The organism is Capnocytophaga cynodegmi (assembly GCF_002302475.1).
GTDB classification, from domain to species: Bacteria; Bacteroidota; Bacteroidia; order Flavobacteriales; family Flavobacteriaceae; genus Capnocytophaga; species Capnocytophaga cynodegmi.
In genome coordinates, this window is record NZ_CP022378.1 from 2,310,686 (window position 1) to 2,368,356 (window position 57,671).

Annotated in this window: 49 protein-coding genes and 1 pseudogene (2 of these 50 running past the window's edge); 26 read left to right on the forward strand and 24 right to left on the reverse strand. The window is 33.6% G+C overall.

The window, feature by feature from the left end:
• The 3 genes from CGC48_RS10220 to trpB all read left to right on the forward strand — a co-directional run.
• On the forward strand, window positions 1-1,067 hold the 3' portion of the coding sequence (locus CGC48_RS10220; protein WP_098029485.1) for an ABC transporter permease. 109 nt of this gene lie to the left of the window's left edge; 1,067 of the gene's 1,176 nt are visible here — the last part of the coding sequence; its start codon lies beyond the left edge, outside the window; its stop codon occupies window positions 1,065-1,067.
• A gap of 50 nt (window positions 1,068-1,117) precedes the next feature.
• Window positions 1,118-2,617, forward strand: coding sequence for a polysaccharide deacetylase family protein (locus CGC48_RS10225; protein WP_098029486.1), 1,500 nt, complete (start codon window positions 1,118-1,120; stop codon window positions 2,615-2,617).
• Window positions 2,618-2,878: 261 nt separating this feature from the next.
• Window positions 2,879-4,084 carry a tryptophan synthase subunit beta gene (gene trpB / locus CGC48_RS10230; protein WP_098029487.1) on the forward strand — a complete coding sequence of 402 codons (1,206 nt, stop codon included), beginning with the start codon at window positions 2,879-2,881 and terminating at the stop codon, window positions 4,082-4,084.
• 65 nt (window positions 4,085-4,149) lie between these two features.
• Here trpB and CGC48_RS10235 read toward each other — a convergent pair whose 3' ends face one another.
• Window positions 4,150-5,676: a catalase gene (locus CGC48_RS10235; protein ID WP_098029488.1), complete on the reverse strand. Its 1,527-nt coding sequence runs from the start codon at window positions 5,674-5,676 to the stop codon at window positions 4,150-4,152.
• A 292-nt stretch (window positions 5,677-5,968) separates the two neighbouring features.
• Here CGC48_RS10235 and CGC48_RS10240 point away from each other — a divergent pair, with 292 nt between their 5' ends.
• From CGC48_RS10240 to msrB, 3 genes are all read left to right on the forward strand, one after another.
• Window positions 5,969-6,520, forward strand: coding sequence for an RNA polymerase sigma factor (locus CGC48_RS10240; protein WP_098029489.1), 552 nt, complete (start codon window positions 5,969-5,971; stop codon window positions 6,518-6,520).
• 362 nt (window positions 6,521-6,882) lie between these two features.
• Window positions 6,883-7,344, forward strand: a complete 462-nt coding sequence (locus tag CGC48_RS10250; protein ID WP_098029490.1) for a DUF417 family protein — start codon at window positions 6,883-6,885, stop codon at window positions 7,342-7,344.
• A 16-nt stretch (window positions 7,345-7,360) separates the two neighbouring features.
• Window positions 7,361-8,455 (forward strand): peptide-methionine (R)-S-oxide reductase MsrB, encoded by a 1,095-nt coding sequence (gene msrB / locus CGC48_RS10255; RefSeq protein WP_098029831.1) that lies wholly within the window; start codon window positions 7,361-7,363, stop codon window positions 8,453-8,455.
• Window positions 8,456-8,527: 72 nt separating this feature from the next.
• Here the strand turns inward: msrB and pheT are convergent, their stop codons facing one another.
• From pheT to CGC48_RS10275, 4 genes are all read right to left on the reverse strand, one after another.
• Window positions 8,528-10,960, reverse strand: coding sequence for a phenylalanine--tRNA ligase subunit beta (gene pheT, locus CGC48_RS10260; RefSeq protein ID WP_098029491.1), 2,433 nt, complete (start codon window positions 10,958-10,960; stop codon window positions 8,528-8,530).
• 149 nt (window positions 10,961-11,109) lie between these two features.
• Window positions 11,110-12,051, reverse strand: coding sequence for a phosphatase domain-containing protein (locus CGC48_RS10265; protein ID WP_098029492.1), 942 nt, complete (start codon window positions 12,049-12,051; stop codon window positions 11,110-11,112).
• Window positions 12,048-13,232 (reverse strand): hypothetical protein, encoded by a 1,185-nt coding sequence (locus CGC48_RS10270; protein ID WP_098029493.1) that lies wholly within the window; start codon window positions 13,230-13,232, stop codon window positions 12,048-12,050. The genes CGC48_RS10265 and CGC48_RS10270 overlap by 4 nt, the downstream gene beginning before the upstream one ends.
• A gap of 2 nt (window positions 13,233-13,234) precedes the next feature.
• Complete coding sequence (locus CGC48_RS10275) at window positions 13,235-14,557, reverse strand: hypothetical protein (RefSeq protein WP_098029494.1); 1,323 nt, start codon at window positions 14,555-14,557, stop codon at window positions 13,235-13,237.
• A 311-nt stretch (window positions 14,558-14,868) separates the two neighbouring features.
• On the opposite strand from CGC48_RS10275, the gene sucC reads away from it, so the two are divergent.
• The 7 genes and pseudogenes from sucC to murI all read left to right on the forward strand — a co-directional run bounded on the left by sucC (window position 14,869) and on the right by murI (window position 22,606).
• A complete protein-coding gene (sucC, locus tag CGC48_RS10280) occupies window positions 14,869-16,062 on the forward strand; it encodes an ADP-forming succinate--CoA ligase subunit beta (RefSeq protein ID WP_041990190.1) in 1,194 nt (397 codons plus the stop codon).
• A 294-nt stretch (window positions 16,063-16,356) separates the two neighbouring features.
• Entirely contained in the window at window positions 16,357-17,046 is a 690-nt protein-coding gene (gene porG / locus CGC48_RS10285; protein ID WP_098029495.1) for a type IX secretion system protein PorG, read from the forward strand.
• A 12-nt stretch (window positions 17,047-17,058) separates the two neighbouring features.
• The gene (locus tag CGC48_RS10290; RefSeq protein ID WP_018279365.1) at window positions 17,059-17,784 is read left to right on the forward strand and encodes an isoprenyl transferase; all 726 of its coding nucleotides are present in this window, start codon (window positions 17,059-17,061) and stop codon (window positions 17,782-17,784) included.
• 4 nt (window positions 17,785-17,788) lie between these two features.
• Window positions 17,789-20,329, forward strand: coding sequence for an outer membrane protein assembly factor BamA (gene bamA, locus CGC48_RS10295; RefSeq protein ID WP_098029496.1), 2,541 nt, complete (start codon window positions 17,789-17,791; stop codon window positions 20,327-20,329).
• 113 nt (window positions 20,330-20,442) lie between these two features.
• Window positions 20,443-21,025, forward strand: a pseudogene (locus CGC48_RS10300) (OmpH family outer membrane protein); the annotation flags it as partial.
• Window positions 21,026-21,206: 181 nt separating this feature from the next.
• The gene (locus tag CGC48_RS10305) at window positions 21,207-21,740 is read left to right on the forward strand and encodes an OmpH family outer membrane protein (protein ID WP_041990202.1); all 534 of its coding nucleotides are present in this window, start codon (window positions 21,207-21,209) and stop codon (window positions 21,738-21,740) included.
• 71 nt (window positions 21,741-21,811) lie between these two features.
• Window positions 21,812-22,606 (forward strand): glutamate racemase, encoded by a 795-nt coding sequence (gene murI / locus CGC48_RS10310; protein WP_098029498.1) that lies wholly within the window; start codon window positions 21,812-21,814, stop codon window positions 22,604-22,606.
• On the opposite strand, the gene CGC48_RS10315 is transcribed toward murI, so the two are convergent.
• The 3 genes from CGC48_RS10315 to CGC48_RS10325 are packed head-to-tail and all read right to left on the reverse strand — an operon-like array spanning window position 22,603 to window position 26,817.
• Window positions 22,603-24,903, reverse strand: coding sequence for a penicillin-binding protein 1A (locus CGC48_RS10315; protein WP_098029499.1), 2,301 nt, complete (start codon window positions 24,901-24,903; stop codon window positions 22,603-22,605). The two genes, murI and CGC48_RS10315, sit on opposite strands and share 4 nt — an antisense overlap.
• 36 nt (window positions 24,904-24,939) lie before the next feature.
• Window positions 24,940-25,416: a gliding motility lipoprotein GldH gene (locus CGC48_RS10320; protein WP_098029500.1), complete on the reverse strand. Its 477-nt coding sequence runs from the start codon at window positions 25,414-25,416 to the stop codon at window positions 24,940-24,942.
• Window positions 25,417-25,458: 42 nt separating this feature from the next.
• Window positions 25,459-26,817 (reverse strand): PSP1 domain-containing protein, encoded by a 1,359-nt coding sequence (locus CGC48_RS10325; RefSeq protein WP_098029501.1) that lies wholly within the window; start codon window positions 26,815-26,817, stop codon window positions 25,459-25,461.
• A 307-nt stretch (window positions 26,818-27,124) separates the two neighbouring features.
• Here CGC48_RS10325 and azu point away from each other — a divergent pair, with 307 nt between their 5' ends.
• From azu to truA, 6 genes are all read left to right on the forward strand, one after another.
• The gene (gene azu / locus CGC48_RS10330; protein ID WP_098029502.1) at window positions 27,125-27,658 is read left to right on the forward strand and encodes an azurin; all 534 of its coding nucleotides are present in this window, start codon (window positions 27,125-27,127) and stop codon (window positions 27,656-27,658) included.
• Between the two features lie 142 nt (window positions 27,659-27,800).
• The gene (locus CGC48_RS10335) at window positions 27,801-28,085 is read left to right on the forward strand and encodes a hypothetical protein (protein ID WP_098029503.1); all 285 of its coding nucleotides are present in this window, start codon (window positions 27,801-27,803) and stop codon (window positions 28,083-28,085) included.
• A 59-nt stretch (window positions 28,086-28,144) separates the two neighbouring features.
• Window positions 28,145-29,974 carry a DNA mismatch repair endonuclease MutL gene (mutL, locus tag CGC48_RS10340; RefSeq protein WP_098029504.1) on the forward strand — a complete coding sequence of 610 codons (1,830 nt, stop codon included), beginning with the start codon at window positions 28,145-28,147 and terminating at the stop codon, window positions 29,972-29,974.
• Between the two features lie 12 nt (window positions 29,975-29,986).
• The gene (locus CGC48_RS10345; RefSeq protein ID WP_098029505.1) at window positions 29,987-30,745 is read left to right on the forward strand and encodes a rhomboid family intramembrane serine protease; all 759 of its coding nucleotides are present in this window, start codon (window positions 29,987-29,989) and stop codon (window positions 30,743-30,745) included.
• Window positions 30,746-30,841: 96 nt separating this feature from the next.
• Entirely contained in the window at window positions 30,842-32,224 is a 1,383-nt protein-coding gene (locus CGC48_RS10350) for a tetratricopeptide repeat protein (RefSeq protein ID WP_098029506.1), read from the forward strand.
• Window positions 32,225-32,226: 2 nt separating this feature from the next.
• Complete coding sequence (truA, locus tag CGC48_RS10355) at window positions 32,227-32,976, forward strand: tRNA pseudouridine(38-40) synthase TruA (RefSeq protein ID WP_098029507.1); 750 nt, start codon at window positions 32,227-32,229, stop codon at window positions 32,974-32,976.
• On the opposite strand, the gene CGC48_RS10360 is transcribed toward truA, so the two are convergent.
• Window positions 32,973-33,845, reverse strand: a complete 873-nt coding sequence (locus tag CGC48_RS10360) for a beta/alpha barrel domain-containing protein (RefSeq protein ID WP_098029508.1) — start codon at window positions 33,843-33,845, stop codon at window positions 32,973-32,975. The two genes, truA and CGC48_RS10360, sit on opposite strands and share 4 nt — an antisense overlap.
• Window positions 33,823-34,509 carry an HAD family hydrolase gene (locus tag CGC48_RS10365; RefSeq protein ID WP_098029509.1) on the reverse strand — a complete coding sequence of 229 codons (687 nt, stop codon included), beginning with the start codon at window positions 34,507-34,509 and terminating at the stop codon, window positions 33,823-33,825. The genes CGC48_RS10360 and CGC48_RS10365 overlap by 23 nt, the downstream gene beginning before the upstream one ends.
• A gap of 136 nt (window positions 34,510-34,645) precedes the next feature.
• On the opposite strand from CGC48_RS10365, the gene CGC48_RS10370 reads away from it, so the two are divergent.
• Window positions 34,646-35,974: a TrkH family potassium uptake protein gene (locus CGC48_RS10370; protein ID WP_098029510.1), complete on the forward strand. Its 1,329-nt coding sequence runs from the start codon at window positions 34,646-34,648 to the stop codon at window positions 35,972-35,974.
• 2 nt (window positions 35,975-35,976) lie between these two features.
• The gene (locus CGC48_RS10375) at window positions 35,977-36,627 is read left to right on the forward strand and encodes a potassium channel family protein (protein ID WP_041990246.1); all 651 of its coding nucleotides are present in this window, start codon (window positions 35,977-35,979) and stop codon (window positions 36,625-36,627) included.
• Between the two features lie 15 nt (window positions 36,628-36,642).
• Here CGC48_RS10375 and CGC48_RS10380 read toward each other — a convergent pair whose 3' ends face one another.
• The 4 genes from CGC48_RS10380 to CGC48_RS10395 all read right to left on the reverse strand — a co-directional run bounded on the left by CGC48_RS10380 (window position 36,643) and on the right by CGC48_RS10395 (window position 41,617).
• On the reverse strand, window positions 36,643-37,518 hold the full coding sequence (locus tag CGC48_RS10380; protein WP_317045456.1) for a YeiH family protein: 876 nt from the start codon (window positions 37,516-37,518) through the stop codon (window positions 36,643-36,645).
• A 120-nt stretch (window positions 37,519-37,638) separates the two neighbouring features.
• On the reverse strand, window positions 37,639-40,248 hold the full coding sequence (locus CGC48_RS10385; RefSeq protein WP_098029512.1) for a heavy metal translocating P-type ATPase: 2,610 nt from the start codon (window positions 40,246-40,248) through the stop codon (window positions 37,639-37,641).
• A 264-nt stretch (window positions 40,249-40,512) separates the two neighbouring features.
• Entirely contained in the window at window positions 40,513-40,839 is a 327-nt protein-coding gene (locus CGC48_RS10390) for a hypothetical protein (RefSeq protein ID WP_098029513.1), read from the reverse strand.
• A gap of 139 nt (window positions 40,840-40,978) precedes the next feature.
• Window positions 40,979-41,617 (reverse strand): ribonuclease H1 domain-containing protein, encoded by a 639-nt coding sequence (locus CGC48_RS10395; RefSeq protein ID WP_098029514.1) that lies wholly within the window; start codon window positions 41,615-41,617, stop codon window positions 40,979-40,981.
• A 282-nt stretch (window positions 41,618-41,899) separates the two neighbouring features.
• On the opposite strand from CGC48_RS10395, the gene CGC48_RS10400 reads away from it, so the two are divergent.
• Window positions 41,900-42,892, forward strand: a complete 993-nt coding sequence (locus CGC48_RS10400; RefSeq protein ID WP_111995083.1) for a YihY/virulence factor BrkB family protein — start codon at window positions 41,900-41,902, stop codon at window positions 42,890-42,892.
• A 61-nt stretch (window positions 42,893-42,953) separates the two neighbouring features.
• On the opposite strand, the gene CGC48_RS10405 is transcribed toward CGC48_RS10400, so the two are convergent.
• The 8 genes from CGC48_RS10405 to CGC48_RS10440 all read right to left on the reverse strand — a co-directional run bounded on the left by CGC48_RS10405 (window position 42,954) and on the right by CGC48_RS10440 (window position 49,242).
• On the reverse strand, window positions 42,954-43,238 hold the full coding sequence (locus tag CGC48_RS10405; RefSeq protein WP_098029515.1) for a winged helix-turn-helix domain-containing protein: 285 nt from the start codon (window positions 43,236-43,238) through the stop codon (window positions 42,954-42,956).
• The gene (locus CGC48_RS10410; protein ID WP_098029516.1) at window positions 43,231-43,815 is read right to left on the reverse strand and encodes a hypothetical protein; all 585 of its coding nucleotides are present in this window, start codon (window positions 43,813-43,815) and stop codon (window positions 43,231-43,233) included. Before CGC48_RS10410 ends, CGC48_RS10405 begins: the two co-directional genes overlap by 8 nt.
• Before the next feature lie 51 nt (window positions 43,816-43,866).
• Window positions 43,867-45,786 (reverse strand): TonB-dependent receptor plug domain-containing protein, encoded by a 1,920-nt coding sequence (locus CGC48_RS10415; protein ID WP_098029517.1) that lies wholly within the window; start codon window positions 45,784-45,786, stop codon window positions 43,867-43,869.
• 28 nt (window positions 45,787-45,814) lie between these two features.
• Window positions 45,815-46,567: a hypothetical protein gene (locus tag CGC48_RS10420; RefSeq protein WP_098029518.1), complete on the reverse strand. Its 753-nt coding sequence runs from the start codon at window positions 46,565-46,567 to the stop codon at window positions 45,815-45,817.
• 214 nt (window positions 46,568-46,781) lie between these two features.
• Window positions 46,782-47,453 carry a hypothetical protein gene (locus tag CGC48_RS10425; RefSeq protein ID WP_098029519.1) on the reverse strand — a complete coding sequence of 224 codons (672 nt, stop codon included), beginning with the start codon at window positions 47,451-47,453 and terminating at the stop codon, window positions 46,782-46,784.
• Window positions 47,454-47,537: 84 nt separating this feature from the next.
• Entirely contained in the window at window positions 47,538-47,768 is a 231-nt protein-coding gene (locus CGC48_RS10430) for a hypothetical protein (protein WP_018280138.1), read from the reverse strand.
• Between the two features lie 115 nt (window positions 47,769-47,883).
• Window positions 47,884-48,558, reverse strand: coding sequence for an SIMPL domain-containing protein (locus tag CGC48_RS10435; RefSeq protein WP_098029520.1), 675 nt, complete (start codon window positions 48,556-48,558; stop codon window positions 47,884-47,886).
• Window positions 48,559-48,597: 39 nt separating this feature from the next.
• Entirely contained in the window at window positions 48,598-49,242 is a 645-nt protein-coding gene (locus CGC48_RS10440; protein WP_098029521.1) for a rhomboid family intramembrane serine protease, read from the reverse strand.
• 54 nt (window positions 49,243-49,296) lie between these two features.
• Here CGC48_RS10440 and CGC48_RS10445 point away from each other — a divergent pair, with 54 nt between their 5' ends.
• On the forward strand, window positions 49,297-50,160 hold the full coding sequence (locus CGC48_RS10445) for a lysophospholipid acyltransferase family protein (protein WP_098029522.1): 864 nt from the start codon (window positions 49,297-49,299) through the stop codon (window positions 50,158-50,160).
• A gap of 554 nt (window positions 50,161-50,714) precedes the next feature.
• On the opposite strand, the gene CGC48_RS10450 is transcribed toward CGC48_RS10445, so the two are convergent.
• Both CGC48_RS10450 and CGC48_RS10455 read right to left on the reverse strand, forming a co-directional pair.
• Window positions 50,715-52,484, reverse strand: a complete 1,770-nt coding sequence (locus CGC48_RS10450; protein WP_098029833.1) for an alpha-amylase family glycosyl hydrolase — start codon at window positions 52,482-52,484, stop codon at window positions 50,715-50,717.
• Between the two features lie 147 nt (window positions 52,485-52,631).
• Window positions 52,632-53,360: a TrmH family RNA methyltransferase gene (locus CGC48_RS10455; RefSeq protein ID WP_098029523.1), complete on the reverse strand. Its 729-nt coding sequence runs from the start codon at window positions 53,358-53,360 to the stop codon at window positions 52,632-52,634.
• Window positions 53,361-53,398: 38 nt separating this feature from the next.
• Between CGC48_RS10455 and tamL the strand changes: the two genes are divergently transcribed.
• The 3 genes from tamL to CGC48_RS10470 form a co-directional block, all read left to right on the forward strand.
• Window positions 53,399-55,957, forward strand: a complete 2,559-nt coding sequence (tamL, locus tag CGC48_RS10460; protein WP_449384840.1) for a translocation and assembly module lipoprotein TamL — start codon at window positions 53,399-53,401, stop codon at window positions 55,955-55,957.
• A 204-nt stretch (window positions 55,958-56,161) separates the two neighbouring features.
• Window positions 56,162-57,190 carry a UDP-3-O-(3-hydroxymyristoyl)glucosamine N-acyltransferase gene (gene lpxD / locus CGC48_RS10465; RefSeq protein ID WP_098029524.1) on the forward strand — a complete coding sequence of 343 codons (1,029 nt, stop codon included), beginning with the start codon at window positions 56,162-56,164 and terminating at the stop codon, window positions 57,188-57,190.
• Window positions 57,191-57,196: 6 nt separating this feature from the next.
• Window positions 57,197-57,671, forward strand: partial view of a bifunctional UDP-3-O-[3-hydroxymyristoyl] N-acetylglucosamine deacetylase/3-hydroxyacyl-ACP dehydratase gene (locus CGC48_RS10470; protein ID WP_041995829.1) — the beginning only. The gene runs 914 nt beyond the window's last position; only the first 475 of its 1,389 coding nucleotides appear in the window; it begins with the start codon at window positions 57,197-57,199; the stop codon falls past the right edge of the window.

A 57,671-nucleotide genomic window follows, 5' to 3' on the forward strand; every position in this document is an offset into this window, starting at 1 on the left:
TTTTGGTTTCTTTTTTGTATACATATTTGTATTCAAGAGAAACTTTACAAGAATTACCTATAGGAATAGTAGATGAAGACAATACAGCCAGTAGTAGGCAATTTTTACGTATGTTAGATGCTACAAGTCAAGTAGTTATTACTGGTTCGTATGCAAACTTGCAAGAAGCTGAACAAGAATTTAAAAAACAGCATATTAGAGGTATTGTAATTGTACCAAAAGATTTTAATAAAGATTTGCAACGAGGAGAGCAACCTGTAGTTTCGGTTTTCACAGATGCTTCATACTTATTGTACTACAAACAAGTATTGACTGCAACAAAAATGAGTGCCACTTATATGAATGTAGGGGTACAACTTAAAAAAACAGCATCACAAGGAAAACTTCCTTCACAAGCCAAAGATGATGCTCTTGCAGTAGGGGGCAAGGTGGTTAGTTTGTATAATCCTTCATTAGGATATGCTACATTTTTGATTCCTGCGGTTTTGGTAATTATTTTCCAAACGACAATCCTAACCGCAATAGGAATTTTAGGTGGGACAATGCGTGAAGAAAGAAAATTTCACAAACTTTATGCAAATTCGGAAGGATTTATCGGTTCCTTATTTATAGTAATGGGAAAGGCAACCGCATATCTGATTATTGGATTAATAATTCTTCTGATGATGTTAGGTATTGTGATGCCAATCTTTGGAATCCCAATGCGTGGTAATTTCCTTTCTGTGGTAGCGTATATGATACCTTTTCTGTTGGCTGTGGTGTTTTTAGGCATTTCTTTGGTTAATTTTTTCAAAAGAAGAGAAGATGCCATATTATTGGTAATGTACACTTCCATACCTTCTATACTTTTAATTGGTATTGCGTGGCCTCCACAAGCGATGCCTCAGTGGTTGGAGAAATTTAGTTATCTTATTCCCACCACATTAGGAGCAAAAGGCTTTGTGTCATTAACTCAAATGGGGGCAACTTTGCCGACAATACAAAATTTTTGGTTTGGAATGTGGGCATTATGTATTCTTTATTTAGTACTTGCGGTTTTCTCTATCAGAAAAATGATAAAAGAATAAAGAATTTTATTATTTTTGCCTAGTATTTTTACTATCACAGAAAAAAGAAAATGAAAAAGAAATTATTATCAATAAGCCTTCTTGTTGCTCTGATTTTTTCAGGTTGCAATAATACCAAAACGAAAACCAATGCGTCTGATGAAAATTCAGAGACTAATGCAGAAATCACTGAATTTGTGCCACTTCCTGAAGAAACTATCATTACCAATTCCGAAGATGATATTCAGGTTTACACCGTTAAAATTGGCAATGACCCCGAAAAAAGCCATTTAACAGCTTCATTTCCAGTTACAGCGTATGAGTTTGTAAATCAAAGTGAGAAAGCTTTTACTGAAACTCTTGTAAACGAATTTAAACAAACTTTCAAGGAAGACCGAAATAAGGAATCTGTATCCAGTTTGGATTTTAATCAACACTTTGAAGTTAAATATCATTCAGCAGATTTTCTTATATTTCTTCACGAGAGAAATGTTTCTTACGGAAATACTTACGATGATTCTTTCATTGTTTCGGCTTTCGATTTGAAAAATAAAAAGAAACTTCAACCTAAAGATTTTTTCAAAAATGAAGCAAGTTTTGAACAATTTGCACAAGAAATGAAAAATATAGGTCGCGATTTGCTGAAAAAACGCATACAAGAATCTTCAAGTTATGCCAATGATGAGGAGCGAAATGAAGTGTTGCAATCGTTGGAAGAAGCTCTGACAGAAGGAACACTTCCTAACGAAAAAAACTACGACGGATTGTTCTTTGATGAGAAAGGCGATTGGTATGTTCTTTTCGATAAATATCAGATTGCCAGTGGCTCAATGGGAGATTTCACAATACAAGTTCCGAAAGATATCATTGAAAAGTATGTTAGCGACACTTTCTTGCAAATTTTCAAAAAAGAAGAAAGTAGCACTCAAATTTCTGATATAAATATTTCTAAACCAACATATTCAGAAGTAGATTGCTCGAAAGTTCCGTGTGTGGCACTTACTTTTGATGACGGACCTTCGGTGTATACCTCACAGCTTTTGGACGCTTTAAAGGAGGAAGATGTAAAGGCTACTTTTTTCGTATTAGGGAAGTCGGCATCGGTTCAAAAACAGACACTTAAGCGTATGGCAGAAGAGGGGCATAACATCGGTAATCATTCGTATGACCACAAAGATTTTCGTAAAATTTCAGACGAGGAAGCATTACGACAAATCAATCTTACCGATGAGATTGTGTCAGGAATCACGGGTGAAAAACCACGATATTTCCGATTTCCGTATGGGGCTCATACTAAGGAAAATTTGGCAATGGTGGGCAGACCTGTAATTATGTGGAATGTTGACCCTCTCGACTGGAAATACCGTGAGGCAAGTCGTGTAGCTGAAGCTATGTCAAAAACTTCACCGCAAGGGATTATTTTAGCTCACGACATTCATAAAAGTACGGTACAGGCAATTCCACAAGTAATTAAAAATTTAAAATCGCAAGGCTATCATATTGTGTCACTTGATGATTTATTCCGCCAGAAAGAATTGAAAAACGGACAAACCTATTCCAGCGGAAGATAGTATTATCAGAAGAAAAATACTCCAAAAAGTTTGAGTAATATGAAAAAAATTATACCTTTGCGTTCTGATACAAATACAAGAATATAGTGAGTTTTATTGATGTAAATAATGTTTGGTGGAGCAGTCACAATCTTATGAGGAGGAAGTGTGATTGATTTTTTGTGTCTATATAAAATTTAACAAAATATAAAAGTCATGAGGATACTTCCTGATGGCTTTTTTTACATTTATTATTTAAGAAAAAAATATTAAATTTAAGATATGGAGAATAATCATTTTGAAAATCAGGGAATTATTAAGGTGTCGCCATTAGCTGAAATGCTGAATTATCAAGGTCATTATGGAGAATATGGAGGGACTTATGTACCACCATCATTGGAAAGTAAATTGAAAGAACTCAGTGATTTTTTTGATAAAATCACTAAATCGGTTGATTTCCAAGAAGAATTTGTTGAAATATTAAAAGATTTTGTAGGCAGACCATCTTCTCTTTATTTGGCTAAGAACTTAAGCAAATATGTTGGAGCTAAAATTTATCTCAAACGTGAAGATTTAAATCATACAGGTTCGCACAAAATCAACAATGCGATTGGGCAAATTCTGGTAGCTCAAAAAATGGGAGTTAAAGAGATTATTGCAGAAACAGGAGCGGGGCAACACGGAGTGGCAACAGCTACAGTATGTGCTTTTTTGGGGCTGAAATGTAAGATTTTTATGGGAGCAGTAGATATAAAACGTCAAGCTCTAAATGTACGTCGTATGCAGAATTTAGGAGCAGAGGTAATAGCTTGTACATCAGGAAATCAGACGTTGAAAGATGCTGTTGATGAGGCTCTGAAATATTACATTGAGAATCCAGAAAGCTATTATTTACTTGGCTCACACGTAGGACCTCACCCTTATCCTAAAATGGTAGGATATTTTCAGAGTGTGATTGGAAATGAGGCTAAACAACAAATTCTTCAAAAGGAAGGTCGTTTACCAGATAGTATAATTGCTTGTTTGGGAGGAGGATCTAATGCAATAGGCTTATTTTCAGCTTTTTTAGAAGATAAGGAAGTTAAGATTTATGGAGCAGAAGGTGGAGGGGAAGATACTCCGCATAACACAGCAGCAACACTTAACTATGGAAAACCAATTGTTTTTCAGGGGTCGTATTCTTATTGCTTAGTTGATAATAATGAAACTCCAATTGCTTCAAAATCAATTGCTGCAGGATTGGATTATCCTGGTATTAGTCCGCAACACGCTTACTTAAAAGACACAAAAAGAGTAGAATATCATTCTGTCACTGATAAAGAAGCCATTGAAGCCTACAAACTTTTATCTCGTTTGGAAGGGATTACACCAGCTATTGAGTCTTCTCACGCTGTGGCGTTGGCAATGAAATTAATGAAAGATACAAATCAATTAGTGATTGTAAATCTTTCAGGTAGAGGAGATAAAGATTTAGAGCGTGATGTGTAATATACCATTACATATTAAACAAAAAAGGAATCGAAATTTTCGATTCCTTTTTTATTTGGAGTTATTTATTTATGTCCGAATGGACATTCCATTTTTTTATGAGCTACAGGACCTAAGTTTAGTGCTGGATGTTCGTATTTCAATACTTCTTCCATTGTAAGACCAAGTGCATCAGCTACTCCTTTTGCGTAAGCTGGGTCAGCGTGATAGCAATTGCGGATGTGTCTTATTTGAATGAATTTTTGAGCAGGGCCGATGGCTCTTGCCGTATTTTCAAATAAGGCTTTTTTCTGTTCTTCATTCATCAATTGGAATAATTTACGTGGTTGTGTGAAATAATCATCGTCATCTTCACGAAAATCGTAATTGTACGCATCTCCATCAATTCTCAATGCAGGTTCTTGGAACTCTTTTTGCTCTTGCCACACACCAAAGCTATTCGGCTCGTAATGTTTTGTAGAACCATAATTTCCGTCTACTCGCATAGCCCCATCTCTGTGATATCCGTGTACAGGACATTTAGGAGCGTTTACTGGAATTTGGTTATGATTTACTCCCAAACGATAGCGATGTGAGTCTCCATAAGAGAACAAGCGACCTTGTAACATTCTATCAGGAGAGAAACCAATTCCAGGAACCACATTGGCAGGGCTGAAAGCAGATTGCTCTACTTCGGCAAAGTAATTTTCAGGGTTTCTGTTAAGTTCAAACTCTCCAACAGGGATTAAAGGGAAATCTTTCTTGTACCAAACTTTGGTCAAATCGAACGGATTATAGTCCAAATTACGAGCTTGTTCTTCGGTCATAATTTGCACGAACATTTTCCATTTCGGGAAGTTTCCATTTTCGATGGCTTCGTACAAATCTTTTTGATGTGACTCTCTGTCCATTCCCACTAATTTAGCAGCTTCTTCATCGGTTAGATTTTCGATGCCTTGTTGTGAAATTAAGTGGAATTTCACCCAATGACGCACACCTTCTTTGTTGATGAAAGAAAATGTGTGGCTACCAAATCCGTGCATTGTTCTGTATGATTTTGGAATACCACGGTCACTCATCACGATAGTTACTTGGTGAAGAGCCTCAGGAAGAAGTGTCCAAAAATCCCAGTTATTGTCAGCAGAACGCATATTGGTACGTGGGTCACGTTTTACGGCGTGATTTAAGTCAGGGAATTTCAAAGGGTCACGGAAGAAGAATACAGGTGTGTTATTCCCTACCAAATCCCAGTTTCCTTGGTCAGTGTAGAATTTCATTGCAAAACCACGGATATCACGCTCAGCATCAGCTGCTCCACGCTCTCCAGCAACGGTAGAAAAACGTACGAACATTGGCGTTTCTTTCCCAATTTCAGCAAAAATAGATGCTTTTGTGTACTTGGTAATGTCGTGAGTTACTCTAAAAGTTCCGTAAGCTCCTGAACCTTTGGCGTGCATTACACGCTCAGGAATTACTTGGCGGTCAAAATGAGCCAATTTTTCTAAAAACCAGATGTCTTGCAAAAGAGCTGGTCCTCTTTTACCCGCAGTCATTGTGTCTTGATTGTTCGCTACGGGAGCTCCTGTTGATGTTGTCAGTTTGTTGTTGTTCATTTTATTCTCTATTTGTTTTTATGATGCAAAGATAGTGTTATATTATGAATGAAAAGTATTTTATTTGAGTGTTATTTTTTATATTAAAATAGATTTTTCTTATATAAATAAAATATATTTATAGTTTTTTATGATAGTTTCTGATTTTCAAATAAATATAAAATCAATCATAGTTGTTAAAATTGAAAATAATTGGAGAATTCTTTTTAAAAAGTTACTTTTGTATTGAATTTATAAAATTAGTCTCTAAAGGATAAATTTTTTTAATTATTGAGAAAATAAACTAAAACAGGTGAAGCTAAAGGAAGAACAAATAACCGAGTGGATTGAAAAGTATTCAGAACCATTACTCAATAGGGCTTTATATTTGGTTTCGGATAAAGAAGATGCTGCAGATATTGTGCAAGAGGTTTTTGTTGTGGCATATACTACTTTTGATTCTTTTCAGGGTAAAAGCAGTCCGCTTACTTGGTTACATAGTATTCTTCGTAATAAAATAGCAGATTTTTACCGGAACAAGTATAAAAATCCTGTGAATACGAGTCTTTCTGAATTTTTTGATGAAGATGGAATGTGGACAGACCAAAGCGTTTTAAACTTTTGGCAGGAAATTCCTGAAAATACTTCGGAAAGTGAATATTTTTCACAATCTCTGGATGATTGTATTGAAAAATTACCGCCACGTTGGAAAATTCTTGTAAAACTTTATTATCTGGAGGAGAAAAAGGCAGAAGCAGTTTGTCAGGAAATGGAAATTTCAACGACTAATCTTTGGAAAATATTGCAACGAAGCCGTTTGCAGCTCAGAAAATGTTTAGAAATAAATTGGTTTGGAAATGTTTAGTAGCATCATACATTATTTAATATTGCCTTGTAGTGAAATTTCATTACTCATTGAGAAGAAAATGGCGGGACGACTTTCTTTTCTTGAGAAAATACGCCTTTCGTTACATTTGAGAGTTTGTCGCTTATGTAAAATGTATCACAAAAAAGTGATGTTTTTGGATAAATCACTTCAAAATACGGAAATTAATTCAAAAAAAACTTCTTTTCATAATTCTGAAATACAGTTGTTTAAAGATAAAATGAAAGAAAATTTAAAAAAATAGTTCTTTTTTTGTCAGGTTTTTGAAAAGTTTACGACTATGGTAATGTACGATTAATCATACATTCTTATAAATTGTAACTTTTTAATAATTTAATCAGATGGAAAAACAAACTTCAAATTGTCTGTTGTCAGATGAAAAAATCTATAAAGTAGGTTATTATGTATCTCTTTTCGGAACGGCCTTATTATTGCTTTGGATAGGAATTTTTAAATTTACAACGGCTGAAGCCAATGCAGTAAAGCCTTTGATTGAAAATCATTTTCTAACATTTTGGGTATACAATTTGATGAGTGTACAAACAGTTTCAAATATTGTTGGTGCCATTGAAATTATGTTGGCTTTACTACTTTTATTTAGCCCATTTTTTCCAAAATTGGGGAGATACGCCGCTTATGGAATGATAGTAACATTTTTAGTGACAATTAGTTATTTGTTCACAACTCCGAATATGTGGCGAAAAGTAGAGTGGATGCCCGTTACGGATTTTTTTATACTTAAAGACGTTGTTTTATTGGGATTTAGCTTGATGCTAGTTAAAGAAACAAATAAAAATAATTAAATAAATGAATATCAATATGAGAAATATAACTACTTTTATGGCGGTAATGCCTTTAATGATTTTACTTACAAGTCAATGTAAAACCTCAAAAGATTCGATGAAAGTACAACAAAGTATGAAAATAGAAACAATGAATGATAAAAAGAATATGAAAGAAATTTATTTTGCAGGAGGCTGTTTCTGGGGAACAGAGCACTTCTTTAAGCAAATTCGTGGTGTGGCTGCCACTCAGGTAGGATATGCAAATGGAAATACGCAAAAACCAAGTTACGAAGAAGTTTACACAGATAAAACAGGGTTCACTGAAACGGTAAAAGTTATTTATGACCCTAAACAAGTTGATTTACAGCTGCTTTTGGATTTGTTTTATGAAACTATTGACCCTACAAGTTTAAATAAACAAGGGAATGATATTGGAACACGCTATCGCACAGGAATTTATACTATTGATGATTCAGATAGAGAGATGATTACCAAATCTCTTAATGAGTTGGCTTCCAAGTACAATCAGCCAATTGTGGTGGAAAATCTACCATTGAAAAACTTTTATGATGCGGAGGAATATCATCAGAATTATTTGGATAAAAATCCTGGAGGGTATTGTCACATCAATCCTAAATTATTCCAAATGGCAAAAGAAGCTAATCCGATGGAAAAATCAAACCCAATGCAATACGAAAAACCGAATGACGAAGTTTTGAAAGAAAAACTTACTGAAATTCAGTATAATGTAACTCAGAAAAACGCTACTGAACGTCCTTTTCACAATGAATACTGGAATGAATTTCGTGAAGGAATTTATGTAGATATTACTACAGGTGAGCCACTTTTTATTTCAACAGATAAATTCGATGCTGGATGTGGTTGGCCAAGTTTCTCAAAACCGATTGATAAAAAACTTATTGCCGAAAAAATGGATAAATCACACGGAATGACTCGAATAGAGGTACGAAGCAAAACAGGTGATGCTCATTTGGGACACGTTTTTACTGACGGACCTTCTGATAAAGGCGGATTGCGTTACTGTATCAATAGTGCTTCTTTGCGTTTTATTCCAAAAGATGAAATGAAAAAAGAGGGTTATGGCGATTATTTGGATTTGTTGAAATAATTATTGGAGAGAAACAAACGAAAAAGGACGGAAATTTATGAATTTCCGTCCTTTTTTATTTTTAGAATGTTTCTAATCTCTTAAACTTGCCCCTAATTTTTCTTCAAATTTTCGAAGCAAATTCTGCATAGATTTATCAATCTGCTTGTCTGTCAGGGTTTTATTAATATCCTGAAGAGTAAAGCTCACAGCATAGCTTTTTTTGCCTTCCGGTAGTTTGTCCCCTTGATACACATCAAATAAGCTAATATCCTTCAGAATAGATTTTTCTGTTTCGAAAGCAATTTTATAAATATCATTAAATGAAATATTTTCGTCAAGTAATAATGCCAAATCACGTCTTACCTTCGGAAATTTAGAGATTTCCTGATATATAATTTTATGATTTTTAACACTTTCCAGAATCACGTTCCAATAAATATTTGCAAAAAGAACTTCTTGTTTGATGCCAAAATCTTTCAGAATTTTATTCTTAATTACTCCAATCGTTCCTAAAAGAGTTTCTCCAAAGAACCACCGGAATCCTTCTTGTATAAAAGAATTATCTTCATTTAGAGGTTTTATCGAGATATTTTTTAGTCCTAAACGCTCAAAGATGGCTTCAATAGTTCCTTTTAGGAAAAAGAAATCTGTTTTTTGTGAAGAAATATTCCAGTTTTCATTGTTCTGATTACCAGTTGAATACATAATTAGATGCTTATCTTCATTGTATTTTCCATTTTCAAGATGATAACTTTTACCAAATTCAAAAAGTTTTAAATCTGAGTTTTTGCGATTAATGTTGTATTCAATCACTTCCAATGCCGAGAACAACAAATTTTTACGCATAAAACTCAAGTCATTACTCAATGGATTGAGAATTTTTACTGCTTGTGTTGCATCTTGCTCGTAATCTGTGATAACTTTCTCAGAAACAAGACTATTCGTCATAATCTCGAAGAATCCCTGTCCAATAAGTTGATTTGCAATCGTATTTTGCAAATTGTGGTCATCATATTTTGATGAATGTGACATTGAAGCGTTGGTTTTTTCTGAAAAACTGATGTTGTTGTAACCATAAACACGCAAGATTTCTTCAATAACATCAGCTTCTCTCTGAACATCAACACGATATGTAGGAACCAGAAGTCCTAAACCTCTTTCGGTAATTGAGTTTACTTTAATATCCAACGAATGCAGGATGTTTTTAATAGTTTCAGTAGGAATAACTTGTCCTACAAGTTTGTTAACTTTATCAAAGGCTAAGAAAACTTGAAAATCCTCGTGTTTTTTAGGATATAAATCAACAATATCAGAAGAAATTACTCCTCCAGCAATATTTTCTATCAAGATTGCTGCATACATCAACGCATATTTTACGTCATTGATATTAATTCCTCTTTCAAAACGGAAAGAAGCGTCCGTGTTGATTCCGTGTCGTTTAGCTGTTTTTCGTACAGATACAGGATTAAAGTAAGCACTTTCCAAGAAAATAGTTCTTGTACTGGTGGTTACTCCTGAATTTATTCCTCCAAGAACTCCCGCTATGCACAAAGGTTTTTCAGTATCGCAAATTACGATATCCTCTGCGTCAAGAGTGCGTTCTACTCCGTCCAACGTTGTAAGCTTTGTTCCAGCTTCCGCTGTTTTGACAATAATCTTTTTACCTACAATGTGATTTACATCAAAGGCGTGAAGAGGTTGACCGAGTCCGTGAAGTACGTAATTTGTAATGTCGACAATGTTGTTTTTTGGAGTTAATCCAATAGCTTTGAGCTTATTCTGTAACCATTTTGGAGATTCAGCAACTTTCACATTACTAATAGCAACTCCAGCATATCGAGGTACTAAATCTTTGTTTTTAACTTCGATGTCAATTTTGGATAATCTGTTATCCACGTGGAATTTAGTTACAGAAGGAGTGATTAGTTCCAAGTGAGTTCCGCGTTGCATTAAACCAGCACGTAAATCACGAGCTACACCATAATGGCTCATTGCATCTGCTCGGTTTGGAGTTAATCCTATTTCAAAAATCTCATCACTTTCAACCTCAAAGATTTCACTACAAGGTGTTCCAGGTTCATATTTTTCATCTAAAATGAGAATTCCCTCGTGTCCTTCGCCCAATCCAAGTTCATCTTCGGCACAAATCATTCCAAAACTCTCCTCTCCTCGAATTTTTCCTTTTTTGATTTCGAAAGAATTACCTTCTTTGTCAAATAGTTTAGTTCCTATGGTAGCAACAGGTACTTTTTGCCCTTTTGCAACATTGGGAGCACCACAAACTATCTGTAAAATAGTTCCTTGCCCAACATCAACTTTGGTGATTTTCAATCGGTCAGCATTCGGGTGTTGTTCGCATTCCAGTACGTGTCCTACAACAACTCCTTTCAATCCTCCTTTGATACTTTCAAAAGTTTCAATTCCTTCAACCTCAAGCCCTAAGTCGGTTAACAAAACACCAACTTGTTCTGAAGGCAAGTCAATTTTTATAAATTTTTTAATCCAATTGTATGAAATTTTCATAGTGAATTTTAAGTAAATCTAAATAATTTTCAAAGTCGCAAAGTTACAATTTTCTTTTGAAAGAAGATACTTTATTTTCTAAAAGTTTTGAGCTGTATTTCCGCTCAATATTCAGAGTGTATTTACAAACAAAATAATATGTACGTGAGTTAAAAATCTCCGTAATTTACTTGAAAGCAAGGCAGTCCAAGCTCTTTTCTCCACATATCTACTACCTGATTTCTGTCATCTAAAAGAAATTCCACAAAATATTTTCCTTGAATTTCATTTTCAAAAATTTCTCGTTTTATAATGCTGTCCTTGCGAAAATCATTAGCGTTTCGCATTATAAGTAAATCATAATCAATATTATATTTTTGTAGAAAACGAATTGTAGGTTCACGATAAACATTTTCTCTTCCTGAAAGTAAAATTATTTTATAGCCTTCATTCTTAGCCATTTCCAGCACCTTCGCAACAGGTTTGTTTAGCAAATCATTCTCACAAGTGGAGGCATTGTAAGGGTCACGACCATTCAGAATTGATAGAGTGCCATCCAAGTCACAAATTACAGCTTTTGGCAGATTTTCATTTTGTGTAACATACTTGTTTTCAGTTTCTTTTAGTCTTCTCGGAATTGGTTGAAAGTCAAATTTTTCTTTTGTAAAACGCAATTGATTAACATATTTTTCAATGGCTCTTTTCGGAATAAATTTCCCAATTTCTGCATTTCGTTTATCGCAACGTGACACAAGTTCTTCAGTTGGTAAGTCAAATACTTTGAATTGAATATCAGCGTATTCTGTGTATGTTTCTATCATATCTTCAATGGTTCGCAATCCACAATTCGTAGCGTCAATTATTACATTGGTTTTACTTTTCAAAAGTGCAATTGTGGAGGCCTCTACCATTTTTGAAATACGTTCTTCGTAGAAAGAATTCATTTTTGTGTCTCCAAATTGCATCATTCGAAAATCATCACGATTTACACGCACCCAATTCTCTTCGGTACGCAAAAAGTATTTGGCAAAAGTAGATTTTCCTGAACCTGGAGCTCCCACTAGTATGAGTAATTTTGGGAATGTATGTTTGTTAATATTTTGTCTTGTCATAGTCTGCTATCTAATTGTTTTTCAATTTCTTCTCCTAAAATTCTATCAAGAATCAAATTTTTAAAATAATAATTTTCTTCATCAATTTCTTTGTAAGGTGTTTTAATCATTTTTTGATTAATAGCCCAATCATTGATGGAACATTTTAATTTTGATTTTATATTTCTTTTTGCAATATATTCTTGTAATCTATCTTGAAAATCAACTCCATACACAAGTGTTAAGTAATTGTTATTACGAACTTTAAAGGCTGGAGGCATTCCAGATAGAAAAGCCGTTCGAGGTTTTATCATTACGCCTTCTTCATTGTTTTGGTTTATTTCGTTTACCCAATGCTGAATTTCTGGGAATTTTTGCTCAAAATCTTCTTGATTTTCAAAAGTATAATGTAAAAAATCATCATCATTTATTTGTTTGAAGCTTAAATTATCATTTACAAAAGTTTCTGAACCATCGGAATGAATTTCTTTTAAGATATTAAAAGGTTTGAAATATATTTCGCTGTCTTTTCCAAATACATCTAATTGGTTTTTAAAAAGTTGAATGTTTTTTCGGTAATTCTCCAGATGTAAAAATTTGAATTTTTTTACCGCTTCATACTGGCGGATAACGTGCATCGGATACTTTTCTTTTAACTCCTTTTGGGACAATGTTTTAGCGTCTTCAGTAAACGAAATAAATTCAGTAGTTTGTTTTATTTTATTCAATTTTTCGTATAAATCCGATTCTTCCAAATAATCGCAATGAGTTCGGTGAGAAATGTAGTATCCTGAAAATTCATTGTTAATCAGTCCTTTACCTAAAACAGACCAAGGCATTAATTCCGATTGAATGATACGAATTTCTACACTTTCCCACGAAAATCGAGCGTGAAGTTCCTTTAAGGCATTCAGCCATTTTTCTTTATCCAAATGATTGATTTGAAATCCATTTCGGCTTACTAAGTAGCTTTTTTCCAGATTTTTATGTAGATAAATGTCGCAATACGAACCCATATATTTTTTCTGAATTACAATCTCCGAAACTCCTGCTTTCAAAAACCATAAAATTCCTTCATATAAACTTTCTATTTCATTTCTTTCCAAGGATTTAGGAGCTGGAGAAATAGTGGGAGAAAAAGCGTTTATTTTGTTTTTACAGAACCAATCAATTCTTTTTTTGATAATATTTTTATCTTCCATTGCTAGTTAATTTTTTCGTTATTATTCTCAATTACAACTGCTTGAGTCGGACAAATTCCGTTTATTTTATCACCAATATCATAAAAAGTATATTGGCAGTTTTTGTTTTCCAAGCATTTTTTTACAAAATTCTCAAATTCAGATTTATTCCATTCAAAATGATGGTCAGAGTGTCGCATATTTTCCTCATTTTCAAAATAATGAACGTTAAATTCACTATTTGGAGTGGTTATAATCAACTTATTGAAATTAAATGACAAACATTGTTTTACCAAACATTCAGCTTCTTGAGGTGTGTTGTGCTCAATAACTTCTGTTAGTAAAATATTTACAGGTTTATCATATTTAAAATCAGATGGATTGTTGATGAAAAATAAATTGTCTGCATTGTATTTTTCTTTAAAATTTTCAGCAATTTTTTGCACTTCAGGGTCTGTGTCCATTGCAAAATAAGGGTGATTGTAGTCGTAACTTTTTCGCATAAATCGGCGGTAATACTTTAGCTCTCCACAACCAACGTCTAAAATAGGAAAATCAAATCCAAACTGATTTACAGCAAAATCCATACGGCTTCCGTGTGTGTCTGCGAACTGAAATTCAATTTCGATATTTTGTTTGTGAAAGTAGTTCTCAAAAACAGCTTTTATTTCGGCAAACTGACGTTCACTCTTTACCGCTTTCTTAATAAACAAATAGAATACGAAATAAGGAACGTTATCAATATTTGTTAAAATACGAGCATATTTTTGTGCAAAAGAATCATCAATGTACGTGAATTCTCCATATTCATTGGTAATATGAACAATTACAGCTATGAAATTCAATAAATTAAAAGCTTCAAAAACATTTTTTCCTTGTATGAAAAGAGAAACATTATTCCCTGTCAGAGGAGTAACTTTCACGTTTTTGAAGTATTTTTGCATCAAAAAATTTCCCTGTTTGTACCAAGAAGAATTGATATACATATTTTTAACTTCAATGGTACATTCCTCTGTATCAACTTCTTGTTTGTTTTGATTCAGCCATTTGATGGTTTGTTTGTAATAAATTTCTCTCTCTTGTAACAAATCTTTAAAGAGTTCGTTACAAATATGTAAAATCACAAGAGGCGAACAGTAGCTCTGAAAATCAATTTGATTGCTTTCTTCTGGCAAATAGCTATATCGTGTATCTTGGAAAATAACATCATAACGATTTGAATTTAAGATATTTCCTATGATTTGTCCATTACGCAATGATTTGGCATAAATTCCAAAATCAGTTTGTGGATTTTTGTTTAGAATGTCTAACAATTTCGGATTTTGTGATTGAATTTGTATAATCATTTTTTTATTATTTTAATTTTGAAAAGAAAAATTCATTATTCTCATTAAGTTTGATGGTGCAAAATAAATGTATGTATGCGCAATCTTTTTGCGTAGGTAAAATGATTTTATTTTTTAGTAATTTTTTTGATGAATAATTAAGTAAATGTTGCGTTTTTAGGTGATTTAGAGGCAAAATCAAATGATCTTCTTTTGTGTTTTATTTTGATAATCATAATTTTATAAAAATATTTCGTTTTTATTTTGAATAAGTTGAAAAAATAAAAATAGTTTTTTTATATTTGTCAATCAGGATTATAAATTAATTACAAATGAATTTACACGAATATCAAGGAAAAGAAATACTTTCAAGTTTTGGCGTACGTGTGCAACGTGGAATTGTAGCCCAAACTCCAAAAGAAGCGGTGGAAGCAGCAAAACAACTAACAGCTGAGACGGGAACGGAGTGGTACGTGGTTAAAGCTCAAATTCACGCAGGTGGACGCGGGAAAGGTGGTGGAGTTAAATTAGCTAAAGGGTTACAAGATGTTGAGCCGTTGGCTAGTCAAATCATCGGGATGAATTTGATTACTCCGCAAACACCACCAGAAGGCAAGAAAGTACACCAAGTGCTTATTGCTGAAGATGTTTACTACCCAGGAGAAAGTAAGCCTGAGGAGTTTTATATGTCCGTTTTGTTAGATCGTTCCAAGGGGAAAAATATGATTATGTACTCAACTGAAGGCGGAATGGATATTGAAACAGTTGCTGAAGAAACTCCTCATTTGATATTTACTGAGGAAATTGACCCAGCAGTAGGATTGTTGCCTTTCCAAGCTCGTCAGATAGCTTTTAATTTGGGGCTTTCGGGCGATGCTCACAAAGAAATGGTAAAATTTGTAACAGCATTGTATAAGGCGTATGTTTCTTCTGATTCAAGTCTTTTTGAAATAAATCCAGTTTTAAAAACCTCTGATAATAAGATTTTAGCAGTAGATGCTAAAGTTACCCTTGATGATAACTCACTTTATCGCCATAAAGAGTATGCTGAATTGCGTGATTTGCGTGAGGAAAATCCGATTGAGGTAGAGGCTAAAGCTGTCGGTTTGAATTATGTTGCCCTTGACGGAAACGTTGGTTGTATGGTAAATGGTGCGGGACTTGCGATGGCTACAATGGATTTGATTAAACAAGCAGGAGGTTCACCAGCAAACTTTTTAGATGTGGGAGGAACTGCTGATGCCAAACGGGTGGAAACTGCTTTTCGAATTATCTTAAAAGACCCAAATGTAAAGGCTATTTTGGTTAATATCTTTGGAGGAATTGTACGTTGTGACCGTGTGGCTCAAGGAATTGTAGATGCTTACAAAAATATGGGAGGAGAAATTAAGGTTCCTATTATTGTGCGTTTACAAGGGACTAATGCTGAGATAGCTAAGGAAATTATTGATAATTCAGGTTTAGCGGTACATTCAGCAATTTTATTTCAAGAAGCGGCTGATAAAGTAAAAGATGTACTAAAATAGAAGATTTTTTACTAAAATAAATTCAAGGATAGAGTTCATTCTCTATCCTTTTATTTTTTGTTTTCAAAATTAATAAAAAGATTAACTTTTAGGAGTTTATTTGTTAACAAATAATAGAATTCTGAAATTCATAATTTTTGATTTATTTAATTGAGAATCAATTTTTTTGAATATTTTCGTTTCTTTGAATTTATCTATATGAAGTGAAACAAAATAGTTAAATAAAAAATATTGTTGAAAAAATAAATATGATTTTTCCATAAAACTTTTATATTTGCACTTTGTCGTTATTGTATGCGTAGGTATTTATATTACATAGCAATTCTTTTAGGAATACAAACGGTAACAGCCCAAACGCACGAAATAGGCGTTTTTTTGGGTGGTAGCAATCCTATTAGTGATGTGGGAAGAACACATTATGTGTTTCCTAACAAGTTGGCTTTTGGAGCTTTATATAAGTGGAATTTTCACGATAAAATGGCTATGCGTTTGCAAGTAAGCACAACTAATTTGACAGGAAAGGATAAACAATCCGACGTTGCGGGAAAAGTAAATAGAGATTTTTCTTTTTCTAATAAAATTGTTGAAGCAAGTTTGGGAGCAGAGTATAACTTCTTCAAATTCAATATGCACAAGCCTCTTGATAAACCTATAACACCTTATTTGTTTACAGGTATTTCCTATATTGAACATGATGATTTGTACTTTGAAAGTTTGCTGTTAAGTCCGCAAGAGGCAAAAAAAACATCGAAAATATATAGTACTTGGGCGTTACCTGTTATACTTGGTGTAAAAGCAAAGGTAGGAATCTATTTTGTAGTGGCAGTTGAAGTAGGGACACGTTTTACTTTTACAAATAATTTGGACGGAAGTTCTCCTAAATATGGTGCGTCATTTGGTAATGTTGCAACTAAGGATTTTTATACATTTTCAGGAGTTACATTAACGTATACATTTGGAAGAAAACCTTGTTATTGCGATTAGGATTAAAAGAATATGGAAGAGATAATAAATTATCCTAAGCATCTTGCTATCATTATGGACGGCAATGGTCGTTGGGCAAAGAAGCAGGGAATGATGCGAATTTTTGGTCACGAAAGTGCAATGAAAGCAGTAAGGGAAACGGTAGAATATTGTGTAGAAAATCACATATCATATCTTACTTTATATGCTTTTTCTACAGAAAACTGGAATCGTCCTGCCATTGAAGTAAATGCTTTGATGGAACTTTTGATTAAATTTTTAAAAAAAGAATCGAAATCATTAAATGAAAATAATATTCGATTAAAAACCATTGGGAGGTTAGACCATTTTCCTAAAAAAGCGAAAGAAACCTTATTAGAAACTATTGATAAATTAAAAGATAATACAGGGGTAACGCTCACCCTGGCTTTAGGTTATGGAGCTCGGGAGGAATTGTCTACAGCTGTAAAAAACATAGCTGAAGCTGTAAAAAATGGACTTATTTCAACAGAAAATATAAACGAGTCTGTAATTAATTCGTACCTTTACACCTCCGATTTGCCAGATGTTGATTTGCTTATCAGAACCAGCGGAGAGTATCGCATTAGTAATTTTTTGTTATGGCAGATTGCATATTCAGAATTGTATTTTACAGATGTGTTATGGCCTGATTTCAACAAAAATCACTTGAACGAGGCAATATTAAACTACCAAAAAAGAGAGAGAAGATTTGGAAAAACAAGTGAACAACTTAGATAAACGTATGTCATTGAAGAAGTATTTATTTATAGCATTGTCTGCAATAGTAGGATTTGTAAATGCTCAAGAGGAAGAGAGATTATCAATAGAGAATGGAAAGAAATATATTATTGGAGGAATTGAGGTAACAGGTTCAAAGCGTTACAATGCACAAACTATTCTTACAACTTCAGGTTTGAGAGTAGGTGATGAAATCATTATTCCTGGTGAAAAATTTAGTGCTATAATTCACAAATTATGGGGTTATAAGTTGTTCAGCGATGTGAATATTTATATCCAGAAAATTGAAGGAGATAAAGCCTTTTTGGAACTTGCCATCAAAGAAATCCCATCGCTTATTGAAGCAAAAGTAACAGGAATTCGAGAGAAAAAAGCTGAAGAAATTATAAAAAATGCTAACTTAAAAAAAGGAACTAAGGTAAACGAGAGTTTCATTGCGGATACTAAAAACTATATCATTAACAAATATCGAAAAGATGGATATTTGAATACTAAGGTAACTGTTGATACTAAGGTAGATACTACAGATGCTAACGGAGTAAATATGTTGGTTCATATTGATAGAGGAAATAAAGTAAAAGTAGATAAAATTACTTTTGAAGGCAATGAAAAATTTTCTGATGTTAAGCTCCGTAAAAAGCTCAAAAACACAAAGCAACGTACTTTTGGTCGTTTTTGGAAACGTTCTAAGTATGTAGCGAAGGATTACGAAGAGGATTTGATTTCGTTAGTTGATTTTTACAAAGAGAATGGCTATCGTGATGCCCGAGTTGTAAGTGATACTTTAACCTATGATTCTGAGGGTAATGTGAATTTGAATATTGCTTTAGAGGAAGGACGTAGATATTATTTTGGAGATATTCGTTTTTTAGGAAATTCGGTATATAATGATCGTGTTTTACATCAAATTTTGGGGATTAAAAAAGGAGATGTGTATAATGGTGTTCACCTAAAAAAACGTCTGCAAGACCCAACAAAGCCTGATTCAGAAGATGTTTATAACTTGTATCAGAACAATGGATATTTATTCGCACAAGTTATTCCTGTGGAAACTTCTGTGGTAAATGATACAATTAATTTTGAGGTTCGAATCTCTGAAGGAAAACCAGCATATTTTAATAATGTCACGGTTGTAGGTAATCAGCGTACAAATGACCACGTGATTTTCCGTGAGTTACGAACTCGTCCAGGATATTTGTATAACAAAGAAGCTCTAGTACGTACTATCCGTGAGTTAGGTCAATTACAATTGTTTGATGCTCAGAATATTATTCCTGATTTAAAAAATGCAGACCCTAATGCAGGAACAGTTGATGTTGAGTATAATCTTACGGAAACAGGTTCTAGCCAGATACAATTACAAGGTGGTTATGGTGGAGGTTCTTTCATTGGTACATTGGCATTAGTTTTCAATAACTTTTCAATAAGAAATATTTTTAACAAGAAAGCCTATGCTACAATGCCAATTCCGATGGGTGACGGACAGAATTTATCTCTCAACGTTCAAGCAAGTAGATATTACAGAACGTATGGGTTTTCATTTATGGAGCCTTGGTTTGGAGGAAAGCAACCTGTACAATTTTCAATTTCGTTCAATCGTACAGAACAATTTGGATACAATTATTACACCTATGATGTAGACAGAAGTAAAAGGGTTTTCATCACAGGGGCTAGTGTAGGTCTTGCAAAACGCCTCAGAGTGCCAGATGATTATTTTCAGATTTCACACGCGTTGAGTTATCAGCATTATGACTTGAGAAACTACTCATTAGGGCTATTCACTTTTAATGAAGGAGAATCAAATTCCTTAGCCTATACGATTGCTTTATCAAGAAATTCAAGTGGACCAAATCCTATTTTCCCAATGTCTGGTAGCAACTTCTCAATTAGTGCGAAAGTGACACCTCCGTATTCATTGTTTAATAATGTGGATTACAAAGCTCTATCTGCCGAAAGCTCTCAAGCGGAAGCAAACAGAGATGCAGCAAAAATGGCTGAAATTGACCAAAAACGTTTTCATTGGTTGGAGTTTTATAAAATAAAGCTTAATGGAACTTGGTATACAAATATTTATGATAAGTTGGTATTAAAATTTGGAGCTGATTTTGGTTATTTAGGTGCTTATAATAAAGATAGAGGTGTTGTGCCTTTTGAAAGATTTTTTATGGGAGGTGATGGTTTGGGATATTATTCAATGGACGGACGAGATAACATTCAAATGCGTGGATACACGAATTATTCTCTTTCATCACCCGATGGAGAAAACGTTTTCAATAAATTTTCATTAGAATTGCGTTATCCAATAACTCTGAAACCAATGGCTTCAATCTACGGATTAGCTTTTGCTGAAGGAGGAGGAACTTACACAGGCTTTTCAAACTTTAATCCATTCCAAATCAAAAGGTCAGCAGGATTAGGATTACGATTGTTTATGCCTCAATTTGGTATGTTGGGTATTGATTTTGGTTACGGATTTGATAAGCCGTTAAATTCAAATACGAAAGGTGGTTGGCAAACACATTTCATTTTTGGACAACAATTCTAAAATTTGGCACGATATTTTCTATGTAGTAGGTAGAGAGGAATTAATAAAAGTTTTTAGCTATGATAAAATTGAGACATATCTTGCTTTTGGGCTTATTCTTGACTACAAACCTTATGTTCTCTCAAAAAGGAGTTAAGATTGGTTATGTAGATATGGATTTTATTTTGTCAAACTTGGAGGAATACAAGGTTGCTAATGAACAATTTGCTCTGCAAGTGAATGGTTGGCAACTTGAGATAGAAAAACGTCAAAAGCAAATTCAAGAAGAGAAAGACAAGTTGGAAGCTGAAAAATCATTGCTAACGGCTGAACTGATAAAAGATAAGCAACAAGAAATAAATTTGCTCGAATATAATTTGAATGCTTACAAAGAACAAAAGTTTGGAGCTAAAGATGGAGAATATATCACTCAAAAATTTATGTTAGCCAAACCAATTCAAGACCAAGTGTTTAATATTGTTCAAGAAATAGGGAAGCTTAGGAAATATGATATGATTTTTGAAAAAAGTGAAGTTTCAATGCTTTATTCTAATAATCAGCATAATTTAACAAACGTTGTACTTCGAATTTTGAGAAGAAAAGACAATGCAGAGGATAGAAATAAAGAAATAGGCGAACTTTTAAAAGAAAGTTATGATTTTGAATTTGTTGATGAACGAACAAAAAAACGCAAAGAATTAGAGCAAGAACGAGAAAGAAAAAAAACTGAATACGAAAAGGAAAAACAAAAACGTATAGAAGAAACACAACGCAAACGAGCAGAACAACAGGCTCAAAGAGAGAAAGAGAAGGCTGAACGTTTACAAAAACAACAAGAAGCAAAAGAGAAAAAAAATAAATAGAGTACTAACATTAATAATTTATAAACACAAGTAAGATGATGAAAAACTTTAAAACAATTATGATTGCATTGGCTCTTGTTTTAGGAGCAACATCAATGGCTACTGCACAAAACAAAATAGCCCATATTGATACACAAAAGCTTTTAGAAGAAATGCCTGAAAGAAAATCGGCTGAAGCTCAGTTGAAAAAACTACAGCAAACATATGAGGCTGATTTCCAAGCGTCAATTAAAGAACTTCAAACAAAAGCTCAAGCGTATCAAAATGAAGTAACGGCTTTAACAGATGCTCAATTAAAAGCCAGAGAGGCAGAGTTTCTTAAAAAATCAGAAGAAATTCAAACAATGGAAAATAATTTGCGTCAGGCTCAACAAACAGCTTCAATGACAATTCAAAAGAAACAACAAGAACTAATTGAGCCAATTTTGAAAAAAGTGAGAGCTGCTGTTGAGAAAGTTGCTGCTGCACAAGGAATTCAATACGTGTTGGACTCAAGTAATGGTTCAGGAGTGATTGTAGCTAAAGGAACTGATTTGTACAGTGCGGTAAAAAAAGAATTAGGATTTTAATTGTCCATAATACATAAATAATTTTAGTTAAAAGTGTTCGTGGTTTGCGAACACTTTTTTATTTTTGTGCTATGATTAATAAAGAAAAACCAATAGGATTGTTTGATTCAGGGGTAGGAGGAACCACGATTTGGAAAGAAATAGTAAAACTACTACCTTACGAAAATACACTATTTCTGGCAGATAATAAAAATGCTCCTTACGGAGGAAAAACGAAAGAAGAAATAATCTTTCTGTGTGAAAAAAATACAGAATTTCTGTTAGAAAATGAAGTTAAAATTATTGTAGTTGCTTGTAATACAGGAACAACGAATGCAATATCGCATTTACGTACCAAATATAAAGAAATTCCTTTTATAGGAATAGAACCAGCTATTAAACCAGCAGGTTTACAGAGTGTTACTAAAAAAGTTGGCGTTTTAGCAACTAAAGGGACACTTTCAAGTGAACTATTTATGAAAACAAGTAATAATCTGATTAAAAATGAAGGAATTCAGATTGTTGAAAGAGTAGGAGAGGGATTAGTAAGCCTGATTGAAAGCGGAAAAATTGAAAGCCCTGAAATGTTTGAATTGCTAAAAGAATACCTATTGCCTATGGTAGAAGAAAATATAGACTACTTGGTACTTGGTTGTACACATTATCCTTATTTATTGCCTCAAATTCAAAAAATTATTCCTGAAAATATAAAGGTAATAGATTCGGGGTACGCTGTTGCAAAACAGACAAAAAATGTACTCTCACAAAACAATTTGCTAAATGATTTCCAAAACAAACCCCATCACATTTGGTTAAGTAATGGGGATTTATCTATTTTACAGCAATTTGCACCAGATATAGACAACTTAAAACTTCAAAAGATTTAAAAGTCAATCTGTCCGACGTCTCCGTCACTTGATTGTTCATCTTTCTTGCAATCAACGGGGATTACCATATTCTGAGGAGAAGGAAAAGCATCTTTTGATACACTTAACTCTTTATCTTCATAGCATTTTTTCATATAATATCCCCAAATGGGCAATGCCATTGTTGCTCCTTGTCCGTAGGCAGTGCCTTTAAAATGCACGGCTCTATCTTCACCTCCTACCCAAACTCCAGTAACTAAATTAGGAACCATTCCCATAAACCAGCCATCACTATTATTTTGGGTTGTTCCTGTTTTTCCTGCAATCGGATTTGTAAAGGCATACGGATATCCTGTCATCACGTTTTTGTATAGACTATTATAAGAATCAGCTCCTTTGGTTCTTAATCTAGCTCCTGAGCCATATTGTGTAACTCCTTCCATCAGGTTTACAACAGCTCTTGCCACATCAGCACTTACAACATCGTGGGTTTCAGGAGTATTTTCAAATAGTACAGTTCCGTTTTTATCTTCAATACGAGTAACCAAAATAGGTTTTACATATACGCCTTCGTTGGCAAACGTGCCATAAGCCCCTACCATTTCATAAACTGTTACATCGGAAGTTCCTAAAGCAATTGAAGGCATTTCAGGAATTTCAGAGGTAATTCCTAAGTTTCTGACCATATTTATTACTGGAACAGGCCCCACCTTATCCATCAAATTAACCGTAATAGAGTTTACTGAATTTGCTAGAGCGTATTTTAAAGTCATTAGTTTGCCAGAGAATTTCCCGTTGGAATTTTTAGGACACCAAGCAGTTACGTTTTGGTATTTTCCTTCTTCTATACAAGTCTGAATATCAGGTAATTCATAACAAGGTGAATAGTGCAGTTGGTCAATTGCAGTTGCATAGACGAATGGTTTGAAAGTAGAACCCGTCTGACGTGCTCCTTGTATAACTTGGTCATACTGAAAATGTTTGTAATTAATTCCTCCCACCCAAGCCTTGATATGTCCTGTTTGTGGTTCCATTGACATCATTCCTGTACGCAAAAAGGCTTTATAGTAAAGAATAGAATCTTTAGGAGTCATAATTGTATCTTTTTCGCCTGTCCAAGAAAAGATTCTCATTTCTGTTTTTTTATCGAAGGATTCTTTGATTTCATTTTCGGAATATCCCAAAGATTTCATTTTTCTCCAGCGTTCGGAGTTTTTCATTGCTCTAGCTATCAATGTATTGAATTCATCTTTGGAAATATCCAAAAAAGGATAAGTTTTATTTTTGGTAGGATTATTTTCTGCATCAAAGGCTTTTTGAAGTCGCATCATATGTTCTTTTACAGCCATTTCTGCATAAGTTTGCATTTTTGAGTCTATGGTCGTATAAACTTTCAGTCCATCTAAATACAGATTGTGTTTTGAGCCATCTGGCTTAGGATTTTTTTCAATCCAATCTCTCATATACGAGCGTAAATACTCACGGAAATAGGTCGCAATTCCTTCGTTATGGCTTTCGGGCGTGAAATTAATTTTTAAAGGAATTTCTTGTAAAGAGTCTCTAACTTTATTGGTGATGTAGTTATTTTTAGCCATTTGGGAAAGTACTACATTTCTTCGGTTGGTAACTCCTTTTGGATTTCGCACTGGATTGTAAAGAGAAGAATTTTTAAACATTCCTACCAACACAGCACTCTCTTCAATCAATAAATCTTGTGGTTCTTTATCAAAGAAAATACGTGATGCAGAACGGATTCCATCTGCTTGATAACCAAAATCATATATATTGAAATACATCGTTAAGATTTCCTCTTTCGTGTATTGAGTTTCCAAACGTGTGGAAATTACCCATTCTTTAATTTTTTGGGTATAGCGCTCTAATCCACGGGCTTTGGTTCCGTGAAATAATTGTTTTGCAAGTTGTTGTGTTATTGTTGAGGCACCTCCTTTACTTCCCATAAAAACAATGGCACGTAAGGTTCCTCGAGCATCAATTCCTGAATGTTCATAAAAACGCTCGTCTTCGGTGGCTACCAACGCATCTACCAAGTGTTTTGGTAAATCTTTGTATTTGACTGGAGTTCGATTATCATCTAAATAAAATTTACCTAATGTTTTTCCGTCTGAACTTACAATTTCCGTAGCTAAATTAGTTTCAGGGTTTTCAAGTCTTTTAAAATCAGGCATTTCTCCTAGAAAACCCCAAGAAGCAAACATAAATAGGAGCAAAACGAATACTATACCTCCAGCAAATATTCGCCAAAACCATTTTGCAAAAAAGTTCTTATTTTTTTTTGTACTATTTGTATTTTTTGCCATAAACTTGTGATTATCAATTTTTTGTTTTTTGTTAATTTATTTGGCTGTTTCTATTCGTAAACCTACCTCTGTAATTCCATCAAGAAGTTCAATTCCTTCATTTTCACCTATTTTTCGCATTGCTTGTTCTATCTTTATAGTGTATTTTCCTTTTTGAGGGAATTTAAAATTTTCCTTATACCATAACTTACTTTCTTTAACAGCAGAAAATCCATAACCAAGCCATTCTCCTTCAGGAGTTGCCATTTCGTATTGTAAAGTATCTACAATAGCTTCATTATTAGGTTGTTCTAATTTTGTGATAATAAATAAATTACTGAATTGGTATTTTTCATCATTTCGAATCATTACAAACAGATTTTTTTTGGTAATTGTATCCATTTGTTCAAGTTGAAACAAAATAGGCTTCGTTTTATCCCAACCACTGGGAATAGAAACATATTGACTATATTCAACATTGTCATTGCAACTTGTTAGTAAAATAAATGCAAAAAATACTTTTAATAATCTCATTTTCAGAATTAATTATTTTTAAGAAATGTCAAAAAAACAATATTACTTTTCTTTGTTTGTATTGTTTCTGTTATTAGGTTTCTTTTTGGTATTCGTTTTTTTTGGCTCATTTGTGTTTTTCAAATTGTTTTGAGAATTCTCCTTCTGAGGATTTACTTGTTTTTGTTCCTTTACACTTTTAGGAAGGTTGTTTTGATTTTCTTTTTTTTGTTGATTGGAATTCTTTGTTTGTTTTTGATTTTTTGGATTGCTATTTTTCTGTTCTTTTGAGCTTTTTTTACCTTTTTTTCGTTTGTTGACTTTGTCAAATCGGGTAATATCCTCCTCAATCATTTCTTTGTTATTATCATTGCCCAAAGTAGCCGACATACCAACACCATCACTCACGATAGCATAATTATCCAAAGAGACTGCTTTTTGTTCTTTTTCATTTAAAGCAATAATTTCCTTAACGTTATCAACCGAAATTTTATACCAATTTATAGGATCATCATCATAGGTAAACCACATAAATCGTTTGAAAATATCTATTTTTTGGCAACTGGCTTTTCCTTTTTCGGTCAGAAGTTTCACTTCCGTTTTTGGAAAATCTTGTAAAGCATCAAGGTAAGTGTCTAACTCAAAGTTGATACAACATTTTAGTTTTCCGCACTGACCAGCTAATTTTTGAGGATTCAGTGACAATTGCTGGTAACGAGCTGCCGCTGTGGTCACAGTTCTAAAATCAGTTAGCCAAGTGGAACAACAAAGTTCTCTTCCGCATGAACCAATTCCTCCCAAACGTGCCGCTTCCTGACGAAATCCAATTTGTCGCATTTCTATTCGAACGGAAAAAACCCGAGCCATATCTTTAATCAGTTGGCGAAAATCAACACGTCCTTCTGCGGTATAGTAGAACGTTGCTTTGGAGCCGTCTCCTTGAAATTCAACATCTGATATTTTCATTTCTAACCCTAAAGCAATTGCTAATTCTCTTGATTGTTTCTGAACGGCTTCTTCCTTGTTTCGAGCTTCTTGCCAAATATCTATATCTTTTTGATTTGCTTTGCGATATATTTTCGGAACATTATCACTTTCCCAATCAATCCGATGTTTTTTCATTTGCAAACGAACCAATTCTCCCGTTAGTGTAATAACACCTATGTCGTGTCCAGAATTGGTTTCGGTAGCAACAACATCACCTATTTGCAAAGGAATGTTTTCGCTATTTCTGAAATATTCTTTTCGGCTGTTTTTAAAACGTACCTCTACGCAATCAAATTGTTTTTGTCCACCTGGTACCTGTGTATTGGAGAGCCAATCAAAAACGGCTAATTTTCCACTTCCACAGCCGCCTGTTCCGCAACCACCTGTTCCACAGCTTCCTTTTTTATTTTTTGTTGTGCAATTATTGCAACTCATATTTTGTAATCGTATATTTTTTAAAGAGGAAAAATAGATTTATTCCTCTTAGTTTCGTTAAGTTAGTTTATTAGTCTATTATTCCAAATTAAGGAACTTAAAACTGCAAAAGTACATTTTTTATTTTACTTATGATAACAGATGATGTGTTTTTTACATAGCCTTTTCCCAAGTAAGCACAAAAATTGAGCTTATTTTAGTCCGAAAACTAATTATTTTTTGTAAAAATGAATGTTAAAACTTAATTAAGAATTATTTTAAATAGAAAATTGTTGTATCTTTGTCCGAAATTAAAAGTGGTATCTATATGAAAAAAGTATTTTTAGTAGCTCTTGTAGGGGCTTTCGTTGTATCGTGTGGTAATACAGAAACTAAGAAAAATGACACAAGTTCTTCGATGGAAGTAACTCATAATCACGATCATTCAATGCAGGAGGCAAAATCTGTTGCGAAAGAACAAAAAACTGAAGATGGTGCAATTGTGTTGGAAAGTACTGACCAAATGACTTTCAATACAAATGAAATTAAAGTGAAAGCAGGTGAAAAGGTAACTCTAACTCTTAAACACGTAGGAAAAATGCCTGTGGAAGTTATGGGGCACAATTTTGTGTTATTGAAACAAGGAACTGACCTTGCTGCCTTTGCTGGAAAAGCAATGAACGCCAAAGATACGGACTATGTACCCGCTGGAAGTGATGAGGTTATCGCTCATACCAAAATGATTGGTGGCGGAGAGTCAACAACAATTACATTTGATGCTCCAGAAAAAGGGACTTATGATTTTATGTGTTCATTCCCTGGGCATTATGCAATTATGAAAGGTAAATTTATTGTTGAATAAATAAAAATAACAATTTATTATCTACGTTAGGCTACCCGCTTTTTGGGTGGCCTTTTTGTTTTAAATTAATTTTTCGTACTTTTGCAAGGCTTAATGTATGAAATTTTTCAATGAAAAAGATAAATAATAAAGATGTAAAACTATGAAAATTAGGATTTTCTATCTAAAAAGAAATAAAAAATACAATTATACACCTCGTTATTATGAGGGTAAAAATTTGGGAAATCCGTATGAGTTTGATTCACGTATTCGGAAAGACCGAGAAACGCAAACAAATCATTTCACTGTAGAGTGGCAAGATATCCGAAAAGAGAGTCGTAATCGCAAAAACAGAGAAATTAACAAAACTTTTTTGGTAGTTTTGGCTATATTGATTTTTCTGGCTCTCTATCTTCTTGATTTTGACTTATCAATTTTTAAAAAGTAACAGAAAAAAGTATTTTTATTCAAAGGTTTGAGATATTTTTAGGCTTTTGATTTCCGTATATGACAGATATAATTCGCTTATTACCAGACCACGTAGCTAATCAAATTGCAGCAGGAGAAGTAATTCAGCGTCCTGCTTCGGCTGTGAAGGAATTACTTGAAAATGCTATTGATGCTAAAGCAACAGAAATAAAACTTATCATTAAAGATGCAGGAAAAACATTAGTACAAGTTATTGATAATGGGATTGGTATGAGTGTTACAGATGCTCGTTTAGCTTTTGAGCGTCACGCTACTTCTAAAATCCAAAAAGCTGAAGATTTATTTCATTTACAAACAAAGGGCTTCAGAGGTGAAGCATTAGCCTCAATTGCGGCAATTGCTCACGTTGAATTAATTACAAAACGCCCATCTGATGAATTGGGTACAGAGCTTCGTATTGAAGGAAGCAAAGTTACTTATCAGGAACCTTGTGTTACTGCCAATGGGACGTCCATAGCGATGAAGAATTTATTTTTTAACATTCCTGCTCGTCGCAATTTTCTAAAATCAGATTCTGTGGAACTTCGACATATATTAGATGAGTTTCACAGAGTGGCATTAGCACATCCAAATATTCATTTTTATCTTTATAACAATGGAAATGAATTATTTAATTTGCCTGTTGCGAATTTCAGGCAACGGATAGTACATATATTTGGTGTAAAAACAAATGAAAAATTAGTTCCCGTTGAGGAAGAAACTCCTATTCTGAAAATCAGTGGATTTATTGTAAAACCTGAATATATCACAAAAAGTAAGTCATTACAATTTCTGATGGTCAATCATCGTTTTGTGAAAAGTAGATATTTAAATCACGCAATTACAATAGCTTATGAAGGATTGATTAACAGCCAACAACAGCCAGATTATTTCATTCAGCTTGAGGTTGACCCTTCTTCTATTGATATTAACATTCATCCGACAAAAACGGAAGTTAAATTTGAAGATGAGCATAGTATTTATGCTCTTTTGAAATCGGCAGTAAAACATAGTTTGGGACAATTTAATATTGCTCCAACACTTGATTTTAACAGAGATGCATCTTTTGATATCCCATACAATTACAAGGATAAAGAGCCTATTTTTCCGAAAATAGAAATAGACCCCGATTTTAATCCTTTCAAAGATGAAATAAAATCAAAGAATTCATACTCAAATAATTATTCATATCATTCTAAAAAGCAACCTGCTTGGGAGAGTTTGTATTCAGAAATAGATTCTGGTTTAAATAATTTTGAACCTCAAGTGATTGAAAGTAAGTTGTTTGATGCGGAACCTCAATTTTTACAAACAGGAAAAAAAACGATATCCTTAGGGAATAAATATCTCGTGACAACGTTGGGGGGAGAGTTAGTTGTGGTTAATATTCATCGGGCTCACCAACGTGTTCTATATGAGGAATTTATAAAGACGTTGCAATCAAGTAATACAGCAAGTCAGCAGTTGATGTTTCCTATTGAACTTTTCTTCTCAAAACCTGAAATTGAAATTATTTTAAATTTGAAACAATTTTTTGAGGATATAGGATTTATAATTGATATTGAATCAGATAGAGTAATTCTAACAGGGATTCCGCTTCATATTTCGGATAGCCAAATACCAGAGGTTTTTTCGGAAATTGTACATCAACATACTGAGAATGTGTATGGAGCAGAAAATTCTCAGAAAGAGACTTTTGCAAAGAGCATTTCTAAAAATTTAGCCGTAAAAACAGGGCAAACCTTAACAGAAGAAGAGCAAGAAACTTTACTGAATAATTTGTTTGCTTGTCAAGAAAGTTTAATTTCGCCCTTTGGAAAACGAATTTATACCAAATTTTCATTAACCGATATTGACAAATATTTTTAATTTTAAAAATTTATGGAACGTATAACGCAGACAGTTAAGCACTTAATAATAATAAATGCTATTTTCTTTTTCGTCGTACAATACAACCTCATACCGAGTTTAAATCTGAAGGAAATAACCCCAATTTATTTTTTTGAAAATCCAGAATTTCATTGGTGGCAGTTTATTTCTCATATGTTTATGCACGGAGATTTAATGCATTTATTTTTCAATATGTATGCACTTTGGGCTTTTGGGAGTCCGCTGGAACATATTTGGGGGCGAAATAAGTTTTTGTTTTTCTACCTTTCGTGCGGAATTGGGGCGGCGTTAATACATTCTGGTGTAAATTATTATTATTTTCAACAGGGACTTCAGGCTTTGGAAGAAAGTGGATTTTCTACTGAAATGATAAAGAGTGTTTTAGCAGAAGGTAAGTACAATACGGCTTGGGAGCTCGTCATTCCCAAAAGTACTTTTGATGATATGATGTCAGCATATTTTACACCAGCCGTTGGAGCTTCAGGGGCAATTTATGGTATTTTGGCAGCATTTGCAATGATGTTCCCTGATGCTAAGCTGATGCTTTTCTTCATTCCTTATCCTATAAAAGCAAAATATTTCATTCCAATTATAGTTGGTTTGGACTTGTTCTCAGGAGTTACAGGTTTCTCTGTTTTTGGAGGAAATATTGCTCATTTTGCCCACGTGGGAGGAGCTTTAATGGGCTTTTTGATGATGTGGTACTGGAGAAAAAAATCATTCGACCAGAATCGTTGGGATAGAAGATAAACAAAATTTAAGTAAGTAGAAAATAAAAGTAAGGTATTGATAAACAACTATATGCCTTTTAACTTTTGTTTGTAAAATTAAAGATAAATCAGTTTTATGCAATTTTTTTCAGAAGAAGAAAATTATTCTGTTTCAAAATTTGAGTCAATGTTACAAAAAAATCATATTTTGTTTTTTGATGTTGACGAATTTGAAGAGATTATCGAATATTATTTAGAATTAGGAAAAATGAGTAAAGCCAAACACGCATTGCAAATTGGCTTAAATCAGCATCCTTCGGCTATATCACTGAAACTCTTACAAGTAGAGGTAATGATTTTTGAAGATGAATTGCAACAAGCCTCCGTAATTCTTGATGAGTTAGAAATGATAGAGCCTTCAAATTCAGAAGTTTATGTGCAGAAAGCAAACTTATATTCCAAATTAAATCAGCACGAAAAAGCAATTGATTTACTAAAATATGCTCTTCCGTTGGCCGATGATTTGGTAGATGTTTATTCCCTCATCGCGATGGAGTATCTTTTTATCGAAAATTATCAGGAAGCAAAAAAATACTTCAAAAAATGCTTGTCAGAAGATATTGAAGACTATATGTCGTTGCAACAATTGCTTTTCTGTTATGATATTTTAGAAGAGAATGATGAAGCGATTGCTTTTTTAAATGCTTATTTGGATAAAAATCCGTATTGTGAAGTAGCGTGGCACTATTTGGGTAAGCAACATTTGGTAAAAGAGGAATTGAATGAAGCTCTGAGATGTTTTGATTTTGCCATAATTAGTGATGATACTTTCACAGGAGCTTATTTTGAAAAAGCGAAAGTGTTGGAAAAACTTGAAAATTATCAAAAAGCTATTGAAAATTATAAGATTACTCTTACTTTAGATGATGCTTCCCCTTTGGTATATTTGCATATAGGGCGTTGTTTTGAGAAAATGAATGATGATGTTACAGCCGAACAATATTATTTTAAAGCTGTTCACGAAGACCCTCAATTAAGTAAATCTTGGCTTACATTGGCTGAGTTTTACTACCTGAGAGGAAATCATTCCAAAGCCCTGAATTATATAAACAAAGTATTACTTCTTGAGGATAATAATCCATACTATTGGCGTCGTTGTGCTGAAATCAATTTCTGCCTACAAGATTATGAACGAGCAGAGTATGCTTTTAGTCAGGCAGTTGAGTTTGGTGATTATTCATTAAACACATTAATAAACTGGACAGATTTGTTGTTGTTGAATGAGGATTATGTTAAGGCTCTGTCTGTAGCTTCAGATGCAATGCGTATTTTCCCTGATGAAATAACTATGTTTTATCGTGTTTCGATTGCTTTTGCTGGAGTTGGAAATATATCAGAATCAGAACATTATTTGAAAATTGCCTTTGAGAAAGGAAGAGAATGGATTGCTTTTTTTGATAAAAAATTTCCAGCATTTTTTAGTTTAGACTTTGTGAAAGAAATAATGAAGAAAAACTAAGAATGCGATATTTTATAGAATTTTCATACAACGGAAAAAATTATCACGGTTGGCAAAATCAGCCTCATTCTGTTAGTGTTCAGGAAGTTATGGAGAAATGCCTCACTACACTTTTACGAACAAAAATAGAAATTGTAGGAGCAGGAAGAACTGATAGTGGTGTACACGCTTTGCAAATGTTTGCTCATTTTGATACTGAAAAAACTATTGATAATCAGTTAGTTTATAAGTTGAATTCTTTTCTACCTAAAGATATTGCTGTCCACCAAATTCATAAGGTGAGAGATGACGCTCACGCTCGATTTGATGCAATAAAAAGGACTTATGAATATCATATTTCGACTTATAAAGATGTATTTCGTTATGAGTCAAGTATGTATATAAATCTTCCGTTAGATGTGCAAAAAATGCAGGAAGCTGCGAATATTCTTTTTAAATATACTGATTTTCAAAGTTTTTCAAAATCAAATACAGATGTAAGAACTTATAATTGTAAGATTTATCAGGCTCTTTGGAGGCAAGAAGGGGAATTGTTAATCTTCACAATTTCAGCAGACCGATTCTTACGCAATATGGTACGTGCCATTGTGGGAACATTAATTGATGTGGGTTTGAATAAAATATCAGTTGTTGATTTTCAGAATATTATAGAAAGTAAAAATCGTTCTAAGGCAGGAGCTTCTGTACCAGCTTGTGGACTTTTCTTAAAAAAAGTAGAATATTCGGAAGATATTTTCGTGAAAAATGATTAGCTACCAAAAATCTTCATAGCTTCGTTGTAACTACTTTCAAACGCTAAAAGATTTAGTTGAGTTGGAATTTTTTCTTTCTGAAAGTAAGAAATCAGTTTTTCTGTAGGCATATTTCCTACGAGTTCATCTTTTGCCATTGGGCAGCCTCCGTAGCCACGTATAGCTCCATCAAAACGCAAACACCCTGATTTATAAGCACTATTTACTTTTTCAAACCAATTATGGGTAGAAGTGTGAAAATGGGCACCAAACTCAACATTTGGATATTTGGAAATCAAGTGTGAAAATAGGTTCGTTATCACATTGCCTGTGGCAGTTCCTACAGTATCAGAAAGCGAAATTATCTGAATATCCTTTTTGATAAGTTTTTCAACCCATTGCTCTACAATTTCTTCATTCCAAGGGTCGCCATACGGATTGCCAAATCCCATAGAAAGATAAACGACTAATTCTTTTCCGTGTTTATCTGTTTGATTTTTAATATAATCCAAAGTGATGAGACTTTCGGCTATGGTTTTATGAGTATTACGCATCTGGAAGTTTTCAGAAATGGAGAAAGGATATCCCAGATAGTCAATTTGTTGAAAGGATAAAGCATCGTCAGCACCTCGTTGGTTGGCAATAATGGCAAGTAACTTGCTTTTGGTTTTGCTCAAGTCCAAACTTTCAAGAACTTGCGGTGTATCTGCCATTTGTGGTATGGCTTTGGGCGACACAAAACTTCCAAAATCAATAGTGTCAAATCCCACATTCAGAAGCGATTGTATGTAATTCACTTTATCTTTCGTAGGAATAAAACTTTTGAATCCTTGCATTGCATCGCGGGGACATTCAATGATTTTTATGCTATTTTCCTGAGGATTTTTCATTAATTTTGATTAGATTTTCGATAAAATCATCTGTAATATCATTCATAGAGTGAATTAACAAATCGGACTTTGAAAGGTCTTGATTTCCTGAGTTTGGGTTTTTAAATCCGATGCAATTCATTCCTGCACTTTTGGCAGCTTGTACTCCATTTTTACTATCTTCCAGCACCCAAAAATTCTTAGAATCAGCTTGATACCATTGGGCTACTTTTGTAAAAATTTCAGGAAAAGGTTTGCTGAATTTCACATCGTCACCACTCATAATCACATCAAAAAAATGACTGATATGTATTTTTTTTGTGAAATAATCAATCAATTTTCGTGATGAAGAGGAAGCCAAAGCCAGTGAAAATCCGTGATTTTTGAGTTTCTGTATAACATTTTTAACTCCTTCAACTTCTGTAACTTCAATTTCTTCAAAACGCTCATAAAAGTAGGTTCGATGAAATTGTAATAACTCTTCAGCCGACTTTGAGAGAAGAGCGTCTTTCTTTATTTTTTCCCACATAGGAATTGCTGACATTCCCGTCAGTGTCTCTTCGATATAGCTTTTTGGAAATTGAATTTCAAGTTGTTGGAAAACTTCATAAATGATTTGACAATGCATCGGTTCACTATCTACCAATACGCCGTCCATATCAAAAATAAAATATTTTGGAGTCATTATGATTGTAATATTTTGAAGTCAAAAGTAGTATTTTATTTGAAATAAACAAATGCAATATTTGAAAAAAAAAATCATATTCTTCGGTTTTGTTCTGTTGAGAAATTGTTAAATTTGCACCCATTTTTGAAGTGTTATGACACGAAAATTTTCACCATATTCTTTAGTGATTTTATCATTTATTGTACTGATATTTGTCGGAACTATTTTACTGACAATGCCGTTTTCTTATACAGAAAATAACGAGGTGGATTTCTTCGATGCTTTGTTTACGGCGACTTCAGCTGTTACTGTTACGGGGTTGGTAGTCAATGATGTAAGTTCTGTTTTTACAATCTATGGTAAAATAATACTGATGGTCTTAATCCAAATGGGGGGATTGGGATTACTTACTTTTTCATCTGCAATTATATTATTGATATCCAAAAAAATAGGATTTCATACCAAAAAAATAGTCGCTGAAGGATTAAATCACGTAGCCAAGTTCGACATATATTCACACATCAAAAAAGTGGTGTTTGTGGTGTTTGTCATTGAGGCTGTTGGAGCATTGTTTCTTTTTGGGCAATTCATTACCGAGTACGATTTTTTTACAGCTGGGTTTTATGCCGTTTTTCATTCAGTTTCAGCCTTTTGCAATGCTGGTTTCGGGTTGCTTCCTAATAATTTAGAAAATTATGTTTTTAATCCTTTTGTAAATTTTGTTATTGCCTTTTTGATTATATTTGGTGGCTTGGGCTTTGCGGCTATCATTGAAATATACGAATTTATACGAGGTAAAAGAAGAAATATAAGTATCAATACAAAATTTTCATCATTAATAACTATTATTCTTCTGATTTTAGGAACATTACTATTTTTCGTGTTGGAATATAGCAATGAAACCACACTTGCTAACAAGAATATTTTTGAGAAATTATTGATAAGTTTTTTTCACTCAACATCTTTGCGTACAGCGGGGTTTAACACAATTCCTCTGGCAGGAATCGGAGGGGCAACAGTACTTTTTTGTGCTATATTTATGTTCATTGGAGCTTCACCAGGTTCAACAGGAAGTGGGGTAAAAACGACGACTATCGGAATTTTATTCTTAGGAATTAAAGCGGCGTTACTTAACAGAGAATATATTGAATTTTCAAAACGAAGAATTTCTTGGAGAGCGTTGAATAAAGCATCGGCATTAACCATTATAGCGATGTTCTACATACTTACAATGATTATTATTATGGCAGAGTTGGAGCCAGATAAAGATATTTTAAAAGTAGCTTTTGAATTGATGTCTGCTTTTGGAACGGTTGGACTTTCAATGGGAGTTACTCCTCATTTGACGATAGCTTCAAAGGTAATTATCATATTCACAATGTTTTTGGGTAGGGTAGGACCTTTAACCATTGTTTTGGCTTTATCCAGAGACAGCCGTAAAGGAAAATACAAATATCCGAAGGAAAATATTTTAATAGGTTAGTTATGAAGAATTATTTAGTTATTGGGTTAGGAGAATTTGGTAAATCCGTAGCCAAAACACTTTACAAAAATAAAGCTACGGTACTTGCTGTTGATATGTCCGAAGAATTAATCAGACAGGCATTAGACGAAAGAATTATAGATGATGCAATCATTTTGGACGCAACAGACGAAATAGCACTCAAAAATGTTGTTAAAGATGATTTCAAAACGGCTTTTGTCAGTGTGGGAGATAATATTCAGGCAAGTATTTTGATTACGCTGTATTTGAAAGAGTTAGGGGTCAAAAATATTATTTGTAAGGCCGTAAATCACACTCAAGGAAGGGTATTGGAGAAAATCGGGGCAACGCAGGTAGTTTTCCCAGAGGAATCAATGGGAGAGAAAATTGCTCTTACTGTGTTGAGACCTACTGTAATTGAATATTTTAAATTTTCTGAGGATTATTTTATTTACGAAATCAAGATTCCTAATAACTATGTAGGTAAAACCCTGAAAGACCTCAATTTAAGACGAAAATACGATGTAAATATCTTAGCTGTAAAGCATTCCGACGGAAAAATGAACGTGACACCTAATCCAGAAACGAAACTCAATCAAGAAGATTTACTAATTATTTTGGCAAAAGAAAATGTAATAGACGAAATTCTTTAAGAAAAAATTAATCGATTAATAGAGTCCATTTCGTATTATTTCCAAACTTCCAAAACTTATCATAACCCAAAGAATTACAGCAAAAAGCAAAGGTCTTAGCCCAATAGTGCGTAGCTTTTCACGGGTTAATGTGGCACCGATAAGGAAGAGTGTTAAATGCAGTATTGATTTGGAAACCAATGTGATTTCCTTATTCACACTATTGAAAATAGGAAAGTAAGTATTAACAACAATCGCCAAAACAAAAGCAATTATAAACCAAGGAATTTTAATTTTGGAATTATTGCTTTTAAACAAAAACATCGTTAGGAAACACAACGGAATAATCCACAAAGCTCTGGCTAACTTTACTATGGTTGCAATTTTCAGGGCTTCATCGCCAAACTTTCCTGCCGCTCCCACAACCGAACTTGTATCGTGAATTCCTATCGCACACCATAACCCAAACTCTTGCTGTGAAAGGTTTAGCCATTGCCCGATAATTGGATATATAAGTAATGCTAATGAGTTTAAAGTGAATATAATAGCCAATGCTATAGAAACATCTCTACCTTTAGGATTTACAATAGGAGTTACGGCAGCAATGGCACTTCCTCCGCAAATGGCAGTCCCAACAGACAACAAAAACGAAAGTATGTTTCCTAATTTCAATAATTTCCCTAAAAAATATCCCCCAACTAAAACAAATAGAATGCTACCAATGGTAAGCAAAAATCCAGAGCTACCAGCCTGTAACGCTTCATCTAACCTCAATCCGAATCCTAAGCCAATAACTGCAATTTTCAGTAGAAGATGGATATACTTATTGAGTTGATTCTGAAAACTATTTTTAAAGAATAACGCCCAAAAGAAACCTAAAAGCAAAGCCACAGGTGATGATATCCAAGGCATTAAACACAGACAACAAAAAAAGATAAAAAATACATTATGTAACTTGATGTTGTTAATTTGCATTTTTAGTTTTTACGTTTTTTAAAAGAAAATATCCAAAAGTACATAATCGAACTTGTTTCACAGCTTTACATTTCTCAATCGTAAGGCATTGACTATTACGCTTACTGAACTGAAACTCATTGCTAAAGCTCCTAACATTGGCGAAAGTAAAATTCCGAAGAAAGGAAACAAAATTCCTGCTGCAATAGGAATTCCGATGGTGTTGTAAATCATCGCGAAAAATAAATTCTGCTTAATGTTTTTCACTACATAATGGCTTAGTTTCTTAACCTTTACAATGCCGTTAAGGTCGCCCTTCACTAATGTTATTTTGGCACTTTCTATGGCTACATCGGTGCCTGTTCCCATTGCGATACCCACATTGGCTTGTGCAAGGGCAGGAGCATCATTGATACCATCACCTGCCATCGCTACGATTTTCCCCTGTTGCTGTAATTTTTCTATTTCGTTTTGCTTATCTTGGGGCAACATTGATGCTTTGTAGTTTTTTAAACCAATTTCATCAGCTATAGCCTTTGCGGTGAAAGGATTATCGCCTGTTAGCATTATAATCTCTATTCCCAACGTTTGCAGATTTTTCAAAGCACTTATTGTAGTGGGTTTTATGGGGTCAGAAATGACTACAGCCGCAATAATTTCCTTATTCTCAACTAAAAAAGAGAGTGTTTTTCCTTTCTGTTGCTCTTGCTTTACTTGTTTGTTTATTGAAATGGGAAGCAAAACACCTGCATCTGCAAGGAGTTTGTCATTTCCAAAGTAATATTTGTTCTGCCCTAAAGTCCCCGAAACTCCTTTGCCTGAAATGGCTTTGAAATGTGTTATTTCGAGGCTGGTTATGTTGTTCTGTTGAGCGTAATCATTGGTAGCTTTGGCAAGTGGGTGTTCACTATTTTTGTTTAAGGAATAAATGATGGTTAGTAACTCCTTCTCGGTGTGATTTCCAAAGGGAATTATCTTCTCTAAGTTGGGTTTCCCCTCAGTTATGGTACCTGTTTTATCAATAACGAGTGTATCAACAGCATTCATACGCTCCAAAGCCTCCGCATTTTTGATAAGAATTCCGTTTTGTGCCCCCCTGCCGATGCCTACCATCACTGACATAGGTGTTGCTAAGCCCAAAGCACACGGACAAGCGATAATCAGTACAGCAATGGCATTCACCAGAGCATAAGTGTAAGCATTTTCCTTCCCAAAGATAATCCAGAGGACGAATGTCAGCATCGAGATGATAATTACAATGGGTACGAAGTATGATGAAATCGTATCAGCAAGTTTTTGAATGGGAGCTTGGCTTCGACTGGCTTTCTGAACCATATCAATAATCTGAGAAAGCAATGTTTCTGCTCCTACCTTTTTGGTTTGCATTATGAAACTGGTTGTGCCATTGATAGTTCCTGCCGAAATGGGGTCTCCTATCTGTTTTTCAACAGGAATAGGCTCTCCTGTAATCATACTTTCATCAATGATTGCTGTGCCTTGCGTGATTATTCCATCAACAGGGATTTTATCACCTGGTTTTACCCTCAAAAAGTCATCTTTAACAACTTCACTGATAGAAACTTCTTTTTCTTGACCATTACTAATTTTGATGGCTGTATTAGGAGCTAAACTCAGCAACATTTTGATGGCATTTTGCGTTTTTCCGTGTGCTGAAGCCTCCAATAATTGTCCGAGCATTACCAAAGTGAGAATGACGGTAGTAGCTTCAAAATAAACGTGTACCTCTGCGTGATGTGTTTTAAACTGAGCAGGAAACCAATTAGGGAAAAGCATTCCTATTACGCTGAAAATCCACGCTATTCCGGCTCCAATTCCAATAAGGGTAAACATATTGAAGTTCAGAGACTTCAAACTTTTCCACGCCCTTACAAAAAATATGTTACAGAAGTAAAACACAACAGGCAAAGAAAGTATGCATTGTACCCAATTCCAGTATTTTTGTTCCATTAAGCGATACAAAATGTTGTTAGGAATCATTTCGCTCATTGCAATAATGAAAATGGGAATGGTAAAAGCCACCGAACCCCAGAATTTATACCGAAGTTCCTTCAATTTTTTGTTTTCTGAAGAATTTTCATCAGAAGAAAAGGCTGAAACTTCCTCCACTAAATCCATTCCACAGATAGGACAATCTCCCATCTTGTCATAGGTTTTGTCGCCCTCGCATTGCATTGGACAATAGAATGTTACATTGCTTTTAGATATGTTTTCGGTCGTTTTTGAAGTATTTTCGATTGTTTGTTCAAAAGTTTTATGCAAGGAATAATGAGTCCCTTCTAAACTTCGGCTTAATTTGGCAAATGAAATGGGTTTTGACAGACGCACAACAACTTTTTTTCCCTTTGCATCGACTGAAATTTTCTCCACGCCATCTATTTCTTGCAACGCTTCACGAACCGTATTTTCACAACCCGAGCAACTCATTCCTTTTACGAAGTATGTATATGTTTGTGCATCAGTCAAATTAGTGTGAATGCTGTAATTTGTATTCTCCAACGCTTTTTCGAGTAAGGAAAAAGGAATTTCCTCATCAGATTCTATTTGAGCTTGTTGCGAATCCAAATCTATTTTTACTGAATGAATATTATTAAGGTTTGAAAGGGCTTTTTCAACACTTCCTATGCAGCCATAGCAACTCATTCCTTTAATATAATATGTCTGTTTCATAGTGTTTTACGATTGATTAGGTATTGTTAGTGACTTTTTATGAAAGAATTTCTTGCAAAATTATAAAAAAAATAAAACAATAAAGGTCATATTCCATCTGTAATTACTATTTTATACCTTTTCCAGGCTCTGAACTATTCTTTTGATTATCAGTAGAATGATTTTTATAGTATGAAATATCTTATAAATATTTATAGATATTATTTTTGTAAAATATATGATTTTAAGTAAGATATAAAATATTTTTTTGAAATTCAATATAGTTTATAAATTATTTCTGAAAATATTTATGATAATAACTGATATTGAATAACTATTTGGGATAGTCTTTTTAATCATAATTACCACCTCAAAGGTCATAATTACCACCTCGAAGGTCATAATTACCACCTCGAAGGTCATAATTACCACCTCGAAGGTCATAATTACTACCTCAAAGGTCATAATTACCACCTCAAAGGTCATAATTATCATCTCAGAGGTTATAATTATCATCTCAGAGGTTATAATTATCATCTCAAAGGTCATAATTAGTATCTCAGAGATTATCTGAACCATCTCAAAGGTCATCTGAACCACCTCAGAGGTCATATTTATCAACTTAAAAACTCATTAGAGGGTGATTATAATTAAGAAAAAGAAAGAAAATATGGTAGGGAAGAGGCATTAAAAAATCCGTTGTGTAAAATGGATTTACAAAACGGATACAAGGCTATTTGTGATGACTTTTTTAATTGTTTTTTCTCCCAAAGTCAGCAGGAATTTCGCCCCACGCTCTGGTTTGCCACTTTAGGATATGATTTGGAAAAGTGTTTTCGTGTAACCAAATTTCGGCACGTTCAATCAGTTCAAAAATTTTATGGTTTTTGTCGTTTTTCGTGATATTAGTTTTGCATTTTTTTTGTCTTATCCAGTTGATAGCAATCTGGCTATCAGAGTATATGGGTGTAGTTTGATTGTGTTTTTTGAGTAAAGCCAAAGCGTGAACAATTGCCAGAAACTCGCCTATATTGTTTGTACCTCCTTGCATTGGTGAAATCCTGAAAAGTTCCTTTTGGGTTTGTGTATCAACACCTCGATATTCCATTACACCAGGGTTTCCACTACAAGCAGCATCTACGGCAACGGAAGGAATTTTCGGACTTCCGATTTGTTTTAATTCATTTTCAGATAGTTCTGATTTAAAAAACGTTTTACCTTTGTAATTATCAAAACTTTCAGAAAAAGCCTTTTGAGCCAGTTCTAGAGAGGGAAAAGCCTTATATTTAGCATCTTGGAAACCCTCCACAGCCTTTTTGCACTGCTCCCACGAGGTGAAAATACCTGTTTGATGTCCGTTCCAAACTACGTAAAATTTCTTTTTAGCCATTCTTATTGAAGTTGGGCAAAGATAACTATTTTAACCAAAAGATAGAATTTCTCCTTAAAGGAAGATTTCTTCAAAAAATGCATATTATTGTTAATTTTGATGATTTAGATGATAGAATAAATGATATTTTTGAAATTTTAGCTATTTATGATTGGTTATTTATCTGTTTTTTTGGATAAAAATAGTTTTGGGCTTTTTATTTTTTTCAAAATCCCTATCTTTGTCCGCCAGAATATAATTCGTTGAATATTAATTAAAACAGAAAATATAGTAAAAATCAGTATGATAAAAAAAATTACAAACCATAAAATATTCAAACTTTTCAAACTAACATCACTGGAGTTTTTGGAGGATAATTGTCTGAAACTAAGTGCATCTTTGTCCTACTCCACGATTTTCGCATTGCCTTCGTTAGCGATTTTAATCATCTCATCGGTAGGATTGTTTTACGATGCCAATCAAGTTTCGTCCGAATTTTTCCATCAACTTGCTGATTTAGTGGGAGAAAAATCGGCTTTGCAAATTCAATCCGTTATCGACAACATACAAATTGACGATTCAGGAAGGATAGTCCAATGGATAAGCATCGCCACACTTATTTTTACGGCTTCGGCGGTATTTGCTGAAATTCAGAGTTCTATAAACTATATTTGGGAACTGAAAGCCAAACCTCAAAAGGGAATTTTACGCATTATCATCAACCGATTGCTTTCCTTTGCGATGATTGGAGCTTTGGGTTTTGTGCTGTTAGTCAGTTTGTTAATAAACACATTTATTGATATTTTATTCAAACAATTATCACGAATGTTTTCGGAGAATTCAGTTTATCTTGCTCAGATTTTTAATATTGCAATTGTTTTTTCGATAGTTACAATTATATTTAGCTTCATTTTCAAGACCTTACCTGACGGGAAGTTAAAATGGAAGGATACGCTCATTGGGGCAGGATTTACTTCTATTTTGTTTATGTTGGGTAAATTTGTAATCGGGAATTATTTGGTAAACACTGCTAAATTAGATGTTTACGGAGCGGCAGGTTCTGTTTTGGTTTTGTTGGTATGGGTTTATTACTCGGCAATCATACTTTATTTCGGAGCAGTTTTTACCAAAAATTATTCGGAAATGTATGGAACTCCCATAGAGCCAAGCAGTTACTCTGTTCGTGTCATCATAGAGGAAAGGGAAGTAGATTATCCGAAACAGCCTTCGGAAATTGCTGAAAAACACGAAGATATGTCCAATAAAAGAAAGAAAATTGACCAAAAAGCAAGTTGATTTTCTTAATTGAAAAATGTATGAGTTGAAGTCATACATTTTTCATTTGTTAATCATTTGTCTATTTATTCAAATATCCTTTCAACGCCTCTACATACTCCTCAAAGGCTTCTAAGCCTTGGGAGGTAAGAGTGAGTTCCGTGTTGGGGTAATTATCTTTAAATGATTTAGTTATGCTGATGTATCCCGCTTTTTCAAGTTTACCTATTTGCACACTGATGTTTCCCGAAGTAGCTTGAGTCACTTCTTTTATGCGATTGAAATCTGCCTTTTCTTCTGAAACCAAAAGCGACATAATCGCCAACCGCAACTGCGAATGTAAAAGAGGATTTAAATTTTTAAACATTTTTGTTCCTTTTTTTATAGTCCGAATGCAACTGAATTCCTGGAATTAAAAACAACAAAGCTGCTAAAACTACGGTTATCAAAATGGTGTAATATCCATAATTGATAAACAAAGTACTGTAAACCAATATAAAAGAGATAAGCGAAGTGCTTATCCAAAGTCGGTTTTTCAGCTGTAATGCCGTTGCCAGAGAAGCCATTGCAAAAGGTAGGTATATCAGTACAATAATCCACTTGGAAGATTGTGTAAATCCGCCCACCATTGCACCTATTCCCGCTACGAGCCAAATCCAGTCCATCCAGTCGGTGCTTTTGCCTTGTTTTTCGGCTTTTATGCCTTTTCGCATTTTGGCAACAAAGGTAAAAATAAATCCCAAAGGCATCAAAATAAGCCACACTAGTCCCGATTTATTGAAATGAAAATCAAATTGATACATCAGGAAATGTATAGTTCCTGCTAACATAATGAGTACACCCCAAAAGATGAAGAAAAATCCATTTTGTTCGTACTTTTGTTTGCGTTTATTGATAATCTCTTGAATGATTTTCAGGCTATCATTGGGTTGTAATTGTTCCATTTTTATTGAATTTTAAATAGGTTACAAATATAATTTAATTTATTTTATAAATCAAAACCGCACCATCATTCCGAAATAGAAAATCCGTTTTTGAAGGTGGTTGTAATGTAAATTTGTGTAATCCGAATTGTAATACACTGAAGCAGAATTGTTCAAATTCAACAGATTATTGACAGAGATAAAAGCGATAATTGCCGTTTTTCCTACGAAAAAAAGTTTGTTTACTGAAAAATCCAAACGCTTATAACGAGGTGTTTCACCAGAATACCAATCACCGAAAATAGGTTGAAAATCATTGGCTTGTGGATTAAAAACCGCTGATTTCACGGGGGTAAAACGATTACTCGGACGCGTACTGAAAACCAATGAAGCCGTAAACCACTTCGGATTTTTGTATGTTAATTGTGACTTGATAAAGTATTTTAAGTTTAAAGGTGTATTATATTTTTGATTTCCAATGATATACTTCTGATTTAGAAAAATATTCGACACTGAAAACGAAAATCGATGATTCAATTTAACCTCCGTAGAAGCCTCACTTCCAAAGGTTTGTGTTTTATCAAATTGTTCGTAATGATTGGCTACAACATCGCCTCTATCTGCTTTTAAATATACAGCTACTGAAACATTAAACTTTTGATTTTCATAGAGATAATCTAAAGCAATTTGATGACTGCTCAAGACATTGAAATTCCGAATAATATAATTGGGTGTGGTATAGCTGTGGTATTTTCCTGCACTGAAAATCAATCGATGCTCGTTAGTTGGCGTGTAATTGACTGAAAATTGGTAACTTGTGAAACTTTTGGTATTTTTATGAAGAAATGTATTTTTTCGCAAAGCCGATGAAAAATTCCATTGATTGTTAGGCGAATAATTGGCATATACATAAGGTTCTACATAGAAAAAATCAGTTGTTTTTTGATTAGTAAAAGTCGGGCTCTCAGGCTTTAAACTGAAATAAAATTGAGGTAAAACTTCATTGTAATGATAGCGAAATACCGAAGCATCTACGCCATATTGCATACTAAACGCTCTCGAAAACTGAGTTTTAAAGCCCAAACCATTGAAAATCTGTAAGTTTTTAATTTTGGAATCAATGTTTCCAAATTTGAATTCCGAGTGGGAAAAATCTACCATCGAAGCCCAACGAATTTTCGTTTTCTGCGTAAAATAATCCAAATTATTCACCGAAAAAAAGCGTTTTTTGGACGCTTCAACATCGCCTGAAAAATTCAAAGAACGATTCAAAACCGAATATTTTTCATCAATAAAATAATTAAATGTATTGAAAGACAAGTTTTTATTAATTTTCAGATGTGTGTTTGCTCCCAAATCAAAAGTGGAAAAATGATGTAGTTGGTCTAAACTTTTTTTGTTCAATCTGATAATAGCATCGCTAAACTGACAATTGGCGTAAATTTGCGTAAAATTGTTTTCACCGAGTTTCTGATTTCTCATCAGTCCAATATTGGAAAGTGCCAAAGAAATTTGTGTAAATTCGCTAATAGGTTGGGTTTTAGTTTCTATTTCTACCAATCCCGCACTTGAATTACCAAAATTCAAAGGTGGGTTACTCGAATAAACATATTGTTTATCAATAAGTTCAGTATTGAAAAGTGAAAAATTTCCCAAGCCATCATTCCGACTGAAACGCACGGGATTTAACACAGGCGAACCGTTGAGATAAACCCTTGACCTATCGGGACTTCCACCTCTAAGCGAGGGGTTAGCACTCTCATCTGTATTAGTGGAAGCGGGAAGTGTGGTAATGGCTTTGAGCGGGTCGGCGTTGGCAGCAGGATTGAAATAAATATCTAATGAATTGAGTTTGTTCACCGCAAATTTTTCAGAAATTGGGTCTTTTTTCACGATAACTACTTCTTCTAATTGGTTGATTTGGAGACTGTCTTGTTGAGCTTGTACAAAACTGAAAACAAGTAAATTAAGTAATAAAAATAGTGTTTTCATAAGGTAAGGTATAAATGATGTTCATTTTTTACTTTTCAGAAAACTTTTCGTGAAATTTTGTCTCTAACTCATTCGATTTTTCTTTTTGATTATCAGAAGAATACCTTTTTAAAAGGCTTTGATAAGCTTCCTTCTTTCCCCAAGTAGGCAAATGTTCGGAATTTTGGTTCGGTTCAGGGAGTGAAATGGCTTTCAAAAGTGAAGTTTCTGCCTTTTTACCTCCGCCATATTGTTTGGGAATATGCGTATCGTAATTGCCCTCCACATAGTGCAAACGCGGATTTTCCTTTTGCAAACGAAAGCCTTTTTGTAGATTTTCAAGAATTTCGGCATCAATTTGCATCGCTTTCATCTGATTTTTCATAAAAATAAACGATAAACTCAAATTGTTGGCTAATAGGGCATAATCTTCGGCGTTTTTATTTTTCTTATCTTGTAGAATATCAATACTTTTTTGGTTGTATTCACTCGCTTTTTCTTTGTTATCTGTTTTCAAATAGAAAATGGTTTGATAGAGATGCAAGTAAGATTTCCAATACAAATTCCATTGGTTATTTTCCTTATTTTCAGAAAGTTGCTTTTCTAATTTTTCTAACGGAAGCCCGTTTTTGGTGGCAAAAGCCTCGTTCAAAGCACTTTCAATTTTCTGTTGAATTCCGTTAAGGGTAAATAGATTTTCTACTGCTTGAATTTCAGTAGTTTTTGAATTTTGAGCTTGTGTATTGATTGCAAGAAATGAGCAAACCACAGCAAAAACGATGTTTTTAAAATTTCTGTTCATTATATTTGTTATTTGTAAATTAGTTTATGTTATAAATTAAATATCTAAAAAAAACACTTCCTTTCCTTTGTTAGTGCAAATATAAATTAGTTTATTTTATAAACCAAATGTTTTTTAAAAAAATCAGACAATTGCTATAATCATCTGATTTTTAGTTTTTTTATTGAAACAATAAATGTGTTGATATTGAATATTTTATAAAACAAAATATCTCTTAAAATAAGGCAGCTCCTACGAAAACACCCACACTGCCGTGGTATTTTTTTGCAGGACCATACCAATCCAAATTGGTTCCTAGTCCGAAATTAATATCCTTATAAATAACGCCTAATCTTGCCATTATATAACTTCTAGCGTGGTATTCAAAATCGGTAGTCTGTACATAAACCCCTTGTAAACGACTGTAATAACGCCAGTTGTCATTGATTTTAGGTCGGTATTCTACCAATGAGAAAGTTTCAAAAGTTCCGTTTTTGGTCAAATCTATACGAGGGTTCACTACAAACAACAAATCAGGCTTGGCATAAGAATAGATAATCCCCGCTGAAGGACGAAATCCGCCTGGAGGAGTTGCTTGAAATCCTGCAATCACATCCACTCCTTTTACCACCTGATAAGACACATTAGCCTGAATCATATAGTCTTTGATGGGTTTATTATCCCATTCACCGAGTATATTGGTTACTCCGAAGAAACCTAATTTTGGTACGCTTTGTAGCTTTTTTATAGTGGTCATCTGAAAGGCAACGCCTCTGTTGCTCACCAAAAATTCCGTAGATACGGGTGGATTTTTAACAGGTTTTGGTTGCTCTTGTGCAGAAATGCCAGACACTGAAAATAAAATTGATAAAAATGTGATTTTTTTAATGCTGTTTTTTAAATTCATAGTGATTATATTTGATGATGTTAGTGACTATTTTTTTGAAAGAGTTTTTATGATTTTTTATATGATATATTATGGAAAAGAAATTTATAAATCAAAAACAGAATTCCTTTTAGTGTAAAATAAGTCCTTGATACGTAGTAAAAAAGCTAATAAAAGATATACTCCAAACCAAGCTCCAAGTGTAGCAAAAGTTCCATAAATGAAGAAGATACGGACATCTTTGGCTCGTATTCCCAGTTTCTCGGATAAACGAGAAGAAACAGCAAAGCCATACTTTTCGAGAAAAAAACGAAAATTAGAAAGATATTGCTTCATAAGAAAAGAGTTTCAATTATAGAATAATAATGTAAAGATTAAAAGGTATTTACACGTTTTTAGAGTGAAAATAAATGTAAAAAAATCTTTATAAAATAAAAGTAGAATTAAAAAATTACTGTTTTAATAACTCGAAACTTATGTTGATTTTAGCTTCAATAGCGATAGTTCCAACAGCTAAAGTTTCTTTTGGAGTTCCACTTTCTTTTCTTAGAGCCATAAATTCAGCATTACGAGGAATACTAAAGTTTGATGATAATTCACTAATAGAAAGTGCTTTTCCAATATTTTGGTCTAAACTTACTGCATAAAAAAGTGCTTTTTGTCGTGCGTCTTCCACAGCTAATAGCCTAGCTTCACGCAAAAAATGTTCTTTATTTTTTACATCAAAAGAAATATTATCTATCTGATTTACACCCGCTTCAAAGATAGATTCCATTAAAGATTCGTATTTATTGATATCTTCCAGCTTTATGTTAATACCTTGCGATATACAATATTTATAGGTTTTTGTATTAAAATCATAATATTTTTCTAATGAAATGTGGCTGGTTTGGAAGTTTTCCAAAGGTAGTTCATTGGTAAGAATTTGAATAACTTTTGCAATGGCTTCTCCATTTTTTTGCTTCAAATATTTTACATCATTGCCTTCATTTTTAATGCTTAGTGAAATATTAACAATATCAGGAGTCGCATAAGTAATGCCTTCGCCCATTACGTTTACCATTGGGACAGATTGTGCTGAAATCATAGTGGATACTAGTAAAAATAATAATAAATAAGGTTTCATAATATAATTATTCTAAATCGTTTTGTACTAAAATAAGGCTTATCGTTCAATTTTCTTGCGAAAAACAAACAGCAATGCAATAGGAACTAACATTCCCATAATTAATAAAGGTTCTCTGTTAATTAACGATGGTTGGTAAGCAAGAGCGTAAATAAGTCCTCCTACTGCCCCTCCAAAGTGTGCCGAATGACCTATATTATCCGTGCGTGACTTCATTCCATAAATTGAATATAACAAATAACCAATCCCAAAAATATATGCAGGCATCGGGATTACAAAAACAATAATCATCATTTGTGGATTAAACAAAATCGAAGCGTACAAAATTCCCGTAACAGCTCCACTTGCTCCAACTGCAGTATAATAGGGTTCGTTTCTGTGGAAGAACAACGCAAACAAACTTCCTAAAACTAAGGAAAATATGTAAACGAGTACAAAATGCGTAATTCCTGCGTAGGCAATGACAACATCGGCAAAGAAAAACAATGTTATCATATTAAAGATAAGATGTTGCCAATCAGCGTGAAGAAAACCACTGGTTATCATTCGCATATACTCTCCACGTTGAACTTCACGAATGCCAAATTTATATTTGTTAAAAAAAGAATAATCTTTGAAACCTTGCATTGAAAACAATACGTTGGCAATAATTATAGCAAGAGTTGCTAAACTTAAATTTCCCATATACCAATTTTTTTCGGACAAATATAAGTATATTTGCAGAAATTTTTGATATAGATGGATTTATTCGTATATATAATAGCATATCCGATTATTTGGATACTTTCAAAATTACCTTTTAAATTGTTGTATGTTGTATCGGATTTTGCTTATCTTATAGTGTATAAATTGTTTAAATTCAGGGTGAAAGTTGTTCGGAAGAATTTGAACACTGCTTTTCCTTTTAAAACCCAAACCGAATTATTGAGTATAGAGAAAAAATTCTACAAACATTTTTGCGATATATTCCTTGAGATGATAAAATCTTACGGAATGACCGAAAGAGAAATGAAACAACGAATGACCTATACCAATCTGGAAATATTCAAAAATAGAGATATCCAAAACCGGAGTGTTATTCTAATGTGCGGACATTATGCAAGTTACGAATGGCTACTTTCACTGGCGTACTATTTAGAACATAAACCTTACGCACTTTACACGCCTCTGAGTAACAAATATTTTGACCGACTTGTTCAAAAAGTACGAATGAAACATAAAAGTTTTCTCCTTTCACGTTACAGAGCAAGTGTTGAAATGAAAAAACATAAGGACAATGGACTGATTTGTTGCTATGGTTTCGCAGCTGACCAAGTGCCTAACAACGCTAAAAGTTATCGCCGACCTTTTTTAGGACTTCGCGTCCCTGTATTTACAGGAGCAGAACGAATGGGCAAACAGCTCAATACCGTGATTTTGTTTGCAAATATTCAAAAAATAAAGCGAGGATATTATCAAACTACTTTCGAAATATTATCGGAAAATCCTACTCAAGTTCCCGATTATCAAATAACTGATATGTTTTTTGAGCGATTGAATAGGCAAATCTATAAACAACCAGAATATTATCTCTGGACGCATAATCGTTTTAAAAGAATGTGAAAAATTTTTAGCAGAAATATATTTCAAGTTGTATGTTTTTACTCTTTTGTGAGATTATATAACACAAAAGAGTATTTTTTTGCTCGAATATATGTGATAATTGAGTAAAACAATGATGTTTTGCGTTGTTGTATCGTTGCAATTATGTAAAACGTGATTGTTTTGCACTATTGTATGGTTACAATTATATAAAACATACTTGTTTTGTGCTGTTGTATAGCTACAATTTCATAAAACACGATTGTTTTAAGTTATTGTATCGTTATAACTATTTGAAATAAGATTATTTCGTATTTTTTTAAATAAGAAATAAAGTTCAACCAGAATGGTTTTATATGTTTTCTATGATTTATTTAGAATTTATATCTCTTTTAAAAAAATGTTCCCACAAAAAGTACATATACACAGATTAATTTTACATAACCCTCTGTAAAAAATGTACTATTTGTGGGATTTGAAACTAAGATATTCCTTTCATCAGACAGAAACTGATACGAAAAAGCTGTATGTATGGTTTACATCTTGGTTACTATTTCTTGCTTTATTTTTTATTCTTATTTTTTTGAAATTTTAAACACAAGTGATTGCAATGGAGCAATATCCACACGCATTTTTCCTTGTCCGTTGACAACTTGTAGGGTTGTTTTTTGGTTTTCGTAAAGGACATCGGTTGTGGTGTACGCCCCGTCGTTTAAAAACCAACTTCCGACTACAAACTGAGGAATTTGCAAATCAAATCCAAATGCGTCCGTATCACTAAAATTCACAACAATAATCCACTGGTTTTCTTCATCACCTCGTACAAAAGCATACACTTTATCATTGTAGAATTCGGTATGTTTTCGGTTATGTTCGTGTATGTCAGCATAAAATCCGTCTACGTCCAAATTAAGCAAACGTTTGTAGAAATCACGAAGTTGTTTCTCATTTTCAGAAAGTTGTCCTCCGTCAAATTGCTTATTATTTACCCAACGTTGGTGTGCGGGAACGCCCACATAATCGAAAATGGAAGTACGTGACGGACTACCAAAACCGCCTCGTTCTGCTCCTTTTTCGCCCACTTCTTGTCCAAAATATATCATTATAGGTGCATCACTAATGAGAGATGAAACCACCATAGCGGGTTTTGCTTTTTCAGCATATCCAGCAAATTCAGGCGAGGCGATACGCTGCTCGTCGTGATTTTCTAAAAAGTGAAGCATATTTTCTGAAATATCCGATAACTCCTTCTGTATGGGAGCAATAGCATCGGTGGTGCGTCCGTGTGAGATAATCCCTCGAAGTGTGTCGTACAATTGTACTTTATCGTATAAATAGTCCATTTTTCCTTTACGGATATAATCGCGGTAGGCTTTTGGGTTGTAGATTTCTGCCAACAAAAAAGCATCAGGATTTTTCATTTTGATGTTGGAATTCAGATAACTCCAAAATTCTACGGGAACCATCTCTGCCATATCAAAACGGAATCCATCTACTCCTAAATCAAGCCAAAAAAGTGCAATATCTTTGAATTTTATCCATGTATTGGGCAGATTTTTTCCTTCCCAAAAAGAAAAATGTGCTTTGTAATCCTTGTCGTTGAAATCTTCCGAAAGTTCGGGAAAATCTTTTGTGCCATCGGGACGGATACCAAAATTAAGTTTTACGGTTTCGTACCAATCATTGAAGTCAGGTTTTGATTTGCGTGAGCCATTGCCTGTCCATTTAGCAGGAAATTCGTGAAATTTTTGCTTTTCAGTGAAAGATTCGCCACCCAAAGGCAAATAACCTTCGGCATAATTAGGTACTTCAAAGGCTTCACCAGGGTTGTAGTAAAAGTTATTGTTCACATCGTATTGTACAGAAGTGTTGTCTTCTTCCCCAAAACCTTTGATACCGTTTGGTTTTGAGATACTTTCGTACTTACGAGCCACGTGATTGGGAACAATATCGATGATTACTTTGAGTCCGTTTTTGTGGGTGCGTTCAATCAGGGCTTTGAATTCCTCCAAGCGATTTTCGGGATTGTCAGCCAAATCAGGATTTACGTTGTAGTAATCTTTCACGGCATAGGGCGAACCAGCACGTCCTTTTACCACTTCGGGAGAGTCGTCAGACACCCCAATAGACCTGTAATCACCCACCAAAGCGTGATGAGGAACGCCTGTAAACCAGATGTGTGTGGCTCCTAAATCCTTAATTTCTTGCAGAGCTTTGTCGGTAAAATCCGAAAATTTACCCACACCATTTTCTTCTTTTGTTCCCCAAGGTTTGTTGTTTGTATTGGTATTACCAAAAAGACGCGTAAATACCTGATAGACTACTTTTTTGTTTTTTTCTTTCATTTGTTTGCTGGGTTGTTCCTCCTTATTTTTACAAGCGGCTGCAAAAAAAAGAAAAATTAAGGAAGAAAACAGTAATGTTGAAATATTTTTTTTCATAGAAAATTAATTTTTTATGATTAAATAGAGTAAATTTTTGAGATTGTATGATTATTTTTCTTTTCTGGCTTCATTTAGTAAAATGGCGGTTGCGGTTGCAACATTTAGGCTTTCAGTTTGTTGTACTTGTCCAAAACGTGGAATTGTAATTTTTTTGGTCGCAAGTTTGAATATTTCCTCAGAAATTCCGTTAGCTTCATTACCCATTATTAGGATAAAATCTTCCTGAAAAACGGTTTGGTGTACATTTTCACCATTCATTGCTGTTGCGTAAATTGGTAATGCTATGTTACTTAAAAAGTTTTGTAAATCAGTGTAATGTATTTTTATCCGACTTAATGAACCCATCGAAGCTTGTACAACTTTTGGATTGTAACAATCGGTTGTTTGTTCACTACAAACTAATTGTTGAACACCAAACCAATCGCAAAGTCGAATAATAGTTCCTAAATTTCCAGGATCACGAATATCGTCCAGAGCTAATATAAGTCCTTTATGCTGAATGGGTTGCTTTTCTGGGATTTTAAAAATGGCAATGCCTTCATCAGGGTTTTTAAGTGAGCTTATTTTTTTTAGTTCTTCTTTTGTGGTAATAGTTGTTTTGCTTTTAGGTAATTTGTCGGAAAAATATTCTGTGACAAAAATTTGTTCAACATTAAAGTTTGAATGCAGAAACTCAAGAATTGATTTTTTGCCTTCGACGATAAACATTTGATGCTGAAAACGATATTTTTTTTGTTGTAACTTCTGAATAAGTTTAATTTGATTTTTGCTAACCATAAAAAATATGTATTTTTGAGCCCTAAAAACAAAAGTTTGTGAGATTATTTGTGCCTAAAATATTACTTTTTGTGTTGATATCTATTTTGTTATCAGCCTGTAACGCAGTGAAAAGAGTTCCTGAAAATTCGTATTTGCTTCAAGAAAATACCATCTACGTAAATGATAAGAAAACAGAAGACGCAAAGATAAATAATTTTATTTTACAAAAGCCAAATTCAGCCTTGTTTGGGTTGCCTTTAGGTTTGTATATATACAACGCAGCAAAGCCAAATCCTGAGGAAGACTTTCAAGATTGGCTTGATGAACACCCGAAGTGGAATAATACTTTAGAGAGAATATTATCACAAAAACAAGTTGAACGACTAAAAAAATCTTTCTTTGTTTCAGGAATACATCGACAATTGAAAAATATTGGTGATGCTCCTGTTATTTTAGATGACTCAAAAACAAAATCAAGTGTAAACTATTTAAAATCATATCATAATAGCATCGGATATTTTAATTCTGTTGTAAAAGATAGTGTGATTTATAATCCTAAAAACAAGAAAAAAAGAGCTATAGTTTCTTATCACATTAACACAGGGGAACGTTATTATTTAGATACTCTGAAAACTTCTATAGCTTCATCAGAAATTGATTCGGTGTATAATTTGCACTTGCAAAAAAGTTTTCTGAAGTCAGGAAATCCGTATCAATTGAGTGATTTTAATAAAGAACGTACGCGATTAGGCTCATTGTTCCGAAACAATGGATTTTATACATTCCAACAAAGTTCGATAAATTTTGAAATAGAGCGTGATACAATTCAGGAAAATAAAGACCAAAAACTTGATGTAACAACTGTTATCGATGATTTGATTGAACGCGATGGAGATATTATCACTAAAAAAACGTATAAAGTTCATCGCCTTAATAATATCCGAATTTTTACTGATTATGATTATACAATGGATTCAAAATCTTTGGATTCAGTTTCTTATAAAGATATAACCATATTTTATAAAGACAAATTAAAGTACAGACCTCGTATCCTGAAAATGGCTTCAGCGTTGGAGAAAGGAGCTATTTATTCAGATGAGAATAGAGGGCTTACATATAAGCAAATCAATAATTTACGTATTTTCAAATATCCTAATATTGAATTCAAATATGCTGAAAATGATACACTTCAAAAAAGTTTAGATGCGAATATATACTTAGCTCCGTTGGATAAATTTTCACTTCGGCTTACTAATGAAATAAAACGTTCTGAAATCGAGCAAATTGGTATTACGTTAGGGACTTCATTTGCAACTAGGAATGCCTTCAGAAGAAGTGAAATATTGGAGCTGAATTTGCAAGGAACTTTTGCTTCACAAAGGAATTCAGATGACAAGAGGTTTTTCAATATGTCAGAAATTAGTGGAGATATTCGGTTAGTTTTTCCTGAAATAGTGTTTCTTTTCAACACGTCTAAAATCATTCCTTATTCGATGACTCCTCAAACAATGTTGCAAATGGGAACAAGCTATCAAACGAATATTGGTTTGGACAAGCAAAATGTAACGGGAGTATTGCGATATTCTTGGAATCCGAGGAATGACAAGAGTGTGCTTGATTTGTTAAACGTTCAGTATGTGCATAATCTGAATCCAGGTAATTTTTTCAATATCTATAGGTCTACATACGACCGATTGAATACGATAGCTAAAAAATATACACTTGACCCATCTTACTGGGATAGTGAAGGAAATTTGATTGTGGAGAGAGGTACTTCAGGATTTTTTAATGATATAATTAATCAAAAAGTAACTCTTAATGAGGAAGATATAACGCCCATTTTGAGTATAGGGCAGAGACAAGAAAGGCTTACACGTAATGATTTCATTCTTTCAACAAGTTTTACCTATATATTCAATAATAATTCGCAATTTTTTCAGAGAGATTTTTCACAATTTCGTGTGAAATTAGAAAGTGCTGGTAGTCTGCTGAATTTATTTTCGAGCTTGTATGGAGTTGTAAAAGAAGGTAATAACCCAAGAAAATTTTTAGGAGTTGAGTATGCTCAGTTTATAAAAACAGAAATTGATTACATCAAGCATTGGCCTATAGGGGAGCAAAGTTCTTTGGCTTTTCGTAGTTTTCTGGGGGTTGCCATTCCGTATGGAAATTCAAAAAATGTTCCGTTTTCACAAAGTTATTTTGCAGGAGGTTCGAGTGATAATCGCGGTTGGAGGGCTTATAGTTTAGGACCAGGAAGTAGTGAATCTATTTTGGATTATAACGAAGCTAATATGAAACTCACACTAAATTTGGAATATCGTTTTCCTATAGCAGGAGCATTTAAAGGAGCTATCTTTACCGATGCTGGTAATATTTGGAACGTTCTTGATGATGTTTCATTTGATTCATATAAATTCAAGAATTTTTCTTCATTGAAAGATATAGGAATAAGTTCAGGTCTGGGACTTCGGTATGATTTTGGTTTTTTTGTTTTTCGATTAGATGTTGCTAACAGAATATACAATCCTGCAAATTCGATGAAGAATCGTTGGTTTACAGATGTTTCTCTGAAAAATCTGGTTTATAATATAGGTATTAATTATCCTTTCTAATAAGTTTTTTAAATAGAAGTTCTAAATTGCAGAATGTATATAATTCGTAATAGATAAGGCTTAAAAAGAGTAATATTTAATGCTCTTTTAAATTATTTTTCTATTTTTGTTGCGGAAAAACCAAAAATATCACTTTCACTACGAAAAGAAAAATATTTTTTCATTTTCTATGATATTTATTTTCAATAATTTAAAGAAATAAAGGTGAAATTTACAGCTTTACAAATAGCAAATATACTACACGGAGAAGTAGAAGGAAATCCTGATGTAGAGGTGTACAAACTCTCAAAAATCGAAGAAGGTGAGGAGGGAAGCATTACTTTTTTAGCAAATCCGAAGTATAAAAACTACATATATACTACAAAAGCTTCTGTAGCAATAGTTAATAAAACTTTTGAGGCGGAAAGTGAACTTTCAGTTACTCTAGTAAAAGTAGATGATGCGTATTCGGCTTTCTCAAAATTATTAGAATATTATAATCAGATAAAGTTGAATAAGAAAGGAATTGAAGACCCTACATTTATTTCAAAATCAGCACGAATAGGGCAAGATGTGTATGTTGGTGCTTTTTCCTATATCGGGGAAAATGTGGTTATTGGTAACAATGTGAAAATCTATCCAAATACCTATGTTGGTGATAACGTCACCATTGGTGATAATACCACTTTATTTGCAGGTTGTAAAATATATTCCGAAACAATTATAGGCAAATATTGTACATTACACGCTGGGGTTATATTAGGGGCTGATGGATTTGGTTTTGCTCCAGTTCAGGAAGGATTCTATAATAAAGTTCCACAAATCGGGAATGTTATCATTGAAGATTACGTTGATATAGGTGCAGGAAGTACCATTGACCGAGCCACTTTAGGTTCAACAATTATTCGTAAAGGTGTAAAATTAGACAATCAAATACAAATAGCTCACAATGTAGAAGTTGGGAGGAATACAGTGATTGCAGCTCAGACCGGAGTTGCAGGTTCTACCAAAATAGGAGAGAGTTGTATGATTGGAGGTCAGGTGGGAATTGTAGGGCATTTGAATATAGGAAATCGAGTGAAGATTCAAGCACAATCGGGTGTTATCAGAAATGTAGAGGACGATGAAGTACTACAAGGTGCACCAGCAATAGGATATTCTGATTATAATAAATCGTATGTGATTTTCAAAAAATTACCTACATTGATGAAGCGATTTTTAGATATTGAAAAAAAATATTTGGAAGATAAATAAATTTTTATGGTAAAGCAAAATACTTTAGCAAACCAAATTAGTTTAGAAGGAGTAGGTCTGCACACGGGTCAGAATGTGAAAATGACATTAAAACCAGCTCCAGTAAATCACGGATATACTTTTGTTCGAGTGGATTTGGAGGGAGCTCCCGTGATTGAGGCAGATGTTAATTATGTAATAAACACCGAAAGAGGTACCGTTCTGGAGAAAAAAGGTGTCAAAATACAAACTTGTGAACACGTTTTGGCAGCCCTTGTGGGAATGGATTTGGATAATGTTATAATTGAACTAAATGCGTCAGAACCACCGATTATGGATGGCTCGGCAAGGTATTTTGTAGAGGCTATATCAGAGGTAGGAATTCAAGAACAAGACGCTCCGCGTGAGGAGTACGTTGTAAAGGAAGTGATTTCATACGTGAATGAAGAAACAGGAAGTGAAATTACTCTAATTCCTTCTGATGAATACCAAGTAACTACGA

What these genes read in the sequence shown, in the direction of transcription:
- CGC48_RS10225 (WP_098029486.1), top strand. Translation starts at nt 1,118, where the DNA reads ATGAAAAAGAAATTATTATCAATAAGCCTTCTTGTTGCTCTGATTTTT.
- trpB (WP_098029487.1), top strand. Translation starts at nt 2,879, where the DNA reads ATGGAGAATAATCATTTTGAAAATCAGGGAATTATTAAGGTGTCGCCA.
- CGC48_RS10235 (WP_098029488.1), bottom strand. Translation starts at nt 5,676, where the DNA reads ATGAACAACAACAAACTGACAACATCAACAGGAGCTCCCGTAGCGAAC.
- CGC48_RS10250 (WP_098029490.1), top strand. Translation starts at nt 6,883, where the DNA reads ATGGAAAAACAAACTTCAAATTGTCTGTTGTCAGATGAAAAAATCTAT.
- msrB (WP_098029831.1), top strand. Translation starts at nt 7,361, where the DNA reads ATGAGAAATATAACTACTTTTATGGCGGTAATGCCTTTAATGATTTTA.
- pheT (WP_098029491.1), bottom strand. Translation starts at nt 10,960, where the DNA reads ATGAAAATTTCATACAATTGGATTAAAAAATTTATAAAAATTGACTTG.
- CGC48_RS10265 (WP_098029492.1), bottom strand. Translation starts at nt 12,051, where the DNA reads ATGACAAGACAAAATATTAACAAACATACATTCCCAAAATTACTCATA.
- CGC48_RS10270 (WP_098029493.1), bottom strand. Translation starts at nt 13,232, where the DNA reads ATGGAAGATAAAAATATTATCAAAAAAAGAATTGATTGGTTCTGTAAA.
- CGC48_RS10275 (WP_098029494.1), bottom strand. Translation starts at nt 14,557, where the DNA reads ATGATTATACAAATTCAATCACAAAATCCGAAATTGTTAGACATTCTA.
- sucC (WP_041990190.1), top strand. Translation starts at nt 14,869, where the DNA reads ATGAATTTACACGAATATCAAGGAAAAGAAATACTTTCAAGTTTTGGC.
- porG (WP_098029495.1), top strand. Translation starts at nt 16,357, where the DNA reads ATGCGTAGGTATTTATATTACATAGCAATTCTTTTAGGAATACAAACG.
- CGC48_RS10290 (WP_018279365.1), top strand. Translation starts at nt 17,059, where the DNA reads ATGGAAGAGATAATAAATTATCCTAAGCATCTTGCTATCATTATGGAC.
- bamA (WP_098029496.1), top strand. Translation starts at nt 17,789, where the DNA reads ATGTCATTGAAGAAGTATTTATTTATAGCATTGTCTGCAATAGTAGGA.
- CGC48_RS10305 (WP_041990202.1), top strand. Translation starts at nt 21,207, where the DNA reads ATGATGAAAAACTTTAAAACAATTATGATTGCATTGGCTCTTGTTTTA.
- murI (WP_098029498.1), top strand. Translation starts at nt 21,812, where the DNA reads ATGATTAATAAAGAAAAACCAATAGGATTGTTTGATTCAGGGGTAGGA.
- CGC48_RS10315 (WP_098029499.1), bottom strand. Translation starts at nt 24,903, where the DNA reads ATGGCAAAAAATACAAATAGTACAAAAAAAAATAAGAACTTTTTTGCA.
- CGC48_RS10320 (WP_098029500.1), bottom strand. Translation starts at nt 25,416, where the DNA reads ATGAGATTATTAAAAGTATTTTTTGCATTTATTTTACTAACAAGTTGC.
- CGC48_RS10325 (WP_098029501.1), bottom strand. Translation starts at nt 26,817, where the DNA reads ATGAGTTGCAATAATTGCACAACAAAAAATAAAAAAGGAAGCTGTGGA.
- azu (WP_098029502.1), top strand. Translation starts at nt 27,125, where the DNA reads ATGAAAAAAGTATTTTTAGTAGCTCTTGTAGGGGCTTTCGTTGTATCG.
- CGC48_RS10335 (WP_098029503.1), top strand. Translation starts at nt 27,801, where the DNA reads ATGAAAATTAGGATTTTCTATCTAAAAAGAAATAAAAAATACAATTAT.
- mutL (WP_098029504.1), top strand. Translation starts at nt 28,145, where the DNA reads ATGACAGATATAATTCGCTTATTACCAGACCACGTAGCTAATCAAATT.
- CGC48_RS10345 (WP_098029505.1), top strand. Translation starts at nt 29,987, where the DNA reads ATGGAACGTATAACGCAGACAGTTAAGCACTTAATAATAATAAATGCT.
- CGC48_RS10350 (WP_098029506.1), top strand. Translation starts at nt 30,842, where the DNA reads ATGCAATTTTTTTCAGAAGAAGAAAATTATTCTGTTTCAAAATTTGAG.
- truA (WP_098029507.1), top strand. Translation starts at nt 32,227, where the DNA reads ATGCGATATTTTATAGAATTTTCATACAACGGAAAAAATTATCACGGT.
- CGC48_RS10360 (WP_098029508.1), bottom strand. Translation starts at nt 33,845, where the DNA reads ATGAAAAATCCTCAGGAAAATAGCATAAAAATCATTGAATGTCCCCGC.
- CGC48_RS10365 (WP_098029509.1), bottom strand. Translation starts at nt 34,509, where the DNA reads ATGACTCCAAAATATTTTATTTTTGATATGGACGGCGTATTGGTAGAT.
- CGC48_RS10370 (WP_098029510.1), top strand. Translation starts at nt 34,646, where the DNA reads ATGACACGAAAATTTTCACCATATTCTTTAGTGATTTTATCATTTATT.
- CGC48_RS10375 (WP_041990246.1), top strand. Translation starts at nt 35,977, where the DNA reads ATGAAGAATTATTTAGTTATTGGGTTAGGAGAATTTGGTAAATCCGTA.
- CGC48_RS10380 (WP_317045456.1), bottom strand. Translation starts at nt 37,518, where the DNA reads ATGCCTTGGATATCATCACCTGTGGCTTTGCTTTTAGGTTTCTTTTGG.
- CGC48_RS10385 (WP_098029512.1), bottom strand. Translation starts at nt 40,248, where the DNA reads ATGAAACAGACATATTATATTAAAGGAATGAGTTGCTATGGCTGCATA.
- CGC48_RS10390 (WP_098029513.1), bottom strand. Translation starts at nt 40,839, where the DNA reads ATGACCTCTGAGGTGGTTCAGATGACCTTTGAGATGGTTCAGATAATC.
- CGC48_RS10395 (WP_098029514.1), bottom strand. Translation starts at nt 41,617, where the DNA reads ATGGCTAAAAAGAAATTTTACGTAGTTTGGAACGGACATCAAACAGGT.
- CGC48_RS10400 (WP_111995083.1), top strand. Translation starts at nt 41,900, where the DNA reads ATGATAAAAAAAATTACAAACCATAAAATATTCAAACTTTTCAAACTA.
- CGC48_RS10405 (WP_098029515.1), bottom strand. Translation starts at nt 43,238, where the DNA reads ATGTTTAAAAATTTAAATCCTCTTTTACATTCGCAGTTGCGGTTGGCG.
- CGC48_RS10410 (WP_098029516.1), bottom strand. Translation starts at nt 43,815, where the DNA reads ATGGAACAATTACAACCCAATGATAGCCTGAAAATCATTCAAGAGATT.
- CGC48_RS10415 (WP_098029517.1), bottom strand. Translation starts at nt 45,786, where the DNA reads ATGAAAACACTATTTTTATTACTTAATTTACTTGTTTTCAGTTTTGTA.
- CGC48_RS10420 (WP_098029518.1), bottom strand. Translation starts at nt 46,567, where the DNA reads ATGAACAGAAATTTTAAAAACATCGTTTTTGCTGTGGTTTGCTCATTT.
- CGC48_RS10425 (WP_098029519.1), bottom strand. Translation starts at nt 47,453, where the DNA reads ATGAATTTAAAAAACAGCATTAAAAAAATCACATTTTTATCAATTTTA.
- CGC48_RS10430 (WP_018280138.1), bottom strand. Translation starts at nt 47,768, where the DNA reads ATGAAGCAATATCTTTCTAATTTTCGTTTTTTTCTCGAAAAGTATGGC.
- CGC48_RS10435 (WP_098029520.1), bottom strand. Translation starts at nt 48,558, where the DNA reads ATGAAACCTTATTTATTATTATTTTTACTAGTATCCACTATGATTTCA.
- CGC48_RS10440 (WP_098029521.1), bottom strand. Translation starts at nt 49,242, where the DNA reads ATGGGAAATTTAAGTTTAGCAACTCTTGCTATAATTATTGCCAACGTA.
- CGC48_RS10445 (WP_098029522.1), top strand. Translation starts at nt 49,297, where the DNA reads ATGGATTTATTCGTATATATAATAGCATATCCGATTATTTGGATACTT.
- CGC48_RS10450 (WP_098029833.1), bottom strand. Translation starts at nt 52,484, where the DNA reads ATGAAAGAAAAAAACAAAAAAGTAGTCTATCAGGTATTTACGCGTCTT.
- CGC48_RS10455 (WP_098029523.1), bottom strand. Translation starts at nt 53,360, where the DNA reads ATGGTTAGCAAAAATCAAATTAAACTTATTCAGAAGTTACAACAAAAA.